This is a genomic window from Metabacillus halosaccharovorans, from assembly GCF_002019635.1.
Lineage (GTDB): Bacteria > Bacillota > Bacilli > Bacillales > Bacillaceae > Metabacillus > Metabacillus halosaccharovorans.
Genome location: NZ_KV917371.1, coordinates 2766131 through 2823801 on the forward strand (window position 1 = coordinate 2766131; position 57671 = coordinate 2823801).

Genomic DNA, 57671 nt, shown 5'->3' on the forward strand with positions numbered 1-57671 from the left:
AACTCCTGAAAAATCCCACTGAATGAACCTACCCCTATATGTTTTACCTTTAATACCAAAAATCCAACAGAGCCCCGTTAATCTCAAAACTAATAAGTTACTACCAAAGTGTCTCACTATTACTACCGGTGAATTCTTCTCCCGATACTATCCCGAAATGTTAAAAATGACAATTGAACATTTAATCAAAAATAAAATTAAGCTCCCTTGATCAATTAGTGATCTTTATTAGAATTGTTGCATTGTCATATTGTTCACCTGGTATATAAAATTAGAATAATGTTATAATATAGTTAGAATAATGTTATCTAGGAGGATGCACATGAATATTAAGCCTTCAACAACAATCCGTCAAGATTATAACGGGTTTTCAAAATATTGTCATGAATTGGATGAACCAGTAGTACTAACTCGAAATGGTGAAGCTGATTTGGTTGTTATGAGTCATGAAACTTTCAGAAGGATGGAAGCCCGGAATAAATTACAATCTAAGCTTTTGGTTGCAGAAAAGCAGGTTGCGGAAGGGGCAGAATTAATAAACCATGAGGATGTAATTGAAATCATTCGGAGAAAAATCAATGCAGCAAAAGAATCAAATTAAATATACACCTGCTGCAATAGATGATATGGATGAGATTTTTTCCTATATTTCACAAGATAATGTAACTGCCGCCGAAAGTCTCCTTGAAAATCTAAATTTTCAAATAGGGTGCCTTGCTGCCTTTCCTCATTTAGGTACCGTACTTTCTGAAGAAAAATATACTCTTATTGAGCGGGGATTTCGCTTTATAGTCGTACATCCGTATTTGATTTTTTACAAAATTATGGATGATATAATTATTATTTATAGAATATTACATGGGAGAAGAGATTATCTTCGTGAATTATTTGATGATTTCCAAAATGGAAGATAAATATTTTAAGTGGCTGTTACCCTATGAAAAAATAAGATAAAATTATTTCTCTATCGAAAGCCAGCCAGCACCCTCTGAGTTTCGACACACACTCATTTTAAAAGGGTCAACCAAAAAATCCATAACAAACCCTTGCCTCATTCTGCTATTCCTATAGATAATGCATTTCCATCACCCTACTCCCTGACGTTTGATAAAAAGTGCTTAAGCATGGTATAAGTGTAATTGGACATATTACTTTTTAATCTTGGGATAAGGGTTTGCCTTGGCACCCTGTAATGAGAGGATTTGAATTTGAAGATGATCGATAATTTTTGGCGTGAATTACCACGACCTTTTTTTATACTAGCACCAATGGAAGAAGTGACAGATGTTGTTTTTCGCCATGTAGTGAGTGAAGCAGCAAGACCTGATGTGTTTTTTACAGAGTTTACAAATTCGGAGAGTTATTGTCATCCAGAGGGGAAAAAAAGTGTTCGTGGTCGTTTGACTTTTACAGAGGATGAACAACCGATTGTAGCCCATATATGGGGGGACAAGCCTGAATACTTCAGGCAAATGAGTATTGGTATGGCGGAACTTGGTTTTAAGGGAATCGATATCAACATGGGTTGTCCTGTGCCTAATGTGACGCAACACGGAAAGGGAAGTGGTCTTATCCTCCGTCCGGAAGTTGCTGCAGAATTAATACAAGCAGCAAAAGCAGGAGGATTGCCTGTAAGTGTAAAGACAAGACTTGGATTCACGGAAGTAGACGAATGGCACGACTGGCTGGCACACATATTGAAACAAGATATTGCTAATCTTTCCATCCATCTACGTACAAGAGACGAAATGAGCAAAGTACCTGCTCATTGGGAGCTAATTCCGGAAATTAAGAAACTTCGTGACGAGGTGGCACCAGATACACTCTTAACGATTAATGGGGATATCCCAGACTACCAAACTGGCTTAAGGCTTGCTCAGCAATACGGTATTGATGGAGTTATGATTGGGCGTGGTATTTTCCATAATCCATTTGCTTTCGAAAAGGAGCCGAAAGAACATAGCAGTAAGGAATTGCTTGATCTCTTAAGGTTGCATATGGATCTTCATGATAAATATTCAGGTTTAGAGCTGCGTCCGTTCACGGCTCTTCATCGATTTTTTAAGATCTATGTCAAAGGTTTTCGAGGGGCAAGTGAATTAAGAAATCAATTAATGAGTACAAAGTCAACAATGGAAGTGCGTGCATTGCTTGATAACTTTAGGTCAAAAGAATCCTGATGGCATGGGGGAACAGTAACCCTCATATAGGTATGTAACATAACTCACTTTTAAGATAGGCAACGAACCTAATTCCAGGTTGTTGCCTTTTAATCTTTCTAAAATTTATAACCTGGATATATTTATTTAATACTGCTAAATATTTCAAATGATTTTATAATAGAAGTAAACAATTACTGGAAAAATTCATCGCATTAATGAATTTACTATGTTGGAGGAAACTATGTTTTTCATTGGTCTAACTGTATTTCTAATATTGCTTATAGCGGGTATTGTTCTTCTTATAGAAGCTTCTTATTTGATTGGAAGTATTTTATTAGGATCAGCCATTATATTATTGATTTTTTTAATTAGGTATTATCGAAAAAGAAATCATAAGAAAGAAAAGAGTAGTTCGGATTGTACAGACTGTAACTCGGCAGCAATTGATTGTCCGGATTTCTCTTTGATGAAAAAAATGGATTGTGATTGTGATGGAGATAAAGGCTTTGATTGTGACTGTAGCCCAAATTAATTGTCAGCTTGGGAGGAAAAACAATGAATGAAATTTTATACATAATCCCATGTCATCGTTTGCCTGAGAGGTGTTTTCATTTTAAAGGGAAACCTATGAATCTTTGTGCTAGATGCTTTGCCATGTTGCTTGGCTATATGTGCACTCCGGTTGTTGTAGCTATTCATATGGTTCTTCCTTTTTGGATTTCAATTATTATGGCAATTCCACTATTAATTGATGGATTTACACAAAGATGGGGCTGGAGGCAAAGTTCAAACTCTATTCGTTTTATTACTGGAATTCTATTTGGTATCGGTCAATCAATCTTAATATCAACTATTGTTTGGACTATTGTCCAGTATGTTAATTGAATAAAGAAATATTGCCTCTTATATGCATCAGGTGTAATCAATCATCAGAGGGGAATATCCCCCAGCTGATGGTTGATCACACTTTAAAAGCCGTATCATTAGGAGAGACATTCGATTCTGAAGCTAGTCTTTTTCGAAAAACAACTTTGCTTAAGGTAACACTTAATTCGTACAAGAGCAGTAAAGGAATGATAACTAAAACGTCTGATATAAAATCAGGAGGGGTTATTAAAATCGAAATAACAATCAGAGAAAAATAGGAGATTTTCCGCGCCTTTACTAGTTTTTTTGGATTAATAATTCCTAACTTTGTTAAAAACATGATAACCGCAGGCATTTCAAATAAAAAACCAAAAGGTATTGTCAGATTGAACATAAACTTAAAGTATTTTTCGGCTGTAAAGAAAGTTGCAAATTGATCATCAATGAGTCCTGTTAAAAATGAGAGGACAATCGGAAACAGAATTAGGTAACCAAATGCAATCCCGATAATGAATAGAAAAAATAAGGCTGGAATAAAGGCTAAAGAGTGTTTTTGTTCCTCTTTAGTAAGCGCAGGTTTGACAAACTGCCATATTTGGAATGCTGCAATCGGAATCGTGGCAGCAATAGCCATTACCCCGGCAATCATCATGTAAATCCAGATGATATCTCCAGGCCCCAGTAAAGCTAATTTACCGTCAAGATCTTTCACTAAAAATTGATAAATATCCTTCACAAAAATAAATGCTACTATAAAGGAAAGAACAAAAGAAATACTTGTGATGATTAGGCGTTTACGTAATTCATCTAAATGGTCAATGAGTTTCATTTTAGTTTCTTCCATAAATAAACTCCTTTTACAAGTGAACGATGTAGGCGAATTTAAATTATGCCTACATCGTTCAGTTTGTTTAACTACCGGTCTTACTGTCTGTTTTTTCAATTCCGACTAACTTATTTTTTTCTTTAATAGAATTCTTTTGTTCTTGATCATTATCTCCGTTTACCAGATCATTGGTTGCCTTTTTAAATTCTTTTAATGTGCTTCCGAAAGCTCGTCCGATTTCAGGTAATTTGGAAGGACCAAAAATAATCAAAGCGATGACGAGAATGAGAATAAGACCGGGTATTCCAATGTTAGATAACATTTTTTCACCTCCAGATGAATTTTGGTTTGATTAAAGAATAGGCATTCCATGACGCTCTAGTGCTGCTGCTTCTAAACGGGACATTCCTTGCTCTTCAGCAAAAGTAAGAAGCTTGTCAGAAACAGCTGGTGCTAAAGATGCTGGTGGTGCGGCAAGTCCCATTGCACGTTGGCGCGCAGTATTTCTGCGAGCGAAAGGTCCCCAGATCGCAAAGGTAATCCCAGGTGTTTGCATATTTACGAAGAACGTTTTTCCATCTGGTGAAAATGTAGGTCCTGCGAACTCAGAACCGTTCATCATATTTTCTGCAAATGTATAAATAGTGCCTTCTGGTGTTAATCCGACGATGCGGTCATTTCCGCCGCCATCTTCTGCAATCCAAAGGTCCCCCCATGGAGTGATCGTGATATTGTCAGGCATTTCTAATTCATTTTTTTCAGTAGATTCATAGAAAAGCTCAAGTGTATTTGTCGCAGGGAAATAGCGATACACACGTCCAAGTTCTTTAGAGCCGGCACTTGTGTCATCAAACCAAAATGTTCCCGCAGAAAAATAAGCTCCTTCTAAGCGGCTAAATTGAATGCAGCCTAAATCCTTGGCATCCTGTTGTGCGCGCTCCGGGTTTAGTTTTTTCCAGACGATACCAAACTTCTGTCCGCTGTTTAGCTGACTAGGTGAAGAGGTTGAAATTTCATCAATCGCTGCTGCTTCAAGAATTCCACCCTTTTGAAGTGAACCAAGCGTTTGGCTGCGGTCATGCGGAGTAAATCGATACAGGAAGCTTGGGCTGCTATCTTCTGTTAAATACCAAATGCCGGTTGAAGGATCCACAGCGCATGCTTCATGTGAGAAATAGCCCATATCACGTATAGGTGTTTTCGACATTTCGTTCTCAGGATCTAATGGATTTACTTCAAACACAAAGCCATGGCCTAATTCGCGTGTTTCTTCACACGTTAACCAAGTGCCCCAAGTAGAAGCGCCACCAGCACAGTTACGGATTGTTCCTGAGTTGCTTACATACTCATCAATGACTTCTCGGTCAGGTGTCACAATCAGAGTTGTCGTACCGCCAGCAGCTCCTTTGCTCCAAGGATTTTTTCCGTTTACAGGAAAATCAGAGTTTGTTCCATTCTCATGGTTACGGACAAGGATCGTCGTATTTTTCTCACCTTTATATGCGGCCATTCCATCAAGCATAGCAGGAACTAAGTCTCCGTTAGGCATTGGATCTCCTGTTTTTGAAATGATCCGATATTGAAATCCTCTTGGGAGATCAAGAATTCCATTAGGATCCTTTACTAATGGACCAAAACCTTCAAATCCGCTGGTTGCTTTCCTTGAATTACTTGCTGCTGCAAAACTCTCAGGTCCTCCTGTTAATGACAATACTCCAGTTGCTCCTAGTGTTAATGCAACAGTACTCATTCCACCGACTTTTAAGAAATCACGTCTGTTCAATTCGTTTTTCCCCAAATTCACCACATGTTCCTCCCTACTATTTTTTGAGGATGTCAATCATCTATGAAACTAGCTCTAGTAGAAAAGTTAACAGGAAATTATAAAGGGTATGTTAATTTAATGTAATTTCCTAAAAAACTATGAACTTGTTCCTAAAGTATGTAGTAATGGAAGATAAAGAATAAGTTTTATTAGTCATTTAGTCGTAATGAGGTCATGTTAATTCATTATTACGTACTATAGTAGGGAAAAAGAAAGGGATGAAGTACTAAGTATTTAGTATAGGAACGACAAAATAACACATTTAGAATATTAATGTTTTATTAAAAATGTAAATGCTATGTGAATAAACGACAACTTTTGAGAAAACAGTCTATTTGAAAGTAAATTTAATGTAAATATTATTTACTAAAAATTAACATAAAATGGAATATATTATGGTATCTGGAGAAAATAGAAGGAAATAGGAGAAACTTGTCTATAAAATAAATAATTGTCAGTTTTTGAGGTTTTTCAAGTAAAAATAGATTTCTTTATAATGCAGGGTGTGTTGTTCTTTATTTAGCGTATTCATTCTTAAAAAAGAACAATGGATGGTTAACTAATAGTTATCAAAAGGAAGGGAGCTCACTCACCGTACACCTAGAGCCAGATGTCAATTAGTTGAGATGGAAATGGTAGATTTGATCGTGTCTTTAGAATCTTAATATGATTATGGGGAGGAAATGAAAATGAGTATTAAGAGTAAATTAGGTTTAGGTGTAGCAACAGCAGTTTTGGGGATGGGATTGATCGGTGGAGGTACGTTCGCCTATTTTAGTGATACAGCAGAAGCTAGTAACACTTTTGCTGCAGGCACGTTAGATCTTGCAGTAGATCCTGAGGTAATTATTGATGTGGATGACTTAAGTCCTGGGAGTTGGATGATTCGTGCTTTTGATCTAGTAAACAATGGATCACTTGACATCTCTGAAGTTCTCTTATCGACAAGCTATGAGGTTGAAGATGCAAAAGGAGACAATACAGATGATTTTGGTAAACATATTCGAGTGAATTTTCTTGAAAACAGTGATAAGAGTGAAGAATATGGCCCTAATGATATTATTTTTTCAACAACTTTATATGAATTACAACAAATGACTCCAGATGCTGTTGAGAAAAACGTAATTGGATTTGAAAATGAGGGCAGTGGATTACCGGCTGGAACGCAAGACACAATGTATGTTGAGTTTGAATTTGTGGATAACGGTGAAGACCAAAATCAATTTCAAGGGGACAAATTAAGTCTCAATTGGTCTTTTGAAGCTAGATAATATTTTTATTTAAGTAGAAAGGGAGAGAAGCTCATTCTCTCTCTTCTACTATTTTAATACTATCAGAAAGTATATGAATTTTATGGATGATAGTATAAGAAAAACTAAGCTTTCGCCATTAGGACTTGGCGACAAGCCAAGTTTTTCTAATATTAAAATACTATGAGTCTTGTATTCATCATGAGATTAACAAAGTGAAAATCTTATGTGTGGAGGAAGTAAAATGAGCCTTAAAAGAGATATAGCATTAAGTTTCGCAACAGCAGCACTAGGGTTAACTTTCATATCTGGAGGTACTGTTGCTTATTTTAATGATACAAAATTAACAAATAATACGTTTACAACCGGATTATTAGAACTTGGGATGAATAAAGATACCATTATCCAAGTTGAAGACATAGTGCCGGGGGATACAATGAATGGTAATTTTGTCCTTACTAATGATGGTACAGTTAATATAAAAGAAATCATTTTACATTCTTCTTATGAAGTCATTGATAAGGGGAAGTCAAATCAAGATGATGATTTAGGTGATCATATAAAAGTGAAGTATTTATATAACGTAAATACTAGGGAAAGAGTTGTGGTCGAAAAAACGTTATCTGAATTAAAAGATAATCCTAAGCAAATTTTGAAAGAATTCCCTGTTGGAAATAAAGAAGAGAAGTTTGCCGTTCAATTTCAATTTATAGATAACGGCGAAGATCAAAATCATTTTCAAGATGATGAATTATTACTCAATTGGAATTTTGAGGCTGTACAAAGAGATGGGGATCCTGATCTCTAAAAGAGAGCAACTAAGTTTGAAATGAAGTAAGGTGGAGATCATTTTGAAGAGTTACCGCACTATAGTAATTATAAAAATAATGTTTATATGGTATTTACTGATAGTGTCAGCTGGATTTTTAACAACAAGTACGGTTGCATATTACAGTGACCAAAAGCAAGCAAACGGAAGTCTGACAATTGGTACTTGGGAAAGTGAAGAAAGTGAACACCAAAAGGAAGACTGAGAAAGAGATTGAAAGAGCTAAGGAAAATGGAGAAGAACAAGAAATACAGTCAGAAAGTGGAAAACATACTACTGACGAATAGGAGGGAGATTGAGATGAATTTTTTAAAATGGGTGAATCGTATTGTTACGTGTATATTAGTGCTTTTACTAGTCAGTGTAGCAGGACTCGTGCTTTCCACAAAACTTACTAATGGCGAACCATCGGTATATGGCTACCAGTTAAAAACAGTACTGTCAGGGTCAATGGAACCAGGGATTCAAACAGGATCAGTTATTGCTGTGAAGTCAGTTAACGAAGATGAAAGGGAAAACCTTCAAAAAGGGGATGTTATTACATTTATAGAAGAGAATAGACTTGTTACCCACCGAATAGTTGAAGTTAGACAGACAGACAGCCGTATTCAGTATATGACAAAGGGGGATAGTAATAATGCACCAGATACAAACCCTGTTTTAGCTGAAAATGTTGAAGCAGTGTACAATGGATTTACTATTCCTCATTTGGGTTATTTCATAAATTTCGCCCAGTCTCCTAATGGGAGTATTTTATTTATGATCATACCTGGCATTTTGTTACTGGGGTACTCTATATGGACTATATGGAAAACGTTGAGACATTTAGAAGATAAATATAAAAACAACCCAATCTAAATAAAAGATTGGGTTTGTTTTATAATGTAAAAACTCTCCATGTCACATGACAAGTAATAACTGCTCACCGGGTATTTATGAATACAGACTTACACTTCGTTCATGCCAAAAATTTACACTTTATTAACCGAATGTAATGTATAATTTATCTTATCCTTACCAAACAAGGATAATCTTTTTCTAGGGGATTTACGATGAAAGTAGATTGTTTGATTGTTGATGATGAGATTGCTTTAGCTGAAACGACTTGTGAATATTTTACAATGTTTGAAGTTAAAACGGCATTTGTTACTAGTGCTGAAGAGTGTGAACGTTTTTTGGAGGAACATGAACCTTCTTTGATTCTTCTTGATATTAATCTTGGGAATTCTTCTGGATTTGATTTATGTAAAAAATTGCGTCAAACAACACAGGTTCCGATTTTATTTATAAGTGCGCGTTCCAGTGATGACGATGTATTGATCGCTCTTAACATAGGCGGAGATGATTATATACAAAAGCCTTACACATTAAGTATTTTACTAGCAAAAGTAAAAGCAGTACTCAAAAGATATGGCAGTGGTTTTAACAGCCAACAAGATGTTCTAGAGTTTGGGCAGATCCAAATTGATACAAAGCTGCACCGTGTAATAGTAAATGGTGTTGTTATTCAACTGAAAACGATGGAGTATAAGCTTTTGTCTTATTTGGCGAAAAATAAAAATCGTATTATCACAAAAGAAGAATTGTTTCAGCATGTATGGGGAGATTCTTTTGTAGGGGATGGGACCCTAAATGTACATATTCGGCATTTGCGTGAGAAAATTGAACGTAATCCTAATAAACCACAATTTATAAAAACTGTATGGGGAACAGGATATGTTTTAGAGGATAGCGGCCGATGAGAGTAAAGCTGTTAATTGTGACCATTTTAATTGTATTCAGTGCGGGTGTTGTTTTCTCCTTTATCTTAATTAAAAATAAACGTATTTCTGAAGCGGATGTTGTAGCCATAAATGATGTGGTTAAAAAGGTTGAGGAAAACTGGGGGCAAGTGGGTGAAGAAACGTTTCACAACAGTGATATAAAACACCCATTTGCTATTATCGATCACTCGGGAAACTTGATTTATCAAACACCAGACAATCATTTTATTGACCTATATGGTTCCATAAAAAATAAAGACACAATGATAGATTTGAAGAAAAGTAACGAGATTGTAGGGAAGATCATTATCTCCAATAACGAACAAGAAATCATGGAGGAAATGAAAGATGAACTGATTACATCCATAAGTTTGATTATTGGTGTATTAATGCTTTTTAGTATTCTTTATATGATTTATATTTACAAAACATTTTTAAAACCATTTCAGCAGCTTCAACACTTCGCAGCAGGTGTGGCTAGAGGAAATTTGGATATCCCTTTAAATATGGAGAAAAACAATTACTTTGGTGCATTCACGGAAAGTTTTGATTTACTGCGTGAAGAACTTGATGCTGCACGGCAAAGAGAATATGAATCAAATCGTAGTAAAAAAGAGCTTGTGGCCACATTAAGTCATGATATTAAAACACCTGTTGCTTCGATCAAAGCAATTAGTGAATTAATGCTTATGCAGGCAAAAGATGATAAGGTGATGAAGCAAGTGAATACGATCTATTCAAAAGCAGAGCAAATTGACTTACTTGTTACCGATATGTTTCATGCCACATTAGAGGAACTTCAACAATTAAAATTAACAGTAAGTGAAGTATCGAGCGAAGTACTTGTTGATATGATTGAGAATGTTAATTATGATGATCGAATTGTCTATGATCCAATTCCAGCATGTATTATTTTAACAGACCCTTTGCGGATGCAGCAGGTAATAGACAATGTGATAAGTAATTCATATAAATATGCAGGGACAAAGATCACAATTACATCTCAAATTCATAGGGATTTTCTCGAACTTCATATCATAGACTACGGTTCAGGAATTAGTGAAGAAGAATTACCTCTGTTATTCAATAAATATTATCGAGGAAAAAATGTCGAAGGTAGGAATGGTTCAGGACTGGGTCTCTATATATCAAAGTACTTTATGGAAAATCTGGATGGCCAAATTAGCTGTTATAACCGAAGAGATGGTTTTACAGTAGTTTTGAAAATCAAGCTTGCATGATAATTAAGAATTAGTTAAGAATTGCACAAAGATTTACTAAGAACTCATTTTGTATGATAAGACTGTAAGCTTCATTACAGTCTTTTTTTAATGACCTAAGAAATAATGATACAAAGGGAGATGTCAACAAAACTATGACAAAAACAGTGATTCAAACGGAGAAGTTGTGTAAAACCTTTTCTAGCGGGGGAATGCAGCAGCATGTTTTAAAAAACTTAGATATAAGTTTAGTAGAAGGGGATTTTACCATCATAATGGGTAGTTCCGGATCAGGAAAAACCACACTCCTTTACGCAATAAGTGGTATGGATAAACCAACATTAGGTGAAATCAATTTTGCAGGTAAAAATATCTCTAAGTTAAACAATGACCAATTAGCGGTATTCAGAAGAAACAATTGTGGGTTTGTTTTCCAACAAATTTATTTGCTGGACAATATGAGTGTACTCGATAATGTACTGACAAGTGGTCTTTTAGTTCATAAACATAAGCGGGAACTTGTTAAAAAAGCAAAAGAACTATTACATCAAGTAGAAATTAATGAAAACTCATGGTCGAAATTTCCAACTCAGCTTTCCGGAGGAGAGGCACAACGGGTTGGGGTTATTAGAGCGATCATTAACAACCCGAGAGTATTATTTGCAGATGAACCAACTGGTGCATTAAACTCTGCATCTAGCGACAGTGTTTTAGATGTATTTACGAATGTAAATCGTCATGGACAAAGTATTGTCTTGGTAACCCATGATATAAAAACAGCTTTGCGAGGAAATCGAGTTCTATATTTGAAAGATGGCGTCATTTGCGGTGACCTGCATCTCGGTCTGTACAGTGAGAATGAGAATTTTGAGCGCCATGAAAAGCTTAAACATTTCCTTGCAGAAAAGGGGTGGTAGTTTGAAAATCATGAATCTAGCTATGGCGAATATTAGAAAGAGTAAATCTGCGACGGCTTCTTTATTTTTATTTATATTAATTGCTTCGCTTTTACTAAATATAGGCCTGATGGTTATTACACAATTAAACACATTTTTTGATCATAAAAATGACCAATTAAATGATTCGCATGTCACGTTTGTCATGGATCAAGAAAGTTACCAGCCGGCATATGGTGACTTTCTAGCGAACTATCCCGGGGTAACAGATTCGGAAATAGAAGATATTATCTATATGGACATTGCTAATTTTAAATTTGGTAATGGTGAATTATCTAGTAGTGCTATTTTTTATAATGCAGATGATAACCGTGACGTTGGTTCGTTAAAGTTGATTGAAAAGGTTAATACAGCAAGTGCCCATGATATTTTTGTTCCGTACAGCTTTCAAACGAATGGGGGGTATGAATTAGGTGATCGCATCACCTTCACATATCGGGAACAAGTCTATGAATATAGAATTTCCGGATTCTTTGAAACCACAATGATGGGCACAAATAACATAGATATTATGAAATTTATGTTGCCAGAAATCTCATATCAAAAATTAGAGAATGAACTAGATAATCAATCAAAAGCGTTGAGCATATCTGCAATCATGGAAGATAAAATGCAATCTTCCAAGTTAAATAATGATTTTATAAAGGAAGTTCAGCAATCTCAATTAGATAAACCGGCTTCTTATATTTTGGGATTAGATATCGAGTTAGTGAAAAATGTAAGTACGTTGACTATTAACTTCATCGCTACAATATTAGTAGCTTTTGCAGCCATTATTGTGCTTGTATCCCTGATCGTCATTCGATTCCGTGTTTCAAATAGCATAGAAGATGGGATGGGAAATATAGGAGTTCTTAAAGCGGTTGGTTATACAAGCCGGCAAATTCTCTCATCTATTATTCTGCAGTTTATTTTAATTGTTATTTGTGGAAGTGTGGCAGGGATTATGTTGTCATATGTACTAATGCCATTCTTCGGAGGTATTATTTCATCCTTATCCGGCTTAATATGGAATCAAAGATTTGATATCATCATCAATCTAGTCAGTATTATCCTTATCGTTTTTTGTGTTGTGATCGTTACATTACTATCTGCCTTTCGCGTACGGAGGATTTTACCAGTTGCGGCGCTTCGTGGAGGTATTCAAACGCATAATTTCAGAAAAAATTATTTTCCTTTGGAGAAAGCAAGAGGCGGTCTTCATTTCTTACTTGCTATGAAATCGATGCTAGCAAATATAAAACAAAATATGATGATTCTATTCATTATTATTTCGATAACTTTTGCGGCTGTCTTTTCTACAGTTCTGTATTACAACATTGCTTCAGACAAAACTGCATTTATTAACTTATTTGGATCTGAACCGGGAAATGTGTTCATCACCGTTAAACAAAATGCAGATACAAGAAAACTCTTAAAGGATATTGAAAAAATGGATCGTGTACGGAAGGTAAATATCTTCGATTTAATCGAAACAAAAATTGATGATCAAACAGTATATACAAATGTTACAGATCTATATAGTCGATTAGAAAATAACATTGTCTTTGAAGGGCGGCAACCTGAGCATGAAAATGAAATTTCGATATCTTGGGTTGTATCTAGTCGAATCAATAAAGGAATTGGTGATACAGTTGAAGTAGAATATGGGAATAAAACAAGTAGGTACTTGGTAACTGGCCTAAGTCAATCAATTGGGAATTTGGGGCAGGTAGCCGGAATCACAATGGAAGGAATACAGCAATTACATTCAGATTATAATGGTACGTCCCTTTATGTATATTTAGATGGTATATCAAACAAAGATTTTATTAAACTTGTCCAAGAACAGTACGGGGAATCTATTGTTGAAACAATGGATATTGATGAAAATATAAGGAGTCAAACAGGTATGTATACAGCTGCAGTCTTTGCTGTGATGCTGATGGTTCTAGCAATTACTGTTCTAGTCGTCGTAATGATTCTGTATTTAGTTATCAAAACAATGATTATTAAGCGGAAGAAGGAGTTTGGGGTAATGAAAGCGATCGGTTATTCAACAATTCAACTAATGAATCAAATCTCGATTAGTTTTCTTCCTGTGATAATGTCGGGTGTTGTAGTTGGTGGTGTGCTTGGTTACTTTTTTACTAACCCTATGCTCTCTTTATTACTATCAAATGCAGGTGTTAAACGGTTGGATTTTATTATTCATCTACCAATTATTCTAATGCCTTGTGTAGGCATCCTTATTTTAGCCTATATTGTCTCGATGCTCGTCTCTCGGAGAATAAAGAGGATTTCTGCCTATGGGTTAATTACAGAATAGATTAAATGGTGATTTATGGTTATTAAATATAGTTTGGTGAATTTAATGAATAATTTGAAATAATATTGACATTAACATGTTTAAACTTTATATTGACAATAGTTCTCATTATCAATTAAAGGAGCAAGTTAAATGTCAAACATATTAAATAAAAAACAACCTTTATTTACCTTTGTAATAGTGTTTATTCTATCCCTATCTTTACTAGGATGTTCAAGCGAATCAATAAATAATTCGGGAGATTCTTCAAGTGAAAGTGAAAATATGCTTACTTTTGCTTGGCCTAGAGATAGCGGTGATTTAAATCCACACCTTTATAATCCATCTCAATTATTTGCTCAATCTATGGTATTTGAACCATTAGTTAGTTATCAGGAAGATGGTGAGTTAAAGCCTCATTTGGCTGAATCGTGGGAAATTTCTGATGATGGAAGAGAATATATTTTTAACTTGCGTCAAAATGTGAAGTTTTCTGATGGCACAGTTTTTAATGCTCAAGTTGTGAAGAAGAACTTTGATGCTATTTTAAATAATATAGATTTACACAGTTGGTTAGGATTTATTCCGAAGGTTGCTCAAACAGAGGTAGTAGATGAGTATACATTTAAATTAACATTAACAGAATCTTATTATCCTACTATTCAGGAGTTAGCTGTTGTTCGGCCAGTTCGATTTCTAGGAGAAGCAGGTTTCCCTGAAGATGGAGACACATCTAAGGGAATAACAACACCGGTCGGAACAGGACCATGGGTATTGGATGAATATAAAGTAGATGAATATGCTATTTTTAAACGTAATGAAAATTATTGGGGTGAACTACCAAGCGAAGAGAAGATCAAAGTAAAAGTCATTCCAGATGCTGAAACACGCGTACTTGCTTTTGAAAAAGGCGAGTTAGATCTTGTATATGGTGAGGGTGTAATCAGTTTAGATTCCTTTAAACAACTAGAATCTACAGGTTCCTATGAAACTAGTATTTCTGAACCAATTGCTACTAGACAATTAGTTATGAATACGAATAAGGAACAACTATCTGATATACGTGTTCGTCAAGCATTACATTATGGGTTTAATAAAGAGGCAATGGTCGAGGGAGTGACATCTGGATTAGAAGAGAAGGCTGACTATATTTTACCTACTAACTTCCCTTACACTTCAAATGTCAGGGCAACCACGGTTAATTACGATAGTGAAAAAGCGAAACAATTATTAGATGAAGCAGGCTGGAAGTTACCTAAAGGAAAAGATATTCGTGAAAAAGATGGGCAACCACTTGAAATTGAATTAATGTATAACTCGGCTGAATCAATTCAAAAAACAATGGCAGAAACTTTACAATCTGAGTGGGCGGGGATAGGTGTAAAATTAAATATTGCCGGAGTAGAGCTCACGACTCAAGTAGAAAGATTTAAAGCGAATGAGTTTGATATGAATTTCTTTAGCAATTATGGCGCTCCATATGATCCACATACTTTTGTAAATATCGTTGCAACAGAGGGGTTTGGATTTAGGGAATCTATTTCGGCTTATCCGAATAAAGAGGAGTTACTGACCCAAATAGCTGAAGTTCAACAAACCACCGATGAAAATGAGCGTCAAATCCTTTACACAGAAATATTGGGTTCACTACAAGAACAAGGGGCAATCGTACCAATCTCTTATATTAAACAAGTAGCAATCTATCAAAAGAATGTTTCTAATTTCACATTCCCTGCTAATCGAGATGAACATCCATTCACAGGTATTAGTATTGAGAAGTAAGCGTTAGGAGATTTATTATGGGCACTTATATCCTGAAAAGAATTATAACAATCATTCCTATATTCCTTTTAGCTACTTTATTAACATTTGGTATGATTCACTTATCACCGGTGGATCCCGCTGAAGCATACTTAACTGCTGCGCATATCCAACCAACAGAAGAAATACTTGCCCAAAAAAGACATGAGTTTGGCTTAGATCGGCCTCTTCTAGTTCAATATATGAACTCCATTGTAAAGATTAGCCAACTTGATTTTGGAACCTCTTTTGTATCAAATAAACCCGTATGGGAAGAGGTTTCTTCTCGAATACCAGCGACCATTCAATTAACTATAGGCAGCATCATTATCGCGATCTTAGTTAGTGTTCCTCTTGGATTTTTAGCGGGTATCAAAAAGAACAGTGGAATCGACCATTTCAGTCGATTCCTCTCATTTTTAGGGGCTTCCATCCCTTCTTTTTGGCTTGGATATTTATTGATTTTTTTCTTTTCTGTAAAGCTTGATCTTTTTCCAGTTGAAGGGATTGGAACATGGAAACATTTGATTTTACCTTCCATCACGTTGGCATTACCTTTAATTGCTTTATATACCCGGCTGTTACGTGCAAGTGTTCTTGAAAACTTACAAGAACCATATGTGCTTTTTGCACGGACGAGAGGAATTCATGAAAGAGTAATAATGGGAAAGCATGTGTTAAGAATGGCCATTTCTCCTATGATTACAGGACTTGGAATGAATATAGGTAAACTAATGACTGGAGCAATTATTGTAGAGGCAGTCTTTTCCTGGCCGGGATTTGGCCGTTATTTCATTGAGGCTACATTTAATCGTGATGTTCCTGTTATTCAATGCTATGTGCTATTGGCAGCCGGGTTATTCTTAATAAGTAATTTGGTTGTAGATATTATCCAAATGTATATTGACCCACGTATTTCGAGAAAAGGAAGGCAACACTAATGATTGCGAAGTTACGGGATAATTTAAAAAGTAAAAAAACGATTGTTATTTGTTCTCTTATCATGCTTGTGTTATTTTTTATCACACTCTTTGCTCCCTGGCTTGCACCTAATGATCCCATCGCTGTTAATTTAGCTCATAAACTTCAGCCGCCTTCTTTGAATTACCCTTTAGGAACAGATCACTTAGGTCGATGTACGTTATCCCGTATTTTATACGGAGCTCGGATTTCGCTTGGATTTGCTACATTGATATTTATTTCCTCATTAAGTATCGGTTTAGTCGTTGGGATCAATGCTGGGTTCAAAGGTGGTTGGGTGGACCAGTTATTGATGAGGTTGGGCGATGGTGTGATGGCATTTCCAAGTCTTTTGCTAGTACTTGGGTTAGTCGGTATTTGGGGAGCGGGTCTTAAACAAGTGGTATTAGCATTAATTCTCGTCCAATGGGTCTATTATGCAAGGGTAATTCGAGGAATTGTCTTAAGCCTTAAAGAACAAAATTATATTGCTGCAGCCAAAATAAGTGGTTCTTCTCAATGGACGATTATGAAGAAACATATTATTCCAAATGTACTTCCACCGATAGCTGTAATGGGAACATTGGAAATGGGATGGGCTATTATGGATTTATCTTCTCTGTCATTTCTGGGGTTAGGTGTGCAACCACCTACACCGGAGTGGGGGGCAATGATTCATGAAGGGAAGTCATATATAAGAACGAATCCTACCTTAATGATTTATCCGGGCTTAATGATCTTGTTAGTGGTCGTTACCTTTAATTTATTAGGAGAAGCCCTATCAGAACGATTTGGAATTAAACGTCGTCAGTAAAAAGGATTGTTGAATAATGGAGATAAATAATTCAGATATTCTACATGTAAAAGACTTACATGTAAAAGTAAGAACCGCGGATGGTGTAGTAACACTTGTTCAAGATATAAATTTCGAAATGAAAAGAGGACATATTCTTGGTCTTGTTGGGGAAAGTGGTAGTGGAAAAACTGTTACTAGCATGTCAATTTTACAGTTGCACGATAGAAAAAACATGAATATCGAAGGAAGTATTACACTACAAGGTAAGGAATTGAATGGATTAGGTAATAAAGAAATGCAAAAAATACGAGGGAAGGATATTGCCTTTATTATGCAAAATCCGATGAATTCTTTTACTCCCGTTTTTACAATTGGCCAACAGTTTGTTGAAACGATTCAAACTCACACCTCATTAAAGAAAAAACAGGCTAAGGAGCTTGTTATTGATGTGATGAAGCGAGTCAATTTGCCTGATCCTGATAGATTATTAAAAAGTTATCCTTTCCAATTGAGTGGTGGGATGCTCCAAAGAGTGATGATTGCTATGGCTGCGTGCTTACATCCTTCTCTTATTATTGCTGATGAGCCGACTACAGCACTCGATCCTCATAACCAATTAATCGTCCTTCGGCTATTAGATAAAATTCGATCTGAATATGGAACATCTATTTTACTCATTTCTCATGACCTTGGAGTTATTTCTGAAATGGCAGATGATGTAATTGTAATGAAACATGGAAGAATAGTAGAGAGTGCCAATGTGATTGAATTATTTGATAACCCACAGCATGAATATACAAAAAAGCTGTTAAGAACAAGGCCGACCTTATACTTACAAAAACATCCTTATACCTATATGGTGTGATTACGAATTCAAGGAGGGATAACAATGAGCTTATTAGATGTAAAGCAAATAAATCATAGCTATCATTCTAACAGGTTTTTTAAATGGAGAGAAGCATCAAAAAAAGCGCTTGTTGATATTTCCTTTTCTATTGAAGAAGGATCATGTTTAGGATTACTTGGTACAAGTGGTGCGGGGAAAAGTACTTTAGGAAAAGTAATACTTGGCATGCAACGTCCAGAGCAAGGTCAGGTGTTGTTTCAAGGGCATGATATTTATAAGATGGATAAGCTTACTCGTCAAAAACTACGTCGAGATCTTCAAGTTGTTTTTCAAGATTCCTATTCCTCAGTTAATCCCCGGATGACAGCTGAACGAATAATAAGCGAGCCGTTAGAGAACTATGAAAAGCTGACCATAGGAGAGCGAAAGAGAAGAGTTGGAGAGTTAATGGAAAGAGTTGGCCTAAGTGAAAGGGATATGAAAAAATACCCACATCAATTTAGCGGTGGTCAATTACAAAGGATTAATATTGCCAGAGCAATCGCTCTTAAGCCAAAGTTAATCGTCCTGGACGAATCAGTTAGTAGCCTGGATATGGTTACACAAAGCTTAATCTTAGAATTGTTAAAAGAACTAAAAGAAGATTTTGGATTATCTTATTTATTTATTACCCATGATATCAAGGCAGCTTTTACAATCTCAGATCGATTGGGTGTTTTAGAAAAAGGAGAGTTAATTGAACTTTATGATTCAAAAGATCAGTTTTTTTACTCGAAAAATCCCGTCGTATTACAAATGAGGGAATCAATTCTTGCTGAACACCCACGCTTCCGTTCAATTTCAAAAAGTGAAATTAAATAGGCAATAAAATTTTTAATTGTGTTGATATAGACTCTGGATTACTTAGGCCACTCCATTATGGAAGTGGTCTTTTTAAAAAGTTAACTTGTGTTCCATTTTTCATTTCATGTAGCCTTCGATGGTCCTCACATCATTTTGTTAAATAAAATTCTTTTCAAAATATTACATTTCCACTTGCTTCTCACGTTACGTAAGGTTTTATGATAAGTATAGAATCTTAAATGGAGGGATCATTCGTGACAGAGAGATACTCAATTGGCGAGTTTTCCAAGAAAACAGCTACAACGATCAGAACTTTACACTATTATGATGAACTAGGTCTACTAAAGCCTTCTTATGTAACAGAAAAGGGAAGACGCTTTTATACAAATCATGATTTCGTTAGTTTACAAAGAATCCTGACATTAAAATTTTTAGGATATTCATTGGAACAAATTAAGGAGTTTTTCCAAAAAGAAACATGGGACTTAAAGGACACTCTTTCCTTTCAAAGAAAAGAAATGATCAAAAAGAAAGAACATATTGAAAATGTGATAAAGGCATTGGATCGTGCTCTTCATGTTTTAGAAGATCGTAAGGAAATAGTCCCTTCTGTTTTTATTACACTTATTAATACTATTCAAATGGAACATGAGCAAAAGGAATGGTTAAAAGGATATATAGACGAAGAGCTTGTTGAAGTAATTTACGATGTTCCTGAGAGCAAGCAATTGGAACTGGAAAAGAAGTGGGTCGAAATATCAACTGAATTAAAAAAACTAAGTGACCTTGCTCCGGAAGATGATCGTGTTCAAGAACTCATTGGTGAGATGATGGCTCTTGTAAAAGATTTAACGGGAGATGACCTTGCTTTTGTTCAAGAAATTGCTGATAAAGAAGTAGAGGATGATACATGGCTTTTCCATTCTCCTTTCTCTAGCGAAGAGGAGGATTGGATAGCGAGTGCATTAAATGCTTATTTAAAAAGGAAAGGTGTGAATCTAAACAATGGAGATGGAACAAAAGAGTATTCCTAAAGCAGTTCATATTCGAGCTTTTTGGTCTTTAATTAAAAATTCCAAGCCGCCTGTAAAAATTTTTTGTGTGGCTGCTATTCTAAGTTTGCTTGAGACAGGAGCAGGACTAATTGTTCCTCTGTTTACAAAGTCATTGGTTGATCAGCTTTCCCAATCTACTCTAGAATTGTCCGTTATTTTTTTATTACTTTTTGCATTTATTTTGCAAACTGTCTCATCAGGCCTATCCTATTATTTTATGACCTATATAGGGGAATCAATCGTAGCTTCAATAAGAAAAAGACTCTGGAAGCATGTTCTTCATTCCCCCATCCCTTATTTTGATCAACATGAGTCGGGTGATACGATGAGCAGGATTACCCAGGATACGAACACGATCAAAACGCTCATTACACAGCACTTAATTACGTTTATATCCGGATTAATTACCATCATTGGCTCGATTATTATTCTCCTTATTATTGATTGGAAAATGACATTGATTATGCTCATCGCTGTACCAATATCCATCACAATTATCATGCCGTTGGGACAAAAAATGTATAAAGTTTCAAAGCTAACTCAAGATGAAATGGCAGGTTTTTCTGCAAATTTAGGGAGGGTTTTGTCCGATATCCGGCTTGTAAAAGCATTTCATGCAGAGAAAACAGAACAAGCAAAAGGAGATGAAAGAATAGACCATTTATTTAAATATGGATTAAAGGAGACACGAATACTTGCGGTTATTTCTCCTTTAATGTCATTTACTATGATGGTCGTACTTGTCTTATTAATTGGGTATGGGGGTGTTCGCGTAGCATCTGGAGCTTTATCGGCAGGTTCTCTTGTAGCCATTATTATTTACGTGTTTCAAATTGTTGTTCCCTTTAGTCAGATGGCTGGTTTTTTTACAGCATTTCAGAAGGCGATGGGAGGTGCGGAACGAATTCAACTCATCTTGTCGCTTGACAAAGAAACAAGTGAAGATAACCTAGTGGTCCAGAACCCCTCTCAAGATATTCATTTCAAAGATGTTTCCTTCAGCTATAAACAAGGTGGCTCTATACTGAAGCAAATGACATTATCCATTCCCACTGGAAAAACAACAGCATTTGTCGGTCCGAGTGGCAGTGGAAAAACGACATTATTTGCTTTACTGGAAAGATTTTATGTACCAAATACAGGTGAAATCTTACTTGGAGATACAAATATTAAGCAATTTAATTTGAAGTCATGGCGTAGTCAATTTAGTTATGTATCTCAGGAAAGCCCGCTCATGTCAGGGACAATTCGCGATAATATTATGTATGGTATGGAAAGAAATGTTTCAGAAAAGGAAATTGAAGCAGCGGCCGAACTCGCAAATGCATTAGAATTTATTTCCCGGCTTCCACAAGGATTTGATACAGAGGTCGGTGAGCGGGGAATCAAGCTATCAGGTGGACAACGGCAACGAATTGCGATTGCCAGAGCATTAATACGTGATCCGAAAATTTTATTATTAGATGAAGCAACATCTAATTTGGATAGCGCATCAGAGCTTCTTGTTCAAAAAGCACTTCAGCATTTAATGAAGGGGAGAACAACACTTGTCATAGCACATCGGTTATCAACTGTTGTAGACGCGGATCAAATTGTTGTTTTGGATGGTGGAAATATTACGGGTATTGGCACACATCAACAATTAGTTAAACATCATGAATTATACCAAAAGCTTGCAAAACAACAGTTACAGGATTCTGATATGGAGAACCATACAGTTGCTTTTTAAAGAACATATTTTGATATAGTTTATATCTTGGAATATCCACCTGTTCCATAGGCGATGTATACTGTGTATACTATTCACTAACGTACCTGTTGCTTTTAAAGTGACAGGTTATTTAAAAAAGACAAAAAACTAATTGTTAATACAGGTGATGACATGATACATACATACTTAGGTGAAACAATACATGTTGAGATAAAATACAAAAATCGGAAATCTATAGGTATTTCAATCGATAGCTTTGGAAAAATTGAAGTGCAGGCTCCGAAAAAGACACCTGATGAAAGAATACTCCGTACATTAGAGGAAAATTGGGATCTAATTCAGCAAAAAGTAAAAGAAAAGAGCGAAAGGATGAAGGGGCCTCAGATAAAGGTATATGAGAATGGTGAGAGCTTTCTTTATTTAGGAGAAACCTATCCAATAAATATCATTCATGATGTAAAGATAACCCAAGATCATGTTGTGTTTGAAGAAGAAAGGCTGTATGTCTATGTAAAACAGCTTGATGATGATACATATAGACAAGCTTTAAAACGATTTTACTACCAGCAGTGTAAGGTATTAGTAGAAAAGAGTGTCTCTTTTTATCAAAGTAACTTCAAAACAAAACCACGTTCTATTCGTATTACAGACAGTAAAACAACATGGGGAACCTGTGACTCAAAACTTCAATTAACATTTAATTGGAGACTTGCAATGGCGCCACGGGAGGTAATTGACTATGTAGTAGTTCATGAGATGTGTCACATGGTCCACTTAAACCACGATCGTTCCTTCTGGCGCCTGGTTGGAAAAATAATGCCTGACTATAAGGAAAAAGAAACCTGGTTGTCACTAACAAACTGGAAGATGACCGTTTAAAAGCTAAAGGAGCTTAATCCATTATGGATTGGCTCTTTTTTGTGACGTAAATGAATGATGTGAACACAAGAAAACATAGAATATGCCTATGAGCGGAAATAGGCTTCAATTTATGTTAAGGTAGTATAGGTAAATCTTTTTTGTCAACATTTTTTTGGTCCGGTAATCTATAATGTTTTATTAAGTACATAGGCTAACACCCTGGAAATCAGTGGTGATTAAGAAATCATCTCCTGATGGAAATGTTGTCGTGATTAAGGGAATAGTAATAATAAAGAAGTTTTTCTAAAGAAAAAGATTATGAAAGAAAGGAACATTCGATGAAAAAAGTATCAAACGTGTTTTGGATCACTGTTGCAATTGTTCTTGCAGCTGTAATATTTGGTGTTTCAGCACCAGAAAGTTTTGAAGAAGCTACCGGGAATCTGCAGGCTTTTCTGACATCAGCTTTTGGTTGGTATTATTTAATATTGGTTACAATTATTGTTGTGTTTTGTGTTTTTCTTATTTTCAGTCCAGTTGGAGCCATTAAACTGGGTAAGCCTGATGAAAAGCCTGAATTCTCGAAAGGCTCTTGGTTTGCTATGTTATTTAGTGCAGGAATGGGGATTGGTCTTGTATTCTGGGGAGCTGCAGAACCTCTTTCCCACTTTATGGATCCGCCGTTAGCAGAGGGTGGAACAGCTACTGCTCATAAAGAGGCGATGAGATATACCTTCTTTCACTGGGGAATCCATGCTTGGGCAATTTATGCAATTGTAGCCCTTTCGTTAGCTTACTTTCAATTCCGTAAAGGTGAGCCAGGTCTTATTTCAGCAACATTAAAACCTGTGTTAGGAAAAAGAGTGGAAGGTCCTTTAGGAACTGTTATCGACGTTCTTGCAGTCTTCGCCACTGTAGTTGGGGTTGCGACAACGTTAGGATTTGGTGCAGCGCAAATTAATGGCGGTTTATCATTACTGTGGGGAGTGCCAATTAATTTCACTGTTCAATTAATTATCGTTGTGGTTGTTACAGTCCTTTTTATGATTTCAGCTTGGTCTGGTTTGGGGAAAGGAATCAAATATTTAAGTAATGCAAACATGTTCTTAGCAATTGCCTTATTTGTTCTAATGTTTATTGCTGGTCCTACAATTCTTATCTTAAATATGTTCACTGATACATTAGGGGGATATATCCAAAATATTGTACAGATGAGTTTCCGAATCGCTCCACTTAATGAGGAACATCGCTCTTGGATTAACGGGTGGACCATATTCTATTGGGCATGGTGGATTTCATGGTCGCCGTTCGTTGGAATCTTTATTGCCCGTGTTTCAAGAGGTAGAACCATTCGAGAATTTATTATTGGTGTTTTATTACTGCCGGCACTCGTAAGTTTTATCTGGTTTGCTGTTTTTGGTACTTCAGCGATTGAAGTTCAGAATGCAGGAAATATTGATTTAACGAGTTTTGCTACAGAGGAAGTATTATTTGCGATATTTAGTGAAATGCCATGGGCAACACTTCTTTCCATCGTGGCAATAACACTTGTTTGTACATTTTTTATTACATCTGCCGACTCAGCAACATTTGTGTTGGGAATGCAAACAACGTATGGTTCTCTTACACCACCAAATTCAGTAAAACTAACATGGGGAGTTGCACAGTCAACTGTAGCATTAATTCTTTTATATAGCGGTGGTTTACAAGCTCTACAAAATTCATTAATTGCTGCAGCATTCCCGTTTTCAATTATTATTGTATTAATGATGATTTCTCTGTATCGTTCATTAACAAAAGAAAAGAAAGAACTCGGTTTATATCACAAACCAAAAACACGTAAAAAGCAAGCCTGAATGTTGAATAAAAAACAAAGGTGCAGTTCTGTTGAACTGCACCTTTTGTGTTAAAACCTTATCGAACGCCCTTCATAAACACCTGAATTTTTGGTGAAAGCAGGAATAGGATAATAGCAAGGATGATTGCTACTCCTCCAATCGTACCAAAGTAAAGGTTCTCCGTTTCAGGTGTATAGAAGCCTACAATTTGAGCATTAATAGCTTGGGCAGCTGCACTTGATAGGAACCACAAGCTCATCGTTTGAGCTGAAAAGGCATTTGGCGCTAATTTTGTCGTAGCTGAGAGTCCTACAGGTGATAAGCATAGTTCACCAAGTACGACAATGAAATAACTTAGAACAAGCCATAAGGGGCTAACTAATTCACCTTCTCCAGTTAAAGCACCTGGTACAAGAATGACAATAAAGGATAAACCGGCAAACAATAACCCAAGTGAGAATTTTTTAGGAACTGTTGGCTGACGGTCCCCAAGTTTCACCCAAAGACCAGCAAAAACCGGTGCTAAGATGATAATAAATAATGGATTTAATGATTGAAACCAAGCAGGTGAAATCGTAAATCCTAAAAACTCTAAATCTGTACGTTTATCTGCATAATGAGCAAGGATTGTGGATCCTTGTTCCTGAATCGCCCAGAACATAACAGCTGCAATAAATAACGGAATATATGCGATAATTCTTGAACGCTCAGTTGCTGTTGTTTTTGGACTGCGGTACATAACAATAAAATAAATCGTTGGGATTAAAATTCCTAAAATACCAATAAGAGCAACAAATGTATCAATAGTAAGAATACCCATTGAGATAGTAATTGCAATGATTGCTGCTAATATAACAGCACTTATTCCTATTGTGGCAAAGACTTTTTTCTTTTCAGTTGGTGATAATGGGTTTGGAACAACCGTACCAGCTAAGCCAAGGTTTTTCTTCTTAGTAAAAACAAACACTAGTAATCCGAAAAACATACCGATTGCCGCTATACCAAAACCTAAGTGGAAGTCATGCTTCATTCCGACTTCTCCAACAATTAGTGGAGCTAAGAAACCACCAAAGTTAATACCCATATAAAAGATACTAAAACCGGCATCACGGCGATTATCAGTCTCACTGTATATATCACCAACAACACTTGAAACATTTGGTTTTAATAAGCCTGTTCCTATTACTATGAGGACCATAGAAATGAAGAACATAGATAAGCTTCCAGGTATCGCTAAGGCGATATGACCTAGCATAATGAAGATTCCACCATAAAAAATGGCTTTTGATGTTCCAAATATCCGGTCAGCGAGCCATCCGCCAATAATTCCCGACATATAAACAAGGGATCCATAAATAGACATGATTGCTAAAGCGGTGCTTTCTTCAAGACCTAATCCGCCTTTTGATACTTCATAGTACATATAGAAAACGAGAATAGCTCTCATTCCATAATAAGAGAAACGCTCCCAGAACTCTGTAAAGAAAAGAGTGAATAGTCCCTTAGGATGTCCAAAAAATCCTTTTTGAGGAACACTTTCCACAATTTTCTGTTTATTTAAGTCTGACATCTTACAACCTCCTTTGTTCTACTAATATAATATATTTTATCGACTTATTTTGTCAAAAAACTGAATATTTATAAAATATGAGGAATTTTAATTATAAAGAATATTATACTAGTAAAATATGAATAGTGTTATTGAAAGCGCTGTCTCCTTTGTGGGTCAAAGTACCTGTCGCAACTTAAAACTTCCTGACATAGAAATCAAAATCATAAATAATATCTAAGATGGGGAAGGAATTTTTGAAAAGGGGTGGAGAATGGACATTGAAGAAAGTGAGAGAAGAATTAATTGTTATATAAAATCCACCTTCCAGGCTCTAGTACAGGCTATTATTCCACCAACTCCATGCTTGACAGATACATTTAGAGTTGTTTTTCATCCGGGAGCATTGGAATTCAAGGTCTATAGATATGTGATTTGGATATTGAATCATTCAATATCTTATCCTGTAAAATTGAAAATAAATGTGCAATCAATGGCTTTGTCTACTGCTGAACTGTTGGATCATGGGGCAGATCAATTGATTAATACCTGTCAAAATGTATACCCCGTAAATATTATGAGATTCCCTTATGGCGGATCGTTCTCCATGTTATCAAAGATCGACCGCTTAAGGGCACTTACTCTCATTGACAAACTTGAAATAAATACTAACTATATAAAACCTCCTTATCAGAATAATCCTGATCTCATTCGCCAAATGACTGCTGTATTAAATCAACTGACAATGTTTGGATTTTATTCAGAATGGACCGGGTACGGAACAACCAGTCAATGTCCTCCAAATCAGAGAAGGCTAGAATATTTTCCACCTGGATGGATCATGTCCAAATATCCAGGTCCAGCTTATGCGTACCGTGACTTTCGAGGCTTCTTAGCCTATATCACACATGAAAAGGAGAAAAAGTAATGGACTATCAGGATGTGATTGTCATTGGAGCAGGTGGAGGGGGAGCTGTTGTTGCAAAAGAGCTTGGAGAAAAAGGATTAAACGTACTAGTCCTGGAAGCGGGACCTTGGTACGGGAACAAAAGATGGCCAAATCCAAATGGAGCACCTGGAGATACATATAGCTCTACACCTGCTGATTTGGATGTAGTGTTGTATAAACAATTAATAGATAATAACGAAATGAACATGAATGATTTGGTTACTGGAAGATATCGTTGGGGTCCGGCTGACCGTATGCGTGCCCAGTGGTTTCGGAGTGCGAGCCAGAAGGGGATGGTTTGGCAATGTGCTGGTGTTGGAGGAACGACCCAAGTCTATACAGCCAATTGTCCCCGTGCCTATCCAATTGCAGTTGATGATAAATGGCCTCTATCCTATCGTGAACTTATTCCCTACTATGAAAATGTAGAAGCTACATTACCAGTAAATTTTGCACCTGTAACTGCCAAAGAGGAATTATTTTATTATGGAGCCAAAAAGCTCGGATTGCCAATGATCCCGACACTTGATGTGACAGTCCCGGGATATAGACCGCAGCCAAATGCCATTTTACCTCCCAACGAAAATATTAAAAATCCTATCATTTCAAACGAACAACTATCATGGATGGAGGGTTGTACACTTGCAGGCCACTGCATCAATGGCTGTTCGAACGGACCATCAGTAGAAAAAATCGCAAAACGATCAACAAATGTAAGCTATATCCCACTAGCTTTAAAAACAGGAAACGTTAGAATACGTCCTAATGCATTTGCTGTTAAGATCCTTTCTGAAAAAGATGGTGCCACTGGGCTTAGAGCGAATGGTGTAAAAATAAGGAATACATGGACAGGAGAAGAGGAAGTAGTAAGAGCAAAAATCATCGTAATGGCTTCCGGAAGTATTGAAAGTCCGCGTCTTTGGATGAATTCAGGATTACCGAAAAATACATGGGTAGGGAGAGGGTTAGTCAATCATTATATGGACTGGGTAACGGGGATTTTTAATGGAAAAGATTTACTTTCAATCATTGGAAATACAGAAATTAATCCGTTTGTTGGAAATACATGTGGAGCAAGGTTGGATTATCCAGGTTTGGGTGCATTGCAGTCAGTGGGGATGAGTCCTGGTTTAACGGCTTCTTTTTATGGAATAAGTGAATCTGGATATTCCTTCTTACATCCTCCTAAACCTGGTGATCCATGGGATGTGAAGGGAAGTCCGTTCGGGTGTGAGTTAAGTGAATGGATGGACGCCTATCCTAGATCCTTAAGTATTTTAGTATCAACAGATGATGATGTGGATCAGCGGAACGGAGTAACTGTAAATCCTCAGATTAGTGATGAAAATGGGCCTGTTCCGATCGTGAAGTATTCTCCTACTTACAAATCTGTTAAAAAACGCAGTGAGTTGATGAAATTAGCTGTTGACCTTTTACGTAAAGCAGGGGCAAAAAAAATAATATGGTCAAATTGGCCGCCTGGCATGATGATTCATATAGAGGGCACGATGAGAATAGGTTTTGTTGTTGATGAGAATTGTGAATCACTGCAAGTAAAGCGGCTATATATTGCTGATAACAGTGTCCACTTTAATGGTTTGGGTGGAGCAAATCCAACTCTTACAACACAGGCGTTAGCTGTTCGTACTGCTGAGAAACTAGTAGAAAGTTATTTTTACTAGCATTTTTCCTGATGAAATGGAAAAAATACCACCATAACAAATTATATCCGAGGATTGGTGGGAATTTTATATATGAGATTTTTTGAAGTGATTCATGATGCATTCGTACCTTTTATGGACGGAGAAAAAAGACCATTGACTGTAATGGAAGTTTCAAACCTTTGGTTTTTCCTGTTGGGCACTGAAACAACATTACGTAATGAAGAACTGGGGATTAATACGGCCCAAGACCCGGAGTTGAAAAGAATATTAAAGGATACAAAAACAACATTACATATCCCGATTAGAGATGAACTTATTGAGTTTCTTAAAAAGGAAGGTGTACCATTACCCAAATCAACTTCAGAAAAACCACTGGGAGAATTTCAGAGTATACCGGAGGGGGCAAAATTAAACGATGAAGAATTGGCGAATTTAATGTCCTATAATCTTGCTCAAGGGGTCAATTATGCAGCTAGAGGACTTTCAGAGTCAATTCGTGCAGATGTTGGATTGATTTTCTCGAAAATCATCTATAGGAAAACAATGGCCGGTTTAGTTGTCAAACAGTATTTGGATAAGAAGGAATGGCTTCGTATTCCACCTTTTTATAAAGCTTAGCTTATAGGTGATATAGGATTAGAAGAACTAAGGCTTTCACCATTAAATTGGTGATTAGTCTTAGTTCTTTTTAGAATCTTCTTGAAGTGAAAAATGATCTGTTTTTATAACCGGAATACATGATTCTTAATTTATAACTAAGTATATAGACTTTGTTTGGAAGGGAGAGTAAGGGGATATCTACTTGGTATTGCTGTTGCAATAGGTATAAGGTGTTGTTTTGGGAAAATGAGCACTAATACATAATTTGACAATTAAACCAAAAATTTTTAAACTATTTTTATAGACTTCCTTATTGAAAGATTGATAGAAATGAGACAAAAGAGAATAGTCTTCAGTCAATTATTAAAAAAGAAACAAATACTGGAACAGCTATCTTCCTTTGATATTGATCAGGTTATAGAGGATGTGAGTTCACGGTCCTTTTTCTTTAGTGATTGGATGATGACACATATGAATGGTATTACAGTGATAGACGAAAGGCATGAACAGCTTGGTGCTATCGTAGACCTTCTCGTTTTTCTGACAGATCAGTTAGATGATATTCAAGATGGTGACATACATGATGAGAAAGGTTTGATAATGAATCAGGCATTTATGCTGCTGCCACTAGCGTTGTCCTTGCTGGACGAGCTCCCGTTTTCCTTATTAACTATTAATAAAATGAAACAGATGTGTTGCAATTTGTTAGTTGATTGTGCAAACGGTCAAGCTCTTGATCTGAAGAATGGAGTCCAGAATGAAATGGACTATTGTAAGATGGTTATGCAGAAGTCTGGGGCGCTTTTTGCTCTAGCAGGCTCCATAGGTGCTATTGCTGCAGGTGTAGAAGATAATCGATTGCTAGAACAAATTAAGGACCATTCCCGTTATCTAGGTGTTGTTGCACAAATTTATAATGATATTGATGCTATCTATCAAATGACTACGAACACAGATCTTCAAAACAGACGGAGGATTCTTCCAATCCTATATATGATGCATGACTCCGATGGAGTAATCGGAAAGTATTATCGATCTGAGCTGACGTATAACGAATTAATTCAATTGAAGAATAATGTCATAAGAGAATTTGAATGTAAGGGTGCGAGGCCTTTTTGTCATTTTTATATAAAGCGTTTTGAAAAACAATATATACAAGCAGTGAAACAAAACCCCTTGTATTCTCATGACCTAACGAACTTTTTAAGTTATATTGAAAGGATGAATTAATATGCAGGAAATTATACAAACCCTAATGGAAAATCCAGATCTCATCGAGAAAATTAAAGCTGGGACAGTTCAGATGATTGGACTTACAGTAGAAGAAAATGAACTTCTAAAAGAAGTCTTTCAATCGAACTTAACCATAGACGCCTCGATAAGAAAAGCTTGGAGAAATTAAAGGGAAAAGCAGTAAGAGTCATAGGAATTGGATTCTTACTGTTTTTTATCATATATTTAAATTTCTTTAGTGTATCTACGTTGTACGTTGGGGTATTTGTCAAAGAAGAGGCTGGAACCTATAGGATCAATTATTTAGATGAAGTAGGGGCGGGTTATATAGCCGGTTTACAAATTGGAGATAAGATCGTAAGGATAGATGGTCAGGATTCATTTGGCGATTTCATTGTTAATAGAAGAGTAGAGCAAGTCTCAAGTATCACTGTGGAAAGAAATAACGAAAAGCTTGATTTTATATTTACTCACTCTTTAAAATTAATGAATCAATATATTACTTATGTATTAATGCCGTTGTTTGTTTTAATGTTGTCCGTACTTGCAATGATCATTTCAAATAGAAAATTACTTTATAGTAATAAGCATTTTGAGTTAGTTTTCTTCTTACTAACATTATCTCTATGCTTAGTGACAGCATGGCTATATGGGAAACAATTTTTATATATAAGACATATTTATACCCTGTCCCTTTTACTGTTGCCTTATCTTTATTTTAAATTAGTATTAAATATGGTAGTTGAGCAGGTAGAGGTGAGTTGGGAAAAGAAGGTACGTCAATTTTTGGGTTTTAGTACGATCGTTCTTATTATCCTCTATTACTTGGTTTTAACCTTTCTCCCTGTTTTTTCCGGACAAATCTTTTTGGTCAGTTTTTTTCTGACGATTGCGTTAGCGATTATCCTTTTACTTTTTCTAAAACATAAAGTGAAAGATACAATGTATGAGAAGAGAACACAGGTAATGTCACGTACTTTATTGGTAAGTGTTCTTCCGTTTATCAGTCTTTATTTAATTCCGGATTTAATCGTGGGAGCCTATTCGTTACCACTTGAACTGTCACTGCTATTCCTTTTGTTTATTCCGATAACACTACTGTATGTATTGGTTACCGATAACTATTACTTTGCTAATCTAACCATAAACAAGCTACTATATTATTTTTTTATTGCGATTATATTAGCATTCCTATGTATCATCGTAATTTTGGCATTTGGGTTTCATACGCTAAAGGGGTCTACTGTTGTACAATTATTTGGCAGTTTATTGATCATATCTATGGTTTTTTTATTTATAAAAGAAGTACTGGACAGAAGATTGCGAAACCGTCTTTTTTCTGACCGTACCTTTTACTTAGAGAGTTTAACGAAGTTGAATTCCCTAATCCGAACAGAAAACAATCGTGATCATATACTTAAAGTAGTGGAGTTAGAAATGAGAGACGTACTTGGTATGAAAGATGCCCACATAGAACAAATTAGAAATTCATCTGACATGGGAGCGAACCATTCTAAATCTAGTAAACAAATTAGAATTGAGATAGGTAGAGAGGGGATGACTCGCTACGAAATCGTGGGGAGAATACATGGACAGAGAAAGCTAAGTAGTATACAAAATGACTGGGTTAAAATTGTAAATTCCTATCTAACAATGAAGTTTGAGAATCTAAAGCAGATAGAAGAGGTAGTTTCTGAGTTAGAGAAACGAGTTAATCAGAAGGAGCATGATCAGTGGATCGAAAATTTGTTTTTTAATTGGGCTGAAAAGGAAAGAATGAACCTAGCTCTTGATCTTCATGACACGGTTTTACAGGACATGATTCTTCATAGAAGACAGTTGGAACGTCACCGTATAGATTTGGAAAAAGGATATGATCAGCAGTTTTATCTTTCGCAGACTAAACAGCTTGAGGAGAATGCAGAGGACATGATAGCGATAACTAGAGAGACACTTCAAGAACTCCAACCTCCTGATGAAAGGTTTAAGGATTTAAAAGAAGTGTTGGAAAGCTTTATTAGCAATAAAGTGCTACGCTCATCATACAAAATTAACTTAGTCTATCAGGTTAATGGTGACATTTCACCTCAACTTTATCGAACAATCTTTCGTCTTATCCAGGAGTTAGTAAGTAATGGAATTAAACATGCTGAAGGGACTCAGATCAATATTCAAATAGAAGAAAAGGAAGAGCATCTTTTTATTTCTTATGAAGACGACGGAAAAGGGATACAAATGGAGGAAGATTTGAATAAAGATAATCACTTTGGAATTTTTGGAATGAAACAGCGTGTTTCGGCTAGAGGTGGAACGATTCACATATCGAATAAGATAACAACTGGACTGAAGATTTATATAACTCTACCTTTATAGTAGGTGACTTGGCGGAATGACTAATGTATTAATAGTAGATGATCATATAGCAGTAGGTATTGGAACGAAAGCAATTATTAATGAGCTTGAAGCCGTAAATGTAACGCTTGCTAGTACAAAAACAGAGTTATCAAACATTTTACAAACTCAGTATTTTGATCTCGTGCTGATGGATATACATCTCCCAGGAAAGAATGGATTAGAATGGGTGAAGGAGATTAAAATAAAATCTCCGCAAACGAAAGTGATCATGTACACTGGCTTAGATGTTGAATCACATTTTAATTTATGTTTAGAAATGGGAGCAGATGGGATCGTTAGTAAAAATAGCTCAAGTGACCAGATTAAACTAGCTGTTCAGTCAGCTTTACAAGGACATATTTTAATGCCGTTAGAACTAGTTAAGAAAATAAGAGTAACACAAGTGGCGGCAAATAACGCCGTAGAAAGAGTTGTGTTAACAGAAAGAGAGCAGCATGTGCTGATTGAAGTAGCTAAGGGAACAACTAATTTTCAAATTGCAGAGATGCTGTTTTTAAGTCAACGTTCTGTCGAAAGAGAATTAAGTTCTATTTATAAAAAACTGGGAGTAGCTTCACGAATTGAAGCAGTTGAAAAGGGAGTAAAGGAAGGATTAATACCTGAAATTATAATTAAATAACTAAAAAAACTATTCTGAGACCATGCCAGAATAGTTTTTTTATTTAACGAAGAGACACCGCAAAAAAACATGGATAAGCTACATTCATAATGGCGGACAGCCGACAAATCATGTCGGTGTAGGGAGAGTGATTCCTTGGTACGATTGTTTTAGAAAATAAATGAAACAGATATGGAAAATATCCAGGAGGCCTTATGGAACAGAGTCAAGCAGGCAAATCACTCAATCTTATTTACGCTTTTATTTTTTTGCCACATGTCTTTTTAAATCATTTTTATCAAAAAACGAACAGTTATAGAAATGCTTGGATCTTATTCTTTGGTATTCAGTTTACATTGTTAGGGTTTTATCTATCAATCTTCCCATCTATTGTTCAGATGTTATCGAGAGTTTTTGAAGTAAATCAATTAGAGTATTCAGCAAACGTTGACCATTTGATTAAGACTCTATTAACCTTCTTAGGAGTCTTTCAATTTTCAGCAATGACTTTAATGAGTTTTCTTTTCTTACATATAGCTGGTGTGCTTTTCGGAGGAAATGGAACAGCGAAGAAGTTTTTTGTAACCTATATATTAGCTACGATTCCTATTGGGTTTAAATTTTTATTATTAACTGTGTTCTCTCTTTTCTTAGGAAGTGATTTTTCCTTTTCCTATATTTATTCGGAGGAAAAGGGGCCATTAGCTACCTTAATTAATCTAGTCATTGATCCATTCTTTTGGTGGTCAACCATTCTTGGTTGTATCGCTTTGAAAGAAGCTCATGGTCTTTCATTTGCCCGGTCGATTGTCATAATGGGTGGAATGTTCATCTTAGGTATTCTATCGGTTTCGTCACTTTTGCTCATCAAATAGCAAGATTTGTGAAGGACAAAAAAATTACCGATCGTACACTACTGAAAGGAGGTGATAAAATGAGCATGGTTCTTAGAACGAACAATATGATTAAAGCAATTGGTGTTATAGGATTTCTTTCATTAATAATGGCGGTCACTTATTCAATGGGTTCAACTGATGCGTCATCTGCAATGCTTTCTGTGCAGGGGATTTCAGATTCATTTGCCCTGGATTTAGCGACTAACTTAAAGATTAGTGAGAGAACAGCATATGCTGCGATTGGAGTCATTTTAGTGACATCTGATATTCTAACAGCATTAAGTTTATTAGCTGCCGTTCTTGGAGGTGTAGGTCTTATCACAGCTGGAATGGTGCAAACAGCTAAAGCGTTAGCAAAGAAAAAAGGAAAAGAATACGCTGCAAAATGGTAATCATATATGAAATTGAGGGAGGGGAAAATATATTTTTTCCCTTTCTTGTTTGTAAATAAGGAGAAAATATGATTAATAGAGAGATTGTTCGTGCAAATATCTATTTAACATATAGAAGAAATCTAAATAGACTTCTTTTCTTTTTTCCAACAGGAGAAAGATTGCTGAAACAAAAACGGTTATACCTTATTTTTATTGGTCTTTTCGCTATGTACCAATTTATTATTTATAATTTAGTTACAATTATTGGGTCATATTTTTCTACTAGTATGATTCACATTATTGTAAATTTACTTATTTTTTGGTCTTTCATGAATAGTTTGAGGTCTTCTACAACTACGCTACAAAGATACGCTTTTCCAGAGGATTATGTCATTCTATATACAGCTAGAGCGAATCCATATGAAGTACTGTTTGTCAGGTTTATGACATCAATTGTATTGCATGTTATTTTTTCTTATATCCTTATTTTGTTTCCTGTATTATTTTGGATTGCAATATATCTTCATCTCACTTTTAAACAAGGTATCCTTCTGATGGTTGTGATCTTCTGTTTTATCATTTTTTTAATAGGAATGATTTCCTTATATTCATCTATTACATACATAATTTATATTAAAATTATTCACTATGCCCTAAGCTCTTTTTTGAAACGAAGTTTTACGTTAGTTTTTGTATCAGCTATGTCTGCCATAACGACAATGGTGGTCGGTTGGGTAGGCTTTCAATATTTTGGGAACCAGGATCTCTTTTTTGCGGTTACTCAATTTGTAGAGACTTTTCATTTAGATCTAGTTTTCACTAGTGAATATCTACCAACAAACTGGGTGTTTAATCTTGTGGAGAATCATAATCGTGTTATTTATTATATAAGTCTTTTCTTGCTTATTGGTGTTAGCTCGATATTTATAGCTAATCAAGTTGTATTAAAAAAAGTGAAAATACAAGATGTTTCCACGTTATCTGAAACCAGTAGAGAGCTTTTTACACAAAAAAGAGGTACTATCTTTAAGTTTAGTCGGTGGCTCGAAAGAATCATGCCGATCAATTTGGTCGCGATAATGAGAAAAGATCTGTTGGCAATCAGCCGAGCAAATTTTGTTATCAAAAAACGATTATATTTAGCAGCGTATATGCTCGCTACCGAGATAGGGGCATTAATAGGGTTAAGTGTGTTGCAACAATGGTTTGACTTTCCAAAACTACTAATCATTTATCCGATATTGTTTGCAATTACCTACAATGTGTCATTATTAGGAGATGGTTTGCTTGGGATCACATCTGCTGATGCCGAGAGGGAAAATTTATTTTTGTATAAAAATAGTGGCGCCTCACTTTATCAACTAATTACTGCGAAAGCGACTATTCATGTAGTGATTATTTTAATAATGGTGAATTGTTTATTCATAGGGGTGTTAGGCGGTTTTAGATTGGAGGCTCAAACAGCTCTTATTATTTTTATAGCGATTAATTCTATGACTCTGATACTAAGTTCAGCACAGGTTATTGGTACATTTCTTTATCCTAGGCTTGATTGGGAAAACTACGAAGACATTGGGTCATCACTTAAAGCTTCTGTCTTTGAGCATTCCATTCTTGGGATTGTGTTAACATTGAATTTAAATATATATGGAGTCCTTGGTTTTTTATTATGGAGAAATTTCATCGGAACCAGCACTTTTGCTGTTATTACTTGCGTAAGCTCAATCGGCTTGCTTATAGCCTTTTTTGTATTTTACTACTATTGGATTAAACGAATCGGGACCACAAATTGGGAGGTTAAGAGGTGATTGTTCATCATGTTACGAAAAGCTATGGGGATCAAAGTGTTTTAAATCAAGTGAATATAACAGTAAGAGAAGGAGAAATTTATGGTTTACTGGGTCCAAATGGTGCAGGGAAATCTACACTAATAAAATGTATACTGGGTATGGTTAAGCAAGATGAAGGTGAAATTATCATCAGAAATTGTAAGGTTGATCTAAAAAGGTCTAATTATTTGAAGAATATTGGGTATGTTCCTGATTCACCTTTTTTATATAATTATCTAACACCTAGAGAATACCTAGAGTTTATTTCTGATTTACAGGGAGTGCCGGCTGGACAAAAGCATAACAATATTAATTACTTGCTCGAGCAGTTTTCGTTACTGGACCGGCAGGATGATATGATTTCAACATTTTCTCATGGGATGAGGCATAAGTTGTCAGTAGCAGGAGCGATTGTTCATAAGCCGCATGTTTTATTGTTAGATGAACCATTGAGCTCTTTTGATCCTCCAACAACTAAGTTTATGAAAAGCTTCTTAAAGGACTATGCTAGCAAAGGGAATATCATTTTTATGTCTACTCATCTAGTAGATATTGCCCAACACCTATGTGATCGGGTTGGCATTTTGCTAAATGGGAGTATTTTAAAAGAATACGAAGATTTAGAGGACCTAAGGGATTTTGAAAATCTTATCATTCGTGATATGGAAGCTACAAATGCAGATATTTCTTAAGCGAAATAGTAGAGTTATAGTGGCAGCGTGTAGTTGCTATGCTGTGGGATTGCTTTTAGGAATTATATTTAGTAATGTCTTGCCGGTTGATAAACCCGTAACGAGTGAAAACCCTACGATTATGGAGTTTTTTATTCATAACTTAGTAGCGGATTTACTCATTAGCTTTACTATTTTTACTTTTGGTATTTTTACAATGGTTCTTCTTGTCATGAATGGTTTCCTTGTAGGCCTTTCCGCTGTTCATAGCTTAGAATTAGGCAATAGCATGCCATATGTTTTAGTCGCCTTATTACCGCATGGAGTTTTTGAAATTCCGTCTATGATTGTAGCAGGGGCTATTGGGTTTAAACTATTAGATACGGTTATGATGAAACTGAAAGGGAAGAGTAAAATCTATCTAATTCAGGATATTAGTATCTTTCTTGTGATGATTGCCTGCTTCACCCTAATAGCTGCTGTAATAGAGGCAACAGTAACCCCATTTTTATTAACATTACTTTAATGGAGAAGGAGATTGTCATGTTATTTAAAAAATTAAAGGTAGATCAGCTGTTGGATGAAACAGAAGAAGAAAGTACAGGGAATAATAGTACAGCTTATATAGCAATATTTTTTATTTCTATAGTTGCTGCTGTTTGTATGGTTTTTATTAGGGTGGAATATTTCTTGCTTACATTATTTGCTCCTGCAATCCTAATAATGGTGATCCGACCACCTTTTCAAACGAAGAAAGGACTTTTTCGAGTGGTTAGCTTGTTGTATCTATTATTTCTCCTTTTTATCACGATGTTATGGACTTCAAAATAATGTAAGAATGGATATATTTATGGTATAGGAGTATAAAACTGTAGTGGTTTATCGACATTGAATAAACCGTGTTGTTTAAGAGAGGAAAACCCCTTCGCAATATGTATGTGAAGGGGTTTTTAATACTGATTTTCTAAGTTTTTTATGAGAATAAATCTAAATTTCTTATTTTTGGGACAATGAACCTGTCCCTCCGTACCACTTGCCTTCTTTACGCTTTTTTGCGTATTCTGCAGTAGCTGTGTAAAGGACGTCTGAGGAGGAGTTAAGGGCTGTTTCACAAGAGTCTTGTAAAACACCGATAATGAATCCTACTGCTACGACTTGCATGGCCACATCGTTTGAGATTCCGAATAAGCTGGATGCTAATGGAATGAGTAAAAGTGAACCACCGGCAACACCTGAAGCACCACAGGCAGAGATAGCTGATAAAACGCTAAGGATGAGTGCCGTTCCCATATCAACTTCAATACCTAGAGTATTTACAGCAGCAAGAGTTAAAACAGAAATTGTTACAGCTGCTCCAGCCATATTAATTGTTGCGCCTAATGGAATGGAGACGGAATACGTATCTTTATCTAAATCAAGTTTTTCACATAGACTCATATTAACAGGGATGTTTGCTGCTGAACTACGTGTAAAGAACGCTGTGATTCCACTTTCTTTTAAACATCTAAATACAAGCGGGTATGGATTTTGACGAATGTTGATAAACACAATAATTGGGTTTACAACAAGGGCGATAAAGAACATACAGCCTAGTAAAACTAACAATAATTTTCCGTAATCAAGCAGTGCTGACAACCCATTAGTTACAAGGGCTTCAAACACAAGTCCCATAATACCAAGCGGAGCTAAATTTATGATCCACTTTACAATTTGAGAAATGGCATCTGAAAAGCTAGCAAGCATATTTTTAGTTGAGTCAGGTGCATGCTTTAATGCGATGCCAAGTAAGACAGCCCATGCAAGAATACCGATATAGTTAGAATTTATGAGAGCATTAACAGGATTGTCGACAATGTTAAAGAGCAATGTCTGAAGGACCTCGGTTATGCCGCTAGGTGGTTCAAATCCTTCGGCCCCTGTCTTAAGTGTTAAGGTTACAGGGAAGATAAAGCTTGCCACAACAGCGACAAGACCTGCAAGAAATGTACTAATTATATATAGGATAATAATAGATTTCATGTTTGTTTGCTGGCCGCTCTTATGTTTAGAGATGGCATGCATGACCAAAAATAAAACCAATACAGGTGCAACAGATTTTAATGCACCTACAAATAAAGAACCAAAAATAGTAACCCATTTTGCTCCATCAGGGACTGTTAAAGCGAGGATAACACCGATGATAATCCCCACAATAATACGAGTTACCAAGCTGAGTTGGTTCCATTTGTGAAATAAACTCTTCATTTTTGTGTGCCTCCGATTCTATGTTGAAGTCTTAGAAGTCCTTCATTGCGTTGATACATTAATACGTATAATCATACATAGAAGTTAGTTTAACACGAATAATGTCGATTGTGAATGGAAGGTAAAAATTGTTTTTTAGAATTTTATGAAAAATAGTTCATTGAAGTCAATTGATAGATTTTTGGTCAAAGTTGATAAATTAATAGCGAAAGTTGAGAGATTTTCCTTGGAAGTTGAAAGACTTATGGGAATAAATTTCACAGTAAGATTATTTTCCAAAATATTCTTGACTCTATTAAGAAAAGGGATTATATTTTAATTAACAAAATGTTAATTAATTGGTGGTGCTAGGAATGAGTAGAAAATCGAATGGATTTATAACACCGGATGGATATACGAGTGATATTGCTGTATTTACCATTACTTCTGAACATAATGGAGATCACAAGCCTCCATTAAAAAAACTTAAAATCATGCTTATTAAGCGTAGTGAATCTGATCATGAGGGTAATCCAAATATGGAGGCGGGGAAGTGGGCATTACCTGGAGGGTTCGTCCGGTCTACCGAAACTTCATTACAGGCAGCAGAACATAAGCTTGAAGAGGAAACAGGTATCAGCGGATTGCGGATAAAACATTTTGGCACGTATGATTCTCCAAACAGAGATAAACGGGGATGGATTATTTCAAATGCTCATTATGTCATTGCGAAAGAAGAAGCATTGAGAAGTCGTAAGACAACATATGATGCATCAGATATTCAGCTCTTTACGATCAATGAGGTTATAAGCCTTCCTCTTGCTTTTGATCACCGTCAAATTATTGATGATGCGCTTTGGTTTATAAAAAAGGATATGGCTCTTACAACACTTGCCCAACATTTTTTACCAGAAGAGTTTGTGTTATCTGAATTACAAGGTGTTTTGTTAACAATTTTAGATGATTCATCCATATCGACCGATGCTGCTTTTTTTAGAAAGGCACCAAAGCTGCCGTTCATTGAAGCAGTAACGGAGAATGGTCAACTGAAGAAATCAAATCAATACTCGAAAACACCTGCTCAGCTCTACCGGTTTACAGATTTCCAGCCGATGGTTTCAATCTATAACCAAAAACTTAAGGGATAAAGGAGAGATGTTTAGATGTTGAGAGATTGGACATTATTTGAAAAGTTATGGCTGATTATTTTTACTGCTGTTAATGTTTATCTTTTCTTTGCTTGGTCTGATTCACTCATTGGGTTAATTTCTTCTATAACAGGAATGCTTTGTGTTGTGTTAGTAGCAAAAGGGAAAATTTCAAACTACTATTTTGGGATTATTCAAACATCGACCTACGCGTATATTTCTTATGGGTACGGTCTATATGGAGAGGCAATGTTAAATGGATTGTTTTATCTACCGGTCCAATTTATCGGGATCTATCTCTGGAATAAGCATAGAACAAATCAAGGCGTTAGTGGTGAGGATGTAAAGGTAAAGCGGCTCTCAAAGGCAGGATGGTTGTATACAATATCAACTGCTGTGATTCTTATTATCGCCTATGGGTTTTTTCTGAAGTATTTAGGCGGAAGTAGTATCTGGGCTGATTCAGCGACAAATGTATTGTCTGTAATGGCACAGATTTTAATGTTAAAACGATTTGCCGAACAATGGTTACTATGGATATCTGTCAATATCCTATCTATTTATCTATGGATTAGTGTACTCCTTTCACAAGGTGGAAACGACTTCTCAATGCTGGTTATGTGGACAGCGTTTTTAGTAAACAGTATTTATGGATATATCAATTGGAGAAAGTTATATTCAAAGCAATATACGGAGGCGGAGTAAATGACAGTAGGGTTTATAGGTGGGAAATTTCTGCCGCTTCATCTTGGGCATGTTTATGCTATCATTCATGCATCTACAATGGTCGATGAACTTTATGTTGTATTGTCTCATAGTAAAAAGCGTGATTCAGAGCTGTTCACTGAGTCAAAAATGGAATATATACCGTCTCAAGTTCGATTACGTTGGCTATCTCAATTAACAAGAGATATGCCGCAGGTTAAGGTTATTTCAATAGAGGATAACCATGGAAATGATGATTATAATTGGGCAGAAGGTGCCGAGTTAATAAAAGGAAAAATTGGAAAACAAATTGACTATATATTTAGTTCTGAGTATGAATATGGAGAGATATTTCAGGAGTTGTATCCGGACTCCAAGCATGTGTTGATTGATCCGGAACGTCATTCAGTCAGCATATCTGCGACAAAAATCCGTCAAGAAGGTGTATTTAATCATTGGGAGTTTATACCTGATATAGTGAAACCCTATTTTGTAAAGAAGATTGTCATCGTTGGAACAGAGAGTTGTGGAAAATCAACCCTTACCAGAAACCTTGCAAAATTATATAACACAACCTATGTATCTGAATATGGTCGTACTGTTTGTGAGGAATTAGGCGGGTGTGATGGAGTTATCACCAAGGAAGATTATCACAAGATTGCGTATGGTCATAAAATGGAGGAATTTAAGGCGATAGAAAAGGCGAATAAACTTGTCTTTATTGATACAGAGGCAATAGTTACACAGTTTTACTCTAACCTTTATAATCAGGAGCATCAACCTGTTCTTGATGAAATAGCCAAATTACAAGATTATGATCTTTGGTTATTTTTAGAGCCAGATGTTAAATGGGTTGATGATGGTTTAAGGGTTCATGGGGAAGAAGCAATGCGAGTTCATAACAATGAATCCTTAAAAGAATTACTAGATAATCAAAAAATCACTTATAAAATCTTGAGTGGTGATTATCACAGGCGTCTTATCTCTGCTGTTGAATTAATAGAAGAGTTGCTATAAAAAGGTTCAAGTTTTCTTAGTGTATTGGAATCGTCTGTTTTAAAAGGAATTTAAAAACTTTATTCATGGTGAGTTGAATTAATGAGAATAACTAGGTCAATTTTCGCTTATATTTCACTATACTTTGGTATAATTTTTGGAAGTGTAGAAGTTACTTGAAGTATCAGAATTTATATGTTTTGTACTTAGTTTAGGTGTCTAGCTCCAGGCGCCATCGGCTCGAGGTCATAAGTCGAATAGGAATCGAAGGCAAAGAACGCCATCTATTCCTATTCGCCTTATGCTTGTCGCCGATAGACGGGCGCCTTGCGCTTTTACTATGCAAACAAGAAGTAGAGGAATGTTCACTATGAATAAAGTGTTTACTAAAAATGCAGATGAAGGCTATCTTTTAGCTGAAAAGCAAGCATCTCATTATTTTTCATCATTATATAAGCAGTTGTCACAGAAAACATATGTAACAACGTTAACGAACGATTTTGCGTCATGGAAACAGCATCATCTTGGGTCTAACAGGTTATTGTCCTTCTTTTCTCGTTGGGAGAAAAAAGATGATTCACAGAATTACAACAAATATATTCAATGGATGGAGAAAAAAGGGAAACTCGATCATTATCTGGAGAGAAGTGTTTCATACATTTATATGCGGGATCTCGGTAAGACATTGTATGAACCGGAAACAAGGTCCAGGATTCAACATGTAGTTCAATCATTAAAAACTCAACTTGTGCAAACTTCTGACTCATTAGAGGAGAAGTTTGACATGTCTTTTTTATACCGATGGGCTAAGAAGGAAGGAATTGAATCGACCTTCATTTGGCTGATTCATAAACTTAAAACGGTATCTCTTCATATTCCGAAGGGGATGGATGCGACACATGCTCAAAGAAAATTAATCAAAATCATTGCCGGTGTGGTTATGCATGCAATTGAGGAGATGGAGGAGGATCTTTTACCGAAAGAGCGGTCTCGACAGCTTAATGAGGCCATTCGACTTGGGTATGCTTATGGTCTCACCTACCCTTTTATTGATGATCTTCTGGATTCCAAGGTTTTATCAGAATACGAGAAAAGGGCGTATTCTGAGTTAATCCGGACAACACTTGTTACAGGATCGGTACCTGACTTAGGAGAGTGGAAAGGTGGAAATAAAGAATTAATAATATTTATCCATTCTGAGCTTAAACAAGCGTTTGATTATATTAAGGTCTATCAGAGTCCCGAAAAGATGTCATCCTTCTTAGAACAGTCATATGTGTTTTTTCATTCCCAGGAAGAGGATCGTATGAAGGATCTTGAGAATGAAAAGTATACAAATGAGGAGTTGTTCATCCCTGTCATATTAAAATCAGCTTCATCCCGTTTGATCGTTCGGTCCGTGTTGAACACACCTGAAGATGAAGGATTTGAAAGCAGAACATTCTATTATGGGATTTATAATCAATTGGCTGATGATTTTGCTGATATGTTTGATGATATGAATGCTGGAGCGGTCACTCCCTACACCTATTATTTAACATACCATAATAAACGGGATGATCTTATTAACCCGTTTGAATTGTATTGGACCGTCATTTCTCATTTGATCCATAATATCTACCATTCTGATCCGATGACATGTGAAGTCATGCTTGATCGTGCGATAAATGGTTTAAAGAGGTTTAAACAGAGAATTGGAACAAAAAAATACAATGAAGTAATGAAGGTTTTTACTTCTGACATCACTGAGTTCAATCATATGATTCAACAATTCGTCCAAAAAGCAACAGATGTGGACTTTTTTGATAAGTTGCTCAGAGATCATATTATCACAACCATAAACAGTAACCGTGAAGAACAGGATAAATTCATCAAGACCGTCCGTGAAGTCAGGAATAGGATCAATCCAATTTTACAGCTTTCTTATGAAACTTCTACTTCTATTGAAGAGAATTCAATTGTCGAGGCAGCGAATTACAGTCTTGAAGGTGATGGAAAGCGATTAAGACCGATCATGACATGGGTAATTGGAGTGGATGTCTACGGATTGGATATGACAGCCATCCAGCCGCTATTAAAATCGTTAGAATATATGCATACCGCATCTCTCATATTTGATGACCTGCCAGCTCAGGATAATGCACCTATTCGTCGAGGGCGTCCTACTCTTCATGAAATGTATACAACAGCTACAGCAGAGTTAACAGGACTTTTTCTTACCCAAAAAGCAGTGAAGGAACAAGCATCTTTAAATATGTTTGATCCAAAGACAGTCTTAAATTTGATTCAATATTCTGCTCAAATGACAGCAGATATGTGTAAAGGGCAGGCAATGGATTTAGAGTCAAAAGGAAAGAAGCTGACGTTGGAGCAATTAAATGAAATGTGTTTTTATAAAACAGGTCTAGCCTTTGAAGCTTGCCTCATTATGCCGGCCATCCTTGCTCATGCAGATGAAAAGGAGATGGAAGATTTAAAAACCTTTGCCTATCATGCAGGCATAGCTTTTCAAATTAAAGATGATTTGCTTGACTTTGAGGGAGAATCCAATCAACTTGGAAAGTTAGCAGGTATTGATGCAGAAAATGATAGTTCAACCTTTGTGTCTGTTCTAGGTGTTGAAGAGGCAAAAAAAGAGATGTGGGAACACTACTGTTTAGCTATGAATGCATTACAAGAGATGCCCCGTCATATTCCTTTTTTGAAACATTTATTATCCTATTTTGTAAACAGAGACCGCTAACTTTAGAAATGGACCTTTAATTGGGTATAATAGAATGAACACAAGAGAGACTAATTTTGAACCGAATCAGACAAAAAAACAATTGTAAAAAGGAGATCCATCCAAATGACAAATGATAATGTAGAAAAAGCCGGATGGAATTTAGATAATAGCTATGCCCGTCTTCCAAAAAATCTGTTTAGTCATCAACATCCAACTCCTGTAAAGTCCCCAACACTCATTAAGCTTAATGAGACTTTAGCAAAAGCGCTTGGGTTAAACGTGCAGGAGCTGAAAAGTGAGGAGAGTTTAGCTGTTTTTGCGGGTAATCAAATTCCAGAAGGAGCAACACCACTCGCACAAGCTTATGCAGGTCATCAATTTGGACACTTTAATATGTTAGGGGACGGTCGAGCTGTTTTGCTTGGCGAACAGCAGGATCCTCATCATGAAAAATTTGATATTCAACTAAAAGGATCAGGACGTACACCGTACTCTCGTGGAGGAGATGGCCGTGCAGCCCTTGGGCCGATGCTTCGTGAATATATCATTAGTGAAGCTATGCATGGTCTTGGAATTCCAACAACCCGAAGTTTAGCAGTTGTCACAACAGGGGAGTCCATTTTGCGTGAAACAGAGCTACCCGGGGCTATTTTGACCCGTGTAGCAGCAAGTCATATTCGTGTGGGAACATTTCAATATGTAGCACAATGGGGCACAGAAGAGGAATTAAAAGAGTTAGCTGATTACACTATTGCCCGACATTATTCAGAACTAACATCAGATGAGAACCGATATCTTTCATTTCTGAAGGCTGTAGTAAAACGTCAGGCAAAGCTTATTTCGAAATGGCAATTAGTTGGATTTATTCACGGTGTAATGAATACGGATAACATGACAATCAGCGGGGAAACAATTGATTATGGTCCATGTGCTTTTATGGATACGTATAACCCTGCGACAGTGTTCAGCTCTATTGATGTTCAAGGCCGTTATGCATATGGTAATCAACCGAACCTTGCCGGTTGGAATCTTGCCCGTTTTGCAGAAACGTTATTACCTCTTCTTCATGATGATATAGAAGAAGCGGTCAAGATTGCCCAAGGTGTTATTTCGGAATTCCCTGATCTGTATGACTCCTATTGGCTTCATGGAATGAGAGCAAAATTAGGGATTTTTAATAATGAGGAAGAGGACTTCACTCTTGTTGAGAATTTGTTAAATATCATGGAAAAAAACAATGCTGACTATACAAATACGTTTAGAGCATTAACATTTGACACCATTGAGGAAACTGATTTAGCTAGTAAAGAAGATTTCAAAAAGTGGTATGATCAGTGGAAGGAAAGACAAGGCAGACAGAAGGAATCGGATAAGGAAGCATTTGAACTGATGAAACGAAGTAATCCGGCAGTTATTCCGAGAAATTACCGCGTGGAAGAAGCATTGGATGCGGCCGTTGAAAAAGGGGAATATCGCGTGATGGAGCAGCTGCTCGAAGCGTTATCAAATCCTTTTGCACACACACCTCAACAGGCTAAATATTGTACAGTCCCTACTGATTTAGATGGTACGTACAAAACTTATTGTGGAACATGACAAACGATTTAGAATTTTAATACCATATAAAAATGCTGCCCTCTAGTGTTGAGGTGGCATTTTTGTGTTGGAAACTGTTAATTCATTCCAGTGATGAATAGATTCCATAATTGTTTCTAGTCCTTTATACTAGTTTAGTATGTGTTTTGAAGGTAAAAGACTCGTTTGTAGTCGTTTTTATAGATTAATAGTAAGAAGGAGGAACACAATTGACCATATCTAAAGGAGAAATGATGGTGGCTGAAATTAGCCATTTAGATGAAAAGGGCTCAGGTCGAGCAGAGGTTTGGCGAAAAAATGAATTGGGAAATCCGAAGAAACTAAAGCTGACGATACCAATGACACTTCCAGGAGAGAAAGTGCGCGTGACGGTTGACCAGCCTGAAAGAAAAAGAAGAAAGGCGATGCCTGATGAGATTGTAGAGGCACACGAGGATCGAACAGCACCACTGTGTCCACATTTCGATAAATGTGGAGGATGTGTATGGCAGCATTGGAGCTATTCGGCTCAACTAAACGAGAAAACGAAACATGTTCAGCATGCGATCCAAGCCCAAGGGTTTGATCCAAAACTAGTGAAAGAGACAATGGGAATGGACGAGCCTTGGCGCTATCGTAATAAAATGGAGTTTACATTTTCTCCTGAAGGTGCTCTAGGTTTACATGAGCAAGGCAACTTCCGTAAAATCATTTCGCTTGAAACTTGTTTAATTGCAGGAAAAGAAATGGTAGAAGCAGCAATGGAAGTGGCAGAATGGGTGAAAGTTCATCAATTGAAGGGGTATAATAAGGACCTTCATGAAGGTTTGCTTCGTCACTTGATGGTGAGACAATCCTTTGCAACAGGTGAAATCATGCTGGCTGTTTTTGCAACAGAGTCACCACAGGAACATCAAGAAGCTGTTCGTGACTTGGCAGAACGTATTGAACAGAAGTTTCCACAAGTTAAAAGTTTATTATGGCTTGAAAATACAAATTGGGCTGATCGAACGCAAGCGGAGAAAAGCCACATCTTAGCTGGCCGCGATTTTATTCATGATGAAATGGATGGATACAAATTCCGTCTTTGGTTTGATACGTTTTTCCAAACAAACCCTACTCAAGCACAGAAATTAGTTGATCTAGCTATTGAAATGGGAAAACCGCAGAAAACAGAAAGAATGATCGATTTATTCTGTGGGGTTGGAACGTTCTCCCTTCCGTTTGCTAGTAAAGTAGGGAAGCTTGCAGGAATAGAAATAGTAGAAACATCGATAGAATCAGCTAAACGAAACGCAGAAGACAATGGAATTTCAAATACGGAGTTTTTAGCGAAGGATGCACGAAAAGGAATTGACCAAGTATTAGAGAGCTTTGGTCACCCGGAACTTCTTCTACTCGATCCGCCTCGTTCAGGTGCCGGTGGTAAAGTGATGAGAAGAATTGGACGCTCAAAACCGGAGCGAATTGTTTATGTATCATGTAATCCAGATACATTTGCTACAGATATTAAAGAGCTTGAACCATTCGGATATCAACTAAAAATGGTGCAGCCTGTTGATTTGTTCCCACATACTGTTCATGTCGAATGTGTGGCATTACTGGAACTTCAATAATTTTTAGAGATAAGAGGAGGGAGGATTTCTCCCTCTTTATTTGTATCAAATTTTGTCGGAAATTCCCGAATAGTGAATAAATCTTGAAAATCGAAAATAAATGAGATGGAACAGTAAATAAATTCAAATAATAGAAAATAAATTAGAAAAATAGTAAATAAAAGCTCAACCTAAAGATTTTCCATTAGTCGTTTCGCGATTTTTTCGTAATCATCCCGGTCAATTCCAGGTGCAAATTCCTCAGGTAATTCTTCTAAGTTCGGAATTGGTGCCCCTTTTGGAGCTCCCTCTTTTACAGTGAGCCGATCTCCGCTTTCAGGATTCGTCCCTTTCCAAATTTGTCTTATATCAGCATAATCCCCTACATCATTCCATGTATAAAGGATGTTACCTAGTCCTTGATCTTCAAACTTGCGGGCATGATCAAATTTTCGGTTAGATAAATCAGGGATAGGGACCATTTTTTTGACATCTACTCCGGTAGCGATTTCCAGTGCTTTGGCATAGGCTAAAACATGTGTACCGCCGCGAACCAGCAAATATCCGATCATTTCTCTTGCTGTTTCATGCTCAGTCATTTCATAGACTCGCATTTTATGAGTTCGTGCACCAACTTCAAGGAAGAAGTTATGAAGTAAGTCTAGTACAAGATTTCCGCTACTAAAAACATTGTCACCATTCCATGGACGCCCCATTGAATCAGCTGCTAAGGCGGTTTGAGCTGTAGCGATAAAGTGAAGAGTGTTTCGGCTGTCTTTTCCTTCTCGTAAAGGAGTGACATCAGGGTCTCCAGTATAGAAGGTGTTACCTTTTGATAAAAGATTGATCGTATTGGAAACAAGCTCAACATGACCAAATTCTTCCGCTGTAATACTGGCAACCAGGTCATAGAATGGTTTTAGCTTATCTTTTCTCCGAAAGTTAAATGATTGATACATATAGTTGTTAAGGGTGGACATTTCACCGAATTTTCCACCCAACAGCTCCTGTACGGCAGCAGCTGCGTTAGGATCTCCGTGTTCGGGAACAGGCAGAGCAATCAGCATTTTGTTTTCGCGTTTAAACATCGTACTCCTCCTTTACCCTTTTGGAATAACCCAGATAATTTGTTGAGTACGAATATAGAAAGGAGAACCACCGGATTCGACAACAATATGATCAGGCATAACCGTTTTAAGCTTACCGGAAACTGATCCGCGGATTGTTTGGACAACAACGAATGCACCTGTGATACCTTGAAGAGTTTGATACACATATGGGTCGACGTGACTAACAAAAGATGGGGTTTGTTGATTCATGATGATTTCACTCCTTTGTTGACTACTTAAACAGTTCAATATATGAAGGAAATAGGAGAGTTATTCCTTGGGTTCAGAAGGGAAATGGAGGATAAAATCAAAAAAGGCCGACCGATTGTATGTCAACCTCCAGTAAGTTAAGTTGTATCACCGCGAATCAATTCAACGTCAATAACAGTATTATTTACAAAATCCGGATTTTTATTTTCGATCTGATCGATTAGTGCAGAACAAAGGGCTTTGCCAATGCGATCTAAAGGCTGTCTAACTGTTGTTAGTTTCGGATGCTGCATTAGACGTGTAAAACTATGATAATCGTAGCCTATAATTTTTAGTTGTTCAGGTACTTTTATGCCATTTCTTGTAGCGTATACATAGAGGGTATATGCCATGATATCGTTGCTGCAAAAAACACCATCATAATTTCCTAACTGTGGTGATATTACTTGTTCGATAAAATCCCAATTATCCTGAAATGCAGCTTTGATATGAGCGCCTTCAATGATAGAGAATTGAATATTGTTTTTCATGCATGTCAATTGAAAAGCATCACTTCTTCTATTTGGCAACAAGTCATATTTCAGCGGACCTGAAATGTGAAGCAGGTTTCTGCATCCGTTTTCAATTAAGTGTTTAGTCGCGATTTCTCCACCTTTGTAATTATCACCTGCAACATAGGAAATGGAAGATGAAATAATTCGATCAAATGAAACGATTGGCATAGATACTTTCAAATAAGATTCAATTTCTAGAGAATGGCTGCACATGATAATGCCATCAACCCTGTTTTGTCTTAGCATACTAATATAATTTGCTTCTTTATCTGAATCTTGTAGAGAGTTGCAAACAAGAATTTTGTAATTTCTTTCATTGGCGTACGCTTCAATCCAATTAATTAATTCTGAAAATAATGGATGACTTAGATCTGGTACAATGACGCCGATTAAATAAGATTGATTTTTTAATAGTGCCCGAGCTATTTGATTTGGATGGTAATCTAATTGTTCCATCGCTTTTTCAACCTTCTGACGAGTCTCGCTCCCGATATATCCTCTGCTATTTAGTACTCGTGAGACGGTTGTAATTGAAACCCCAGCCAACTCTGCTACATCTTTGATGCTTGCCATCTTTATAAACCCCTTTAAAATGAAATCCCTACTTTATTTATATCGAATCTTCTGTAACTTGTAAATGTAAATTAGAAAGCGATTTCAAAAATGTTTTTTACTAAAGGATAGTTATTGGAAAAATATCATATAGAAAGAAAATGTGTCAATCGTTTTCATATATTATAGGAAATTTAGAGTTGAATGGTTAAAGTGAGGATTAGATATATGAGAGGTGGAGAGGTTTATTGAGAAAAGATTTTGAAAAAATCTTTATGAAAACGTTTGACACAATTATAGGTAGGTAGTACAATGACTTCTGTAAGCATTTACATTAAACGCTTTCTGAAATTGATAGAAAAAAAGACTAACAGAAGAAAATAACATGTATATAAATGAGCCAAATGCTGCAAGTTATTATTATTACAACATTTTTCATCAGTTTAGGCAAGCGATTGCATCAAATTTTAACTACTTTATAGGAGTGAACAGGATGAAGAGTAAAAAGTTATATTCTAAATTAGTTTCAACTTTAGCGGTATCTGGACTACTTTTGGCTGGTTGTGGATCTGGTGGAGATGCTGGTAACGGAGCGGCTTCAGAGGATCAAATCACAATTGATATTTTTCAAGGGAAAGTTGAGTTTAATGATCAATTCAATGCATTAGCAGAGAAGTATGAAGAAGAAAATCCTGGCGTAAACATTAACATCACAAGCGTTGGTGGTGGAACAGATTATATTAGTTCATTAAAATCTCAGTTTTCATCTGGTGAAGAACCAGAAATCTTCAGTATAGCCGGTCCTTCTGAGGCAGATCAATTTAAAGAGTATCTAACTGATTTATCAGATACAAAATCGGCTGAAGCTGCTCTTGAAGGTACCTTAACTGCCGTAACTGAAGGTGAGAAAGTATTAGGATTACCATTTAACCAAGAGGGTTATGGCCTTATCTATAACAAAGCAATGTTTGAAAAAGCGGGAATTAATCCGGAAGAAATTTTAACATATGACGATTTAGAAAAAGCAGTAAAAACATTAGATAGCAAAAAGGGAGATTTAGGTATTGAAGCTGTATTTGCATTACCAGCTAAAGAAAAGTGGGTAGTTGGTAACCACCTTGCGAATGTATACTTCGCTCCGGAATTTAATCATGACGTTTTAGAAGCATTCAATGCTGAAACAGTAGGGTTTGAAAAAGGCTCTGAAATGCAAAAAATGCTTGATTTACAGAACAAATACTCTGTTCAGCCTTCATTAAGTCTTGATTATTCACAACAAGTTGAAGAGTACTTCTCTTTAGAGCAAGTGGCAATTATTCAACAAGGAAACTGGATCTATCCATCAGTTTACGAAATGGATTCTGAATTTGCAGAGAACAATGTCGGCATTTTACCAATCCCGGTTGAAGGATTTGAAGGCAGCCTTCCAGTAGGTATTCCTAACTATTGGGCTGTAAATAGCAAAAGTGATGAAAAAACGGTACAAGCTTCTAAAGATTTCTTAGATTGGTTGTACACATCTGACACTGGTAAAGAAGCAGTATTGAACGACTTTAAATTTATCCCTGCATATGAAGGGTATGATACATCAAAAATTTCAGACCCTATTTCAAAAGAGATTTATGAGTATGCATCAGCAGGAAAAACAATTGGATGGGTTTTCCTAGGCTACCCTAGTGCTTGGGGAGATGATCTTGGAGCTAACATGCAAAAATACCTTAGTGATGAAATGACTTGGGAAGAACTTGAAGCAGATTCAATTAAGAAATGGGAAGAAAAACGAAAATAATAAAAGCTAAAAGCAGCTAGCGAAGCGTGTGAAAGCTTTGTTAGCTGTTATTTCAAATAGTAGATATCCGTTTATTATTTAGGTTTTAAAAATCCCTGAGAAGCTATCTTGTAGTGAAGTCTTATGTAGAAACAATTTTGGAGGGATTAGCATGCGAAATCGAGATTTATCATTCTGGTTATTTTTGTCACCGGTATTACTAGGTTTAGGGCTGGTTGTCATTGTGCCATTACTAATTGGAATTTACTATTCTTTTACAGACTGGAATGGACTAAATGCATCTCAGTTTTTAGGGTTTGAAAACTACATTAGAGTATTCCAGGATGATAGTTTTCGGTCAGCCTTATGGTTTACTATTAAGTTTTCAGTTGTAACCGTTATATTGTTAAATGCATTAGGTTTAGGTCTAGCGATATTAGTTACGAGAAATATAAAATCAAATAATTTCTTGCGTACAGTGTTCTTTATGCCTAACTTAATCGGTGGGTTAATTCTTGGATTCATTTGGCAGTTTATTTTTATTAGTGTGTTTGATGACATCGGGAAAGCCCTTGGAATTGAAGCATTAAGTGGATGGCTGTCTACAACAAATACAGGTTTCTGGGGATTGGTTATTTTAACATGCTGGCAAATGGCCGGTTATATCATGATAATTTATATCGCCTATTTAGAAAGTATTCCACATGATTTAATTGAAGCAGCGCAAATTGATGGAGCGAACAGTTTCCAACGATTTAAAAACATCACGTTCCCGCTTGTTGCACCTGCTTTTACGGTTAGTATGTTTTTAACATTATCAAACTCATTTAAGATTTATGATCAGAACTTATCACTAACAAATGGTGGTCCGTTTGATTCAACGCAAATGGTAGCGATGGATATCGTAAAGACGGCTTTTACTAGTAATGAGATGGCTTTAGGTCAAGCAAAGGCTGTTGTGTTCTTTATTATTGTTGCATTAATTGCTATTACACAGGTTTATTACAACAAGAAACGGGAGGTTGACATGTAATGAAGAGCAATAAACGTAATTTATTTTTAATTGAAATATTTGGTCTCTTGCTCGGACTACTATGGCTCTCACCGTTTTACTTAATGCTTGTTAATGCCTTTAAAACGAAGAAAGAAATCTTTATGAGTGTTCTTAGTTTCCCTGAAGCATTAGCAACAGAAAACTTTGTTCGTGCATTTGATGATTTGGATTTTGTTAACTCACTTGTGAACTCTTTGATCATTTCGGTTTGTAGTATAGCTGTAATTGTCATTTTCTCTTCAATGGCAGGATATGCTTTAGCACGTAATAAAAGTAAGCTTAGTTCAGCCCTGCTATTAGTGTTTGTTGCTGCGATGCTTATTCCGTTCCAATCTGTCATGATCCCGCTTGTTTCACTATTCGGTAGTGCGAATATGTTAAATCAAGCCGGCCTTATCTTTATGTATTTGGGCTTTGGGTGCAGTTTATCAATTTTCCTATACCACGGAGCAATGACAGGGATCTCAAAATCTCTTGATGAAGCTGCTATCGTGGATGGAGCAAATAAGTTTCAAGTTTTTTGGTTTATTATTTTCCCATTGCTAAAACCAATCTCAGTTACTGTTGCAATCCTTAATGTCATTTGGATTTGGAATGATTACTTATTACCATCGTTAATTTTAGGTGAATCAAGTGCTACGATTCCTTTAAAAATGTTCTTTTTCTTTGGACAGTATACAAAACAATGGCATTTGGCTTTAGCTGGTTTAACATTGGCGATTATTCCGGTTATTATCGGTTACTTCTTTGCACAAAAGCAAATTATTAAAGGTGTGGCAGAAGGGGCTGTTAAGTAGTAGTAATGAAATGATGTTTTAGTTGATTACATGGTTTACATCCTTTAAGTGCTAAAGAATGGTACTAGGAGTTTGTAAACCTGTATATCTTTTTCTTGGGGGTGAATCAATTGAGAGAATCCGGAATTGTGGGTGGTCTTCATTATCTTAGTGTATGGATCATGAGGCTGGGAATGATAAATATCTTATGGTTTCTAAGTAATCTCCCAATCATGATCATTAGCTTTATTCTACTATTTGCAGAAGATATGGGTGTTGTTCTGGTCTTATGTTTACTTCTATTTATACTCGCTCCGATTATGTTATTCCCTTCAACAGCTGCACTTTTTTCTTCCGTTAGAGAGTGGCTGGTCATGAAAGAAGATCAACCTCCCTTATTTAGTGGTTTTATAAGATTTTACAAAGAGAATTATAAGAAAAGCTTTGCGGCAGGATGTATCATGTCTTTACTCTGGATGATATGGTTGGTCGATTATTATTATTTCAGTCAAAAAAATGTCATTCTGTTCATGGTATTTCTTATGATGGGAATCATGTTGTTTGTTGTAACGATTAACTTTTTCTCTGTGAATGCTCACTATAATATGACTGTACTAGGTACATTAAAAAATGCCCTTATTTTAACTGTAGGAAGGCCTATTTTAACGATTATTATTGTGTTAAGCAGTTTGTTAATTGGATATACAAGTTTAGTGAAGGTGCCTCCCTTAATTCCTTTCTTTTCGATGTCTCTCATTGCATTTATCTCTTTTTCTTCCTTCTATAGTTACTATTTGAAGGTCAAGCAAGCATTAAAGTAAAAGGTCATATTAATGGGGGATTGTGAATAATGAACAAGCACCAAGAAATGATAGAGAAAGCTCATGAAGAACTGAACAAGTATAAGAAAAGTGTGTCTGATCATGAGTGGAGTTTGCAATATCATGTTATGCCTCAAGCAAACTGGATGAATGATCCAAATGGATTTTCAATGTTTAATGGGGAGTACCATTTGTTTTATCAGCATCACCCATATTCACCAAAATGGGGTCCGATGTACTGGGGACATGTTAAAAGCAAGGATTTGGTTCATTGGGAACACCTCCCGATCGCTTTAGCTCCAAGTGAGCCGTATGATATTGATGGGTGTTTTTCAGGGAGTGCGATTGAAAAAGATGGAAAATTATATTTGTTTTATACAGGTAATAGGTGGACGGGCCCAGACCAGGACAAGGATTTGAAACAAGTCCAATGTCTGGCTGTTAGTGACGATGGTATTCATTTTGAAAAAATAGCGGAAAATCCTGTGATAGAAGAAGCACCTTCTGGTGATATACATCCATTTCATTTTAGAGATCCAAAGGTTTGGAAAGAAGGAGACTATTACTACTGTGTGTTAGGTTCACAAACAAAGGAGCGAATTGGGCAGGCATTGCTTTATCGTTCTCCAGATTTATTAAAATGGGAATTTGTTAATGTGATGGCAAGAGGAACTGAAAATATGGGCTATATGTGGGAGTGTCCTGATTTGTTTTCTCTATCTGGACAGGATGTGTTAGTCATGTCACCACAGGGAGTGAAACCCGAGGGGGATTTATATCATAATTTGCATCAATCGGTTTATGTGTTGGGGAATTTGGAATTGCAACAGGGTAAGTTCCAATTTGATCAGTTTCAGCTCTTAGACTACGGGTTTGATTTTTATGCACCACAGACAACTGTAGATCATCTTGGAAGAAGGATTTTAGTAGGTTGGATGGCAATGTGGGAAAGTGAGATGCCGGAACAAGAGCATGATTGGGCAGGAGCTATTACGATCCCACGTATCATGTCTATCGAAGAACATCGTGTGAAATGTGTTCCTGCTCCGGAAATGGAAACTCTGCGTTTTAATCAGGTTTCATATTCTAACGTGTTAATGAATGGAAGCAGAAATTTTGAAGGTGTTAATGGAGATTGCGTAGAGTTGAATGTCTTACTTGATATGAAGCAAGCATCAAAATTCGGGATCAATCTTCGTATGGACGCAGCACGTACCGAAAAAACAGAGTTAACGTTTGACTGTCAAAATCAAAAATTGACTCTTAATCGTGATCACTCTGGAAAAGGACCTGGTGGTGAACGAAAAGCACCAGTTGAACTAAATAAGGGTAAATTACAGCTTACATTGTTTTTGGATAAATCATCATTAGAGATCTTTATCCAAAATGGTGAGAAAGTAATGACGGCAAGAATTTATCCTAGTGAACATTCAAAGGGAATTGAATTTTTTTCAGACGGAGAAGTCGAACTTCTAAAGCTTGATAAATGGTCGTTAAAAAGAAGTATTTTCTGATTCTTATACTTTTTGGAAAGGAGGTTTTGATATGGTTACGATTAAAGATGTGGCAAAGTTGGCAAATGTCGCACCATCTACTGTTTCAAGGGTGATTGCGAATAATCCAAGAATTAGTGAAAAAACAAAAAGACGCGTTCGGGAAGTCATGGAGGAAGTAGGGTATCACCCTAATTTTCAGGCGAGAAACTTAGCATCAAAGAGCTCGAAATCGATAGGAGTCATTATGCCTAATTCTACATATCATGCCTTTCAAAACCCATTTTTCCCGGAGGTTTTAAGAGGGATCAGTATGAATGCTCACGAAAACCTATTCGGCATATATCTATCCACAGGTTCTACCGAAGAGGAGATTCATGAAGAAATTGTTTCGATGGTCCAAGGGAGACGAGTAGATGGGATCGTCATGTTGTATTCAAGAGTGAATGATCAATCAATGAGATACTTACATGAGTGTCAATTTCCATTTACTGTTGTTGGAAGACCTTATGAAAATGAGGATAGAGTGACATTTGTGGATAATGACAATATTTATATAACAAAGCAAGTGACAAATTATCTTATTCATTTAGGACATCGGGATGTAGCGATTATTGGGGGCAGTAAAGACTTTGTTGTTACTCTTGACCGCATTAATGGATATAAAAAAGCGTTAGAAGAAGCAGGTATTTCCTTTCGCTCTGAATATATTGTGCATGAAGATTCAACAAAAAATAGTATTAAAACAGCTGTTACATCGCTAATGGCGCTGCCATCGCCTCCAACTGGAATTGTAACAATGGATGATATGGTTGCATATGAGGCTACTAGTCATTTAGAAAAGCTTGGTCTGCTTGTTCCTAATGATATCTCAATTGTTGGGTTTAACAATT

The 57671-nt window shown here is 36.3% G+C and carries 55 protein-coding genes (1 of these 55 cut by a window edge); 47 read left to right on the top strand and 8 right to left on the bottom strand.

What is annotated here, in order from left to right; all coding sequences use genetic code 11:
* Positions 1–322 precede the first annotated feature (322 nt).
* The 5 genes from BK577_RS13360 to BK577_RS13380 all read left to right on the top strand — a co-directional run bounded on the left by BK577_RS13360 (position 323) and on the right by BK577_RS13380 (position 3047).
* Positions 323–601 carry a type II toxin-antitoxin system Phd/YefM family antitoxin gene (locus tag BK577_RS13360; protein ID WP_078433239.1) on the top strand — a complete coding sequence of 93 codons (279 nt, stop codon included), beginning with the start codon at positions 323–325 and terminating at the stop codon, positions 599–601.
* Positions 579–914: a type II toxin-antitoxin system RelE/ParE family toxin gene (locus BK577_RS13365; RefSeq protein WP_078433240.1), complete on the top strand. Its 336-nt coding sequence runs from the start codon at positions 579–581 to the stop codon at positions 912–914. The genes BK577_RS13360 and BK577_RS13365 overlap by 23 nt, the downstream gene beginning before the upstream one ends.
* A gap of 300 nt (positions 915–1214) precedes the next feature.
* Complete coding sequence (locus tag BK577_RS13370; RefSeq protein ID WP_078433572.1) at positions 1215–2180, top strand: tRNA dihydrouridine synthase; 966 nt, start codon at positions 1215–1217, stop codon at positions 2178–2180.
* Between the two features lie 223 nt (positions 2181–2403).
* Positions 2404–2694 carry a hypothetical protein gene (locus BK577_RS13375; protein WP_078433241.1) on the top strand — a complete coding sequence of 97 codons (291 nt, stop codon included), beginning with the start codon at positions 2404–2406 and terminating at the stop codon, positions 2692–2694.
* Positions 2695–2717: 23 nt separating this feature from the next.
* Positions 2718–3047 carry a DUF2085 domain-containing protein gene (locus BK577_RS13380; RefSeq protein ID WP_078433242.1) on the top strand — a complete coding sequence of 110 codons (330 nt, stop codon included), beginning with the start codon at positions 2718–2720 and terminating at the stop codon, positions 3045–3047.
* 76 nt (positions 3048–3123) lie between these two features.
* Here the strand turns inward: BK577_RS13380 and tatC are convergent, their stop codons facing one another.
* The 3 genes from tatC to BK577_RS13395 form a co-directional block, all read right to left on the bottom strand.
* Complete coding sequence (tatC, locus tag BK577_RS13385) at positions 3124–3873, bottom strand: twin-arginine translocase subunit TatC (protein WP_078433243.1); 750 nt, start codon at positions 3871–3873, stop codon at positions 3124–3126.
* Between the two features lie 67 nt (positions 3874–3940).
* Entirely contained in the window at positions 3941–4177 is a 237-nt protein-coding gene (gene tatA / locus BK577_RS13390; RefSeq protein WP_078433244.1) for a twin-arginine translocase TatA/TatE family subunit, read from the bottom strand.
* A gap of 30 nt (positions 4178–4207) precedes the next feature.
* Positions 4208–5659, bottom strand: a complete 1452-nt coding sequence (locus BK577_RS13395; protein ID WP_245823474.1) for an alkaline phosphatase PhoX — start codon at positions 5657–5659, stop codon at positions 4208–4210.
* A gap of 710 nt (positions 5660–6369) precedes the next feature.
* On the opposite strand from BK577_RS13395, the gene BK577_RS13400 reads away from it, so the two are divergent.
* The 17 genes from BK577_RS13400 to BK577_RS13480 all read left to right on the top strand — a co-directional run bounded on the left by BK577_RS13400 (position 6370) and on the right by BK577_RS13480 (position 24714).
* Positions 6370–6951, top strand: a complete 582-nt coding sequence (locus tag BK577_RS13400; RefSeq protein ID WP_078433245.1) for a CalY family protein — start codon at positions 6370–6372, stop codon at positions 6949–6951.
* 223 nt (positions 6952–7174) lie between these two features.
* Entirely contained in the window at positions 7175–7738 is a 564-nt protein-coding gene (locus tag BK577_RS13405; RefSeq protein ID WP_169908236.1) for a TasA family protein, read from the top strand.
* Between the two features lie 43 nt (positions 7739–7781).
* On the top strand, positions 7782–7964 hold the full coding sequence (locus tag BK577_RS13410; RefSeq protein WP_078433247.1) for a SipW-dependent-type signal peptide-containing protein: 183 nt from the start codon (positions 7782–7784) through the stop codon (positions 7962–7964).
* A gap of 95 nt (positions 7965–8059) precedes the next feature.
* A complete protein-coding gene (gene sipW, locus BK577_RS13415; RefSeq protein ID WP_078433248.1) occupies positions 8060–8617 on the top strand; it encodes a signal peptidase I SipW in 558 nt (185 codons plus the stop codon).
* Between the two features lie 194 nt (positions 8618–8811).
* Entirely contained in the window at positions 8812–9501 is a 690-nt protein-coding gene (locus BK577_RS13420) for a response regulator transcription factor (protein WP_078433249.1), read from the top strand.
* Positions 9498–10763, top strand: a complete 1266-nt coding sequence (locus tag BK577_RS13425; protein WP_078433250.1) for a HAMP domain-containing sensor histidine kinase — start codon at positions 9498–9500, stop codon at positions 10761–10763. Before BK577_RS13420 ends, BK577_RS13425 begins: the two co-directional genes overlap by 4 nt.
* Before the next feature lie 134 nt (positions 10764–10897).
* Positions 10898–11659 (top strand): ABC transporter ATP-binding protein, encoded by a 762-nt coding sequence (locus BK577_RS13430; RefSeq protein WP_078433251.1) that lies wholly within the window; start codon positions 10898–10900, stop codon positions 11657–11659.
* Between the two features lie 10 nt (positions 11660–11669).
* Positions 11670–14006: an ABC transporter permease gene (locus tag BK577_RS13435; RefSeq protein ID WP_245823511.1), complete on the top strand. Its 2337-nt coding sequence runs from the start codon at positions 11670–11672 to the stop codon at positions 14004–14006.
* A 132-nt stretch (positions 14007–14138) separates the two neighbouring features.
* On the top strand, positions 14139–15767 hold the full coding sequence (gene nikA, locus BK577_RS13440; RefSeq protein WP_078433252.1) for a nickel ABC transporter substrate-binding protein: 1629 nt from the start codon (positions 14139–14141) through the stop codon (positions 15765–15767).
* Positions 15768–15784: 17 nt separating this feature from the next.
* Complete coding sequence (gene nikB, locus BK577_RS13445; protein ID WP_078433253.1) at positions 15785–16726, top strand: nickel ABC transporter permease subunit NikB; 942 nt, start codon at positions 15785–15787, stop codon at positions 16724–16726.
* On the top strand, positions 16726–17559 hold the full coding sequence (nikC, locus tag BK577_RS13450; protein WP_078433254.1) for a nickel ABC transporter permease subunit NikC: 834 nt from the start codon (positions 16726–16728) through the stop codon (positions 17557–17559). Before nikB ends, nikC begins: the two co-directional genes overlap by 1 nt.
* 16 nt (positions 17560–17575) lie before the next feature.
* Positions 17576–18406, top strand: coding sequence for a nickel import ATP-binding protein NikD (nikD, locus tag BK577_RS13455; protein ID WP_026562235.1), 831 nt, complete (start codon positions 17576–17578; stop codon positions 18404–18406).
* 24 nt (positions 18407–18430) lie between these two features.
* Positions 18431–19249 carry a nickel import ATP-binding protein NikE gene (gene nikE / locus BK577_RS13460; protein WP_078433255.1) on the top strand — a complete coding sequence of 273 codons (819 nt, stop codon included), beginning with the start codon at positions 18431–18433 and terminating at the stop codon, positions 19247–19249.
* Between the two features lie 236 nt (positions 19250–19485).
* Positions 19486–20265 carry a MerR family transcriptional regulator gene (locus BK577_RS13465; RefSeq protein WP_169908238.1) on the top strand — a complete coding sequence of 260 codons (780 nt, stop codon included), beginning with the start codon at positions 19486–19488 and terminating at the stop codon, positions 20263–20265.
* Entirely contained in the window at positions 20243–22015 is a 1773-nt protein-coding gene (locus tag BK577_RS13470) for an ABC transporter ATP-binding protein (RefSeq protein WP_078433575.1), read from the top strand. The genes BK577_RS13465 and BK577_RS13470 overlap by 23 nt, the downstream gene beginning before the upstream one ends.
* A 153-nt stretch (positions 22016–22168) precedes the next feature.
* Positions 22169–22876, top strand: a complete 708-nt coding sequence (locus tag BK577_RS13475; protein ID WP_078433257.1) for a M48 family metallopeptidase — start codon at positions 22169–22171, stop codon at positions 22874–22876.
* A 320-nt stretch (positions 22877–23196) separates the two neighbouring features.
* Positions 23197–24714, top strand: coding sequence for a glycine betaine uptake BCCT transporter (locus BK577_RS13480; RefSeq protein ID WP_078433258.1), 1518 nt, complete (start codon positions 23197–23199; stop codon positions 24712–24714).
* A gap of 58 nt (positions 24715–24772) precedes the next feature.
* Here BK577_RS13480 and BK577_RS13485 read toward each other — a convergent pair whose 3' ends face one another.
* The gene (locus BK577_RS13485; RefSeq protein ID WP_078433259.1) at positions 24773–26266 is read right to left on the bottom strand and encodes a peptide MFS transporter; all 1494 of its coding nucleotides are present in this window, start codon (positions 26264–26266) and stop codon (positions 24773–24775) included.
* Positions 26267–26519: 253 nt separating this feature from the next.
* Between BK577_RS13485 and BK577_RS13490 the strand changes: the two genes are divergently transcribed.
* From BK577_RS13490 to BK577_RS13550, 13 genes are all read left to right on the top strand, one after another.
* Positions 26520–27173, top strand: coding sequence for a hypothetical protein (locus tag BK577_RS13490; protein WP_078433260.1), 654 nt, complete (start codon positions 26520–26522; stop codon positions 27171–27173).
* A complete protein-coding gene (locus BK577_RS13495) occupies positions 27173–28876 on the top strand; it encodes a GMC family oxidoreductase N-terminal domain-containing protein (RefSeq protein WP_078433261.1) in 1704 nt (567 codons plus the stop codon). The genes BK577_RS13490 and BK577_RS13495 overlap by 1 nt, the downstream gene beginning before the upstream one ends.
* 72 nt (positions 28877–28948) lie before the next feature.
* Positions 28949–29476 (top strand): DUF3231 family protein, encoded by a 528-nt coding sequence (locus BK577_RS13500; protein WP_078433262.1) that lies wholly within the window; start codon positions 28949–28951, stop codon positions 29474–29476.
* A gap of 312 nt (positions 29477–29788) precedes the next feature.
* Entirely contained in the window at positions 29789–30688 is a 900-nt protein-coding gene (locus BK577_RS13505) for a polyprenyl synthetase family protein (RefSeq protein ID WP_078433263.1), read from the top strand.
* A 1-nt stretch (position 30689) separates the two neighbouring features.
* Positions 30690–30860, top strand: a complete 171-nt coding sequence (comX, locus tag BK577_RS13510; RefSeq protein ID WP_078433264.1) for a competence pheromone ComX — start codon at positions 30690–30692, stop codon at positions 30858–30860.
* Positions 30861–30940: 80 nt separating this feature from the next.
* A complete protein-coding gene (locus BK577_RS13515; protein WP_139367305.1) occupies positions 30941–33064 on the top strand; it encodes an ATP-binding protein in 2124 nt (707 codons plus the stop codon).
* A gap of 16 nt (positions 33065–33080) precedes the next feature.
* Entirely contained in the window at positions 33081–33725 is a 645-nt protein-coding gene (locus BK577_RS13520) for a response regulator transcription factor (RefSeq protein ID WP_078433266.1), read from the top strand.
* 194 nt (positions 33726–33919) lie between these two features.
* A complete protein-coding gene (locus tag BK577_RS13525) occupies positions 33920–34579 on the top strand; it encodes a YIP1 family protein (protein WP_078433267.1) in 660 nt (219 codons plus the stop codon).
* A 59-nt stretch (positions 34580–34638) separates the two neighbouring features.
* Positions 34639–34992 (top strand): uberolysin/carnocyclin family circular bacteriocin, encoded by a 354-nt coding sequence (locus tag BK577_RS13530; protein ID WP_078433268.1) that lies wholly within the window; start codon positions 34639–34641, stop codon positions 34990–34992.
* 68 nt (positions 34993–35060) lie between these two features.
* Positions 35061–36782, top strand: a complete 1722-nt coding sequence (locus BK577_RS13535) for a hypothetical protein (RefSeq protein WP_078433269.1) — start codon at positions 35061–35063, stop codon at positions 36780–36782.
* On the top strand, positions 36779–37495 hold the full coding sequence (locus BK577_RS13540) for an ABC transporter ATP-binding protein (RefSeq protein WP_078433270.1): 717 nt from the start codon (positions 36779–36781) through the stop codon (positions 37493–37495). Before BK577_RS13535 ends, BK577_RS13540 begins: the two co-directional genes overlap by 4 nt.
* A complete protein-coding gene (locus BK577_RS13545) occupies positions 37479–38000 on the top strand; it encodes a stage II sporulation protein M (protein WP_078433271.1) in 522 nt (173 codons plus the stop codon). Before BK577_RS13540 ends, BK577_RS13545 begins: the two co-directional genes overlap by 17 nt.
* Before the next feature lie 17 nt (positions 38001–38017).
* On the top strand, positions 38018–38305 hold the full coding sequence (locus BK577_RS13550) for a hypothetical protein (protein WP_078433272.1): 288 nt from the start codon (positions 38018–38020) through the stop codon (positions 38303–38305).
* Between the two features lie 165 nt (positions 38306–38470).
* Here the strand turns inward: BK577_RS13550 and sstT are convergent, their stop codons facing one another.
* A complete protein-coding gene (sstT, locus tag BK577_RS13555; protein ID WP_078433273.1) occupies positions 38471–39718 on the bottom strand; it encodes a serine/threonine transporter SstT in 1248 nt (415 codons plus the stop codon).
* 353 nt (positions 39719–40071) lie between these two features.
* Between sstT and BK577_RS13560 the strand changes: the two genes are divergently transcribed.
* The 6 genes from BK577_RS13560 (at position 40072) to rlmD (ending at position 48462) form a co-directional block, all read left to right on the top strand.
* The gene (locus BK577_RS13560) at positions 40072–40845 is read left to right on the top strand and encodes an NUDIX domain-containing protein (RefSeq protein WP_078433274.1); all 774 of its coding nucleotides are present in this window, start codon (positions 40072–40074) and stop codon (positions 40843–40845) included.
* Positions 40846–40860: 15 nt separating this feature from the next.
* On the top strand, positions 40861–41550 hold the full coding sequence (gene pnuC / locus BK577_RS13565; RefSeq protein WP_078433275.1) for a nicotinamide riboside transporter PnuC: 690 nt from the start codon (positions 40861–40863) through the stop codon (positions 41548–41550).
* Complete coding sequence (gene nadR, locus BK577_RS13570; RefSeq protein WP_078433276.1) at positions 41551–42567, top strand: multifunctional transcriptional regulator/nicotinamide-nucleotide adenylyltransferase/ribosylnicotinamide kinase NadR; 1017 nt, start codon at positions 41551–41553, stop codon at positions 42565–42567.
* A gap of 340 nt (positions 42568–42907) precedes the next feature.
* Positions 42908–45289 (top strand): polyprenyl synthetase family protein, encoded by a 2382-nt coding sequence (locus BK577_RS13575; RefSeq protein ID WP_078433277.1) that lies wholly within the window; start codon positions 42908–42910, stop codon positions 45287–45289.
* Positions 45290–45394: 105 nt separating this feature from the next.
* A complete protein-coding gene (locus BK577_RS13580) occupies positions 45395–46867 on the top strand; it encodes a protein adenylyltransferase SelO (RefSeq protein ID WP_078433278.1) in 1473 nt (490 codons plus the stop codon).
* Between the two features lie 209 nt (positions 46868–47076).
* Positions 47077–48462: a 23S rRNA (uracil(1939)-C(5))-methyltransferase RlmD gene (gene rlmD, locus BK577_RS13585; RefSeq protein WP_078433279.1), complete on the top strand. Its 1386-nt coding sequence runs from the start codon at positions 47077–47079 to the stop codon at positions 48460–48462.
* Between the two features lie 170 nt (positions 48463–48632).
* Here the strand turns inward: rlmD and BK577_RS13590 are convergent, their stop codons facing one another.
* The 3 genes from BK577_RS13590 to BK577_RS13600 form a co-directional block, all read right to left on the bottom strand.
* Entirely contained in the window at positions 48633–49529 is an 897-nt protein-coding gene (locus tag BK577_RS13590) for a manganese catalase family protein (RefSeq protein WP_078433280.1), read from the bottom strand.
* A gap of 12 nt (positions 49530–49541) precedes the next feature.
* Entirely contained in the window at positions 49542–49760 is a 219-nt protein-coding gene (locus BK577_RS13595) for a YuzF family protein (RefSeq protein ID WP_026562141.1), read from the bottom strand.
* Positions 49761–49897: 137 nt separating this feature from the next.
* The gene (locus BK577_RS13600; RefSeq protein ID WP_078433281.1) at positions 49898–50887 is read right to left on the bottom strand and encodes a LacI family DNA-binding transcriptional regulator; all 990 of its coding nucleotides are present in this window, start codon (positions 50885–50887) and stop codon (positions 49898–49900) included.
* A gap of 472 nt (positions 50888–51359) precedes the next feature.
* On the opposite strand from BK577_RS13600, the gene BK577_RS13605 reads away from it, so the two are divergent.
* The 6 genes from BK577_RS13605 to BK577_RS13630 all read left to right on the top strand — a co-directional run.
* Entirely contained in the window at positions 51360–52655 is a 1296-nt protein-coding gene (locus BK577_RS13605; protein WP_078433282.1) for an ABC transporter substrate-binding protein, read from the top strand.
* Between the two features lie 151 nt (positions 52656–52806).
* Positions 52807–53667, top strand: a complete 861-nt coding sequence (locus BK577_RS13610; RefSeq protein ID WP_078433283.1) for a carbohydrate ABC transporter permease — start codon at positions 52807–52809, stop codon at positions 53665–53667.
* Positions 53667–54485, top strand: coding sequence for a carbohydrate ABC transporter permease (locus BK577_RS13615; RefSeq protein WP_078433284.1), 819 nt, complete (start codon positions 53667–53669; stop codon positions 54483–54485). Before BK577_RS13610 ends, BK577_RS13615 begins: the two co-directional genes overlap by 1 nt.
* Positions 54486–54595: 110 nt before the next feature.
* Entirely contained in the window at positions 54596–55285 is a 690-nt protein-coding gene (locus BK577_RS13620; protein WP_078433285.1) for a YesL family protein, read from the top strand.
* A 29-nt stretch (positions 55286–55314) separates the two neighbouring features.
* Positions 55315–56799, top strand: coding sequence for a glycoside hydrolase family 32 protein (locus BK577_RS13625; protein ID WP_078433286.1), 1485 nt, complete (start codon positions 55315–55317; stop codon positions 56797–56799).
* Between the two features lie 31 nt (positions 56800–56830).
* On the top strand, positions 56831–57671 hold the 5' portion of the coding sequence (locus tag BK577_RS13630) for a LacI family DNA-binding transcriptional regulator (protein WP_078433287.1). The gene runs 191 nt beyond the window's last position; 841 of the gene's 1032 nt are visible here — the first part of the coding sequence; it begins with the start codon at positions 56831–56833; its stop codon lies beyond the right edge, outside the window.

Coding starts and splice junctions, on each gene's coding strand:
- BK577_RS13360 (WP_078433239.1), top strand. CDS start 323: ATGAATATTAAGCCTTCAACAACAATCCGTCAAGATTATAACGGGTTT.
- BK577_RS13365 (WP_078433240.1), top strand. CDS start 579: ATGCAGCAAAAGAATCAAATTAAATATACACCTGCTGCAATAGATGAT.
- BK577_RS13370 (WP_078433572.1), top strand. CDS start 1,215: ATGATCGATAATTTTTGGCGTGAATTACCACGACCTTTTTTTATACTA.
- BK577_RS13375 (WP_078433241.1), top strand. CDS start 2,404: ATGTTTTTCATTGGTCTAACTGTATTTCTAATATTGCTTATAGCGGGT.
- BK577_RS13380 (WP_078433242.1), top strand. CDS start 2,718: ATGAATGAAATTTTATACATAATCCCATGTCATCGTTTGCCTGAGAGG.
- tatC (WP_078433243.1), bottom strand. CDS start 3,873: ATGGAAGAAACTAAAATGAAACTCATTGACCATTTAGATGAATTACGT.
- tatA (WP_078433244.1), bottom strand. CDS start 4,177: ATGTTATCTAACATTGGAATACCCGGTCTTATTCTCATTCTCGTCATC.
- BK577_RS13400 (WP_078433245.1), top strand. CDS start 6,370: ATGAGTATTAAGAGTAAATTAGGTTTAGGTGTAGCAACAGCAGTTTTG.
- BK577_RS13405 (WP_169908236.1), top strand. CDS start 7,175: ATGAGCCTTAAAAGAGATATAGCATTAAGTTTCGCAACAGCAGCACTA.
- sipW (WP_078433248.1), top strand. CDS start 8,060: ATGAATTTTTTAAAATGGGTGAATCGTATTGTTACGTGTATATTAGTG.
- BK577_RS13420 (WP_078433249.1), top strand. CDS start 8,812: ATGAAAGTAGATTGTTTGATTGTTGATGATGAGATTGCTTTAGCTGAA.
- BK577_RS13425 (WP_078433250.1), top strand. CDS start 9,498: ATGAGAGTAAAGCTGTTAATTGTGACCATTTTAATTGTATTCAGTGCG.
- BK577_RS13430 (WP_078433251.1), top strand. CDS start 10,898: ATGACAAAAACAGTGATTCAAACGGAGAAGTTGTGTAAAACCTTTTCT.
- BK577_RS13435 (WP_245823511.1), top strand. CDS start 11,670: ATGAATCTAGCTATGGCGAATATTAGAAAGAGTAAATCTGCGACGGCT.
- nikA (WP_078433252.1), top strand. CDS start 14,139: ATGTCAAACATATTAAATAAAAAACAACCTTTATTTACCTTTGTAATA.
- nikB (WP_078433253.1), top strand. CDS start 15,785: ATGGGCACTTATATCCTGAAAAGAATTATAACAATCATTCCTATATTC.
- nikC (WP_078433254.1), top strand. CDS start 16,726: ATGATTGCGAAGTTACGGGATAATTTAAAAAGTAAAAAAACGATTGTT.
- nikD (WP_026562235.1), top strand. CDS start 17,576: ATGGAGATAAATAATTCAGATATTCTACATGTAAAAGACTTACATGTA.
- nikE (WP_078433255.1), top strand. CDS start 18,431: ATGAGCTTATTAGATGTAAAGCAAATAAATCATAGCTATCATTCTAAC.
- BK577_RS13470 (WP_078433575.1), top strand. CDS start 20,243: ATGGAACAAAAGAGTATTCCTAAAGCAGTTCATATTCGAGCTTTTTGG.
- BK577_RS13475 (WP_078433257.1), top strand. CDS start 22,169: ATGATACATACATACTTAGGTGAAACAATACATGTTGAGATAAAATAC.
- BK577_RS13480 (WP_078433258.1), top strand. CDS start 23,197: ATGAAAAAAGTATCAAACGTGTTTTGGATCACTGTTGCAATTGTTCTT.
- BK577_RS13485 (WP_078433259.1), bottom strand. CDS start 26,266: ATGTCAGACTTAAATAAACAGAAAATTGTGGAAAGTGTTCCTCAAAAA.
- BK577_RS13490 (WP_078433260.1), top strand. CDS start 26,520: ATGGACATTGAAGAAAGTGAGAGAAGAATTAATTGTTATATAAAATCC.
- BK577_RS13495 (WP_078433261.1), top strand. CDS start 27,173: ATGGACTATCAGGATGTGATTGTCATTGGAGCAGGTGGAGGGGGAGCT.
- BK577_RS13500 (WP_078433262.1), top strand. CDS start 28,949: ATGAGATTTTTTGAAGTGATTCATGATGCATTCGTACCTTTTATGGAC.
- BK577_RS13505 (WP_078433263.1), top strand. CDS start 29,789: ATGAGACAAAAGAGAATAGTCTTCAGTCAATTATTAAAAAAGAAACAA.
- comX (WP_078433264.1), top strand. CDS start 30,690: ATGCAGGAAATTATACAAACCCTAATGGAAAATCCAGATCTCATCGAG.
- BK577_RS13520 (WP_078433266.1), top strand. CDS start 33,081: ATGACTAATGTATTAATAGTAGATGATCATATAGCAGTAGGTATTGGA.
- BK577_RS13525 (WP_078433267.1), top strand. CDS start 33,920: ATGGAACAGAGTCAAGCAGGCAAATCACTCAATCTTATTTACGCTTTT.
- BK577_RS13530 (WP_078433268.1), top strand. CDS start 34,639: ATGAGCATGGTTCTTAGAACGAACAATATGATTAAAGCAATTGGTGTT.
- BK577_RS13535 (WP_078433269.1), top strand. CDS start 35,061: ATGATTAATAGAGAGATTGTTCGTGCAAATATCTATTTAACATATAGA.
- BK577_RS13545 (WP_078433271.1), top strand. CDS start 37,479: ATGCAGATATTTCTTAAGCGAAATAGTAGAGTTATAGTGGCAGCGTGT.
- BK577_RS13550 (WP_078433272.1), top strand. CDS start 38,018: ATGTTATTTAAAAAATTAAAGGTAGATCAGCTGTTGGATGAAACAGAA.
- sstT (WP_078433273.1), bottom strand. CDS start 39,718: ATGAAGAGTTTATTTCACAAATGGAACCAACTCAGCTTGGTAACTCGT.
- BK577_RS13560 (WP_078433274.1), top strand. CDS start 40,072: ATGAGTAGAAAATCGAATGGATTTATAACACCGGATGGATATACGAGT.
- pnuC (WP_078433275.1), top strand. CDS start 40,861: ATGTTGAGAGATTGGACATTATTTGAAAAGTTATGGCTGATTATTTTT.
- nadR (WP_078433276.1), top strand. CDS start 41,551: ATGACAGTAGGGTTTATAGGTGGGAAATTTCTGCCGCTTCATCTTGGG.
- BK577_RS13575 (WP_078433277.1), top strand. CDS start 42,908: ATGTTCACTATGAATAAAGTGTTTACTAAAAATGCAGATGAAGGCTAT.
- BK577_RS13580 (WP_078433278.1), top strand. CDS start 45,395: ATGACAAATGATAATGTAGAAAAAGCCGGATGGAATTTAGATAATAGC.
- BK577_RS13590 (WP_078433280.1), bottom strand. CDS start 49,529: ATGTTTAAACGCGAAAACAAAATGCTGATTGCTCTGCCTGTTCCCGAA.
- BK577_RS13595 (WP_026562141.1), bottom strand. CDS start 49,760: ATGAATCAACAAACCCCATCTTTTGTTAGTCACGTCGACCCATATGTG.
- BK577_RS13600 (WP_078433281.1), bottom strand. CDS start 50,887: ATGGCAAGCATCAAAGATGTAGCAGAGTTGGCTGGGGTTTCAATTACA.
- BK577_RS13605 (WP_078433282.1), top strand. CDS start 51,360: ATGAAGAGTAAAAAGTTATATTCTAAATTAGTTTCAACTTTAGCGGTA.
- BK577_RS13610 (WP_078433283.1), top strand. CDS start 52,807: ATGCGAAATCGAGATTTATCATTCTGGTTATTTTTGTCACCGGTATTA.
- BK577_RS13615 (WP_078433284.1), top strand. CDS start 53,667: ATGAAGAGCAATAAACGTAATTTATTTTTAATTGAAATATTTGGTCTC.
- BK577_RS13625 (WP_078433286.1), top strand. CDS start 55,315: ATGAACAAGCACCAAGAAATGATAGAGAAAGCTCATGAAGAACTGAAC.